General features: G+C 64.5%; 45 protein-coding genes. 27 read left to right on the top strand and 18 right to left on the bottom strand.

Annotated features, from left to right (window positions below; genetic code table 11):
* The 3 genes from BG57_RS24950 to BG57_RS24940 form a co-directional block, all read left to right on the top strand.
* Positions 1-1124 (top strand): aldehyde dehydrogenase (NADP(+)) (locus BG57_RS24950; RefSeq protein WP_035969144.1); only part of this gene is annotated, 1124 nt, incomplete at its 5' end.
* A 583-nt stretch (positions 1125-1707) separates the two neighbouring features.
* On the top strand, positions 1708-3708 hold the full coding sequence (locus tag BG57_RS24945) for a hypothetical protein (protein WP_035969142.1): 2001 nt from the start codon (positions 1708-1710) through the stop codon (positions 3706-3708).
* Positions 3709-3804: 96 nt separating this feature from the next.
* Positions 3805-4941, top strand: a complete 1137-nt coding sequence (locus BG57_RS24940) for a TAXI family TRAP transporter solute-binding subunit (protein ID WP_035969140.1) — start codon at positions 3805-3807, stop codon at positions 4939-4941.
* Between the two features lie 7 nt (positions 4942-4948).
* On the opposite strand, the gene pdxR is transcribed toward BG57_RS24940, so the two are convergent.
* The 3 genes from pdxR to BG57_RS24925 all read right to left on the bottom strand — a co-directional run bounded on the left by pdxR (position 4949) and on the right by BG57_RS24925 (position 8241).
* Complete coding sequence (gene pdxR / locus BG57_RS24935; RefSeq protein WP_035969138.1) at positions 4949-6400, bottom strand: MocR-like pyridoxine biosynthesis transcription factor PdxR; 1452 nt, start codon at positions 6398-6400, stop codon at positions 4949-4951.
* 135 nt (positions 6401-6535) lie between these two features.
* The gene (locus BG57_RS24930; protein ID WP_035969136.1) at positions 6536-6799 is read right to left on the bottom strand and encodes a helix-turn-helix domain-containing protein; all 264 of its coding nucleotides are present in this window, start codon (positions 6797-6799) and stop codon (positions 6536-6538) included.
* Positions 6796-8241: an aminotransferase-like domain-containing protein gene (locus tag BG57_RS24925; protein ID WP_035969134.1), complete on the bottom strand. Its 1446-nt coding sequence runs from the start codon at positions 8239-8241 to the stop codon at positions 6796-6798. Before BG57_RS24925 ends, BG57_RS24930 begins: the two co-directional genes overlap by 4 nt.
* 148 nt (positions 8242-8389) lie before the next feature.
* Between BG57_RS24925 and BG57_RS24920 the strand changes: the two genes are divergently transcribed.
* Positions 8390-10702, top strand: coding sequence for an FdhF/YdeP family oxidoreductase (locus tag BG57_RS24920; protein WP_035969131.1), 2313 nt, complete (start codon positions 8390-8392; stop codon positions 10700-10702).
* 470 nt (positions 10703-11172) lie between these two features.
* On the opposite strand, the gene BG57_RS24915 is transcribed toward BG57_RS24920, so the two are convergent.
* The 3 genes from BG57_RS24915 to BG57_RS24905 all read right to left on the bottom strand — a co-directional run bounded on the left by BG57_RS24915 (position 11173) and on the right by BG57_RS24905 (position 16372).
* On the bottom strand, positions 11173-13908 hold the full coding sequence (locus BG57_RS24915) for an MGH1-like glycoside hydrolase domain-containing protein (RefSeq protein ID WP_035969129.1): 2736 nt from the start codon (positions 13906-13908) through the stop codon (positions 11173-11175).
* Positions 13909-13991: 83 nt separating this feature from the next.
* A complete protein-coding gene (locus BG57_RS24910) occupies positions 13992-15899 on the bottom strand; it encodes an amylo-alpha-1,6-glucosidase (protein WP_035969127.1) in 1908 nt (635 codons plus the stop codon).
* A complete protein-coding gene (locus BG57_RS24905; protein ID WP_035969125.1) occupies positions 15896-16372 on the bottom strand; it encodes a nuclear transport factor 2 family protein in 477 nt (158 codons plus the stop codon). The genes BG57_RS24910 and BG57_RS24905 overlap by 4 nt, the downstream gene beginning before the upstream one ends.
* Before the next feature lie 595 nt (positions 16373-16967).
* Here BG57_RS24905 and BG57_RS24900 point away from each other — a divergent pair.
* Positions 16968-18152: a hypothetical protein gene (locus tag BG57_RS24900; RefSeq protein ID WP_152562690.1), complete on the top strand. Its 1185-nt coding sequence runs from the start codon at positions 16968-16970 to the stop codon at positions 18150-18152.
* A gap of 33 nt (positions 18153-18185) precedes the next feature.
* On the opposite strand, the gene BG57_RS24895 is transcribed toward BG57_RS24900, so the two are convergent.
* The 3 genes from BG57_RS24895 to BG57_RS24885 form a co-directional block, all read right to left on the bottom strand.
* Entirely contained in the window at positions 18186-19466 is a 1281-nt protein-coding gene (locus tag BG57_RS24895; protein ID WP_035969121.1) for a DUF445 domain-containing protein, read from the bottom strand.
* Positions 19467-19565: 99 nt separating this feature from the next.
* Positions 19566-25382 carry an excinuclease ABC subunit UvrA gene (gene uvrA / locus BG57_RS24890; protein ID WP_035969119.1) on the bottom strand — a complete coding sequence of 1939 codons (5817 nt, stop codon included), beginning with the start codon at positions 25380-25382 and terminating at the stop codon, positions 19566-19568.
* A 186-nt stretch (positions 25383-25568) separates the two neighbouring features.
* Positions 25569-26462 (bottom strand): alpha/beta fold hydrolase, encoded by an 894-nt coding sequence (locus tag BG57_RS24885; RefSeq protein WP_035969167.1) that lies wholly within the window; start codon positions 26460-26462, stop codon positions 25569-25571.
* Positions 26463-26741: 279 nt separating this feature from the next.
* Here BG57_RS24885 and BG57_RS24880 point away from each other — a divergent pair, with 279 nt between their 5' ends.
* Entirely contained in the window at positions 26742-28730 is a 1989-nt protein-coding gene (locus BG57_RS24880) for a glycoside hydrolase family 28 protein (protein ID WP_035969165.1), read from the top strand.
* Between the two features lie 55 nt (positions 28731-28785).
* Here BG57_RS24880 and BG57_RS24875 read toward each other — a convergent pair whose 3' ends face one another.
* Positions 28786-29289: a DUF6496 domain-containing protein gene (locus BG57_RS24875; RefSeq protein ID WP_035969117.1), complete on the bottom strand. Its 504-nt coding sequence runs from the start codon at positions 29287-29289 to the stop codon at positions 28786-28788.
* Positions 29290-29668: 379 nt separating this feature from the next.
* Between BG57_RS24875 and BG57_RS24870 the strand changes: the two genes are divergently transcribed.
* The 14 genes from BG57_RS24870 (at position 29669) to BG57_RS24805 (ending at position 42283) form a co-directional block, all read left to right on the top strand.
* Entirely contained in the window at positions 29669-29848 is a 180-nt protein-coding gene (locus tag BG57_RS24870; RefSeq protein WP_035969115.1) for a Flp family type IVb pilin, read from the top strand.
* 90 nt (positions 29849-29938) lie between these two features.
* Entirely contained in the window at positions 29939-30448 is a 510-nt protein-coding gene (locus BG57_RS24865; RefSeq protein WP_035969162.1) for an A24 family peptidase, read from the top strand.
* Positions 30449-30460: 12 nt separating this feature from the next.
* Entirely contained in the window at positions 30461-31429 is a 969-nt protein-coding gene (gene cpaB, locus BG57_RS24860) for a Flp pilus assembly protein CpaB (protein ID WP_035969113.1), read from the top strand.
* Between the two features lie 46 nt (positions 31430-31475).
* Entirely contained in the window at positions 31476-32957 is a 1482-nt protein-coding gene (locus BG57_RS24855; protein ID WP_035969111.1) for a type II and III secretion system protein family protein, read from the top strand.
* Positions 32958-32964: 7 nt separating this feature from the next.
* A complete protein-coding gene (locus tag BG57_RS24850) occupies positions 32965-33339 on the top strand; it encodes a CpaD family pilus assembly lipoprotein (RefSeq protein ID WP_035969110.1) in 375 nt (124 codons plus the stop codon).
* Between the two features lie 21 nt (positions 33340-33360).
* The gene (locus BG57_RS24845; protein ID WP_035969109.1) at positions 33361-34578 is read left to right on the top strand and encodes a CpaE/TadZ family protein; all 1218 of its coding nucleotides are present in this window, start codon (positions 33361-33363) and stop codon (positions 34576-34578) included.
* Entirely contained in the window at positions 34578-35963 is a 1386-nt protein-coding gene (locus tag BG57_RS24840) for a TadA family conjugal transfer-associated ATPase (RefSeq protein WP_035969152.1), read from the top strand. Before BG57_RS24845 ends, BG57_RS24840 begins: the two co-directional genes overlap by 1 nt.
* Positions 35960-36934, top strand: a complete 975-nt coding sequence (locus tag BG57_RS24835; protein ID WP_035969107.1) for a type II secretion system F family protein — start codon at positions 35960-35962, stop codon at positions 36932-36934. Before BG57_RS24840 ends, BG57_RS24835 begins: the two co-directional genes overlap by 4 nt.
* Positions 36931-37890 (top strand): type II secretion system F family protein, encoded by a 960-nt coding sequence (locus tag BG57_RS24830; protein WP_035969106.1) that lies wholly within the window; start codon positions 36931-36933, stop codon positions 37888-37890. The genes BG57_RS24835 and BG57_RS24830 overlap by 4 nt, the downstream gene beginning before the upstream one ends.
* The gene (locus BG57_RS24825) at positions 37887-38711 is read left to right on the top strand and encodes a tetratricopeptide repeat protein (protein WP_052005982.1); all 825 of its coding nucleotides are present in this window, start codon (positions 37887-37889) and stop codon (positions 38709-38711) included. The genes BG57_RS24830 and BG57_RS24825 overlap by 4 nt, the downstream gene beginning before the upstream one ends.
* The gene (locus tag BG57_RS24820) at positions 38708-39175 is read left to right on the top strand and encodes a TadE/TadG family type IV pilus assembly protein (RefSeq protein ID WP_035969104.1); all 468 of its coding nucleotides are present in this window, start codon (positions 38708-38710) and stop codon (positions 39173-39175) included. Before BG57_RS24825 ends, BG57_RS24820 begins: the two co-directional genes overlap by 4 nt.
* Positions 39176-39177: 2 nt before the next feature.
* Complete coding sequence (locus BG57_RS24815; protein ID WP_229753856.1) at positions 39178-39822, top strand: TadE/TadG family type IV pilus assembly protein; 645 nt, start codon at positions 39178-39180, stop codon at positions 39820-39822.
* A 2-nt stretch (positions 39823-39824) separates the two neighbouring features.
* Complete coding sequence (locus tag BG57_RS24810) at positions 39825-41669, top strand: vWA domain-containing protein (protein ID WP_229753855.1); 1845 nt, start codon at positions 39825-39827, stop codon at positions 41667-41669.
* Positions 41670-41701: 32 nt separating this feature from the next.
* Positions 41702-42283 carry a DNA-3-methyladenine glycosylase gene (locus tag BG57_RS24805; RefSeq protein WP_035969102.1) on the top strand — a complete coding sequence of 194 codons (582 nt, stop codon included), beginning with the start codon at positions 41702-41704 and terminating at the stop codon, positions 42281-42283.
* Here BG57_RS24805 and BG57_RS24800 read toward each other — a convergent pair whose 3' ends face one another.
* From BG57_RS24800 to BG57_RS24785, 4 genes are read right to left on the bottom strand one after another with little or no spacing between them, the layout of a single operon-like run.
* A complete protein-coding gene (locus BG57_RS24800; RefSeq protein ID WP_035969101.1) occupies positions 42284-43489 on the bottom strand; it encodes an ABC transporter substrate-binding protein in 1206 nt (401 codons plus the stop codon).
* 46 nt (positions 43490-43535) lie between these two features.
* Positions 43536-44243 (bottom strand): ABC transporter ATP-binding protein, encoded by a 708-nt coding sequence (locus BG57_RS24795; RefSeq protein ID WP_035969099.1) that lies wholly within the window; start codon positions 44241-44243, stop codon positions 43536-43538.
* On the bottom strand, positions 44240-45025 hold the full coding sequence (locus BG57_RS24790; protein WP_035969097.1) for an ABC transporter ATP-binding protein: 786 nt from the start codon (positions 45023-45025) through the stop codon (positions 44240-44242). Before BG57_RS24790 ends, BG57_RS24795 begins: the two co-directional genes overlap by 4 nt.
* The gene (locus tag BG57_RS24785) at positions 45022-46899 is read right to left on the bottom strand and encodes an ABC transporter permease (protein ID WP_035969095.1); all 1878 of its coding nucleotides are present in this window, start codon (positions 46897-46899) and stop codon (positions 45022-45024) included. The genes BG57_RS24790 and BG57_RS24785 overlap by 4 nt, the downstream gene beginning before the upstream one ends.
* A 205-nt stretch (positions 46900-47104) precedes the next feature.
* On the opposite strand from BG57_RS24785, the gene BG57_RS24780 reads away from it, so the two are divergent.
* The 3 genes from BG57_RS24780 (at position 47105) to BG57_RS24770 (ending at position 50181) form a co-directional block, all read left to right on the top strand.
* On the top strand, positions 47105-47299 hold the full coding sequence (locus tag BG57_RS24780; RefSeq protein WP_035969094.1) for a hypothetical protein: 195 nt from the start codon (positions 47105-47107) through the stop codon (positions 47297-47299).
* Between the two features lie 159 nt (positions 47300-47458).
* Complete coding sequence (locus BG57_RS24775) at positions 47459-48793, top strand: glutamine synthetase family protein (protein WP_035969092.1); 1335 nt, start codon at positions 47459-47461, stop codon at positions 48791-48793.
* Positions 48794-48807: 14 nt separating this feature from the next.
* Positions 48808-50181 carry an aspartate aminotransferase family protein gene (locus tag BG57_RS24770; protein ID WP_174447244.1) on the top strand — a complete coding sequence of 458 codons (1374 nt, stop codon included), beginning with the start codon at positions 48808-48810 and terminating at the stop codon, positions 50179-50181.
* Here the strand turns inward: BG57_RS24770 and BG57_RS24765 are convergent, their stop codons facing one another.
* The gene (locus BG57_RS24765; protein WP_035969089.1) at positions 50182-51081 is read right to left on the bottom strand and encodes a LysR substrate-binding domain-containing protein; all 900 of its coding nucleotides are present in this window, start codon (positions 51079-51081) and stop codon (positions 50182-50184) included.
* Between the two features lie 87 nt (positions 51082-51168).
* Positions 51169-52122 carry a 2-hydroxyacid dehydrogenase gene (locus BG57_RS24760; RefSeq protein ID WP_035969087.1) on the bottom strand — a complete coding sequence of 318 codons (954 nt, stop codon included), beginning with the start codon at positions 52120-52122 and terminating at the stop codon, positions 51169-51171.
* 415 nt (positions 52123-52537) lie between these two features.
* Here BG57_RS24760 and BG57_RS24755 point away from each other — a divergent pair, with 415 nt between their 5' ends.
* Complete coding sequence (locus tag BG57_RS24755) at positions 52538-53923, top strand: MFS transporter (protein ID WP_035969086.1); 1386 nt, start codon at positions 52538-52540, stop codon at positions 53921-53923.
* 4 nt (positions 53924-53927) lie between these two features.
* On the opposite strand, the gene BG57_RS24750 is transcribed toward BG57_RS24755, so the two are convergent.
* Positions 53928-54572, bottom strand: a complete 645-nt coding sequence (locus tag BG57_RS24750) for a TetR/AcrR family transcriptional regulator (protein WP_035969085.1) — start codon at positions 54570-54572, stop codon at positions 53928-53930.
* Between the two features lie 160 nt (positions 54573-54732).
* Between BG57_RS24750 and BG57_RS24745 the strand changes: the two genes are divergently transcribed.
* The 3 genes from BG57_RS24745 to folE all read left to right on the top strand — a co-directional run bounded on the left by BG57_RS24745 (position 54733) and on the right by folE (position 56406).
* Complete coding sequence (locus BG57_RS24745; RefSeq protein ID WP_035969083.1) at positions 54733-55155, top strand: YybH family protein; 423 nt, start codon at positions 54733-54735, stop codon at positions 55153-55155.
* Positions 55156-55177: 22 nt separating this feature from the next.
* Positions 55178-55630, top strand: a complete 453-nt coding sequence (locus BG57_RS24740) for a VOC family protein (RefSeq protein WP_035969082.1) — start codon at positions 55178-55180, stop codon at positions 55628-55630.
* A gap of 125 nt (positions 55631-55755) precedes the next feature.
* Positions 55756-56406, top strand: a complete 651-nt coding sequence (gene folE, locus BG57_RS24735; RefSeq protein WP_035969081.1) for a GTP cyclohydrolase I FolE — start codon at positions 55756-55758, stop codon at positions 56404-56406.
* A gap of 52 nt (positions 56407-56458) precedes the next feature.
* On the opposite strand, the gene BG57_RS24730 is transcribed toward folE, so the two are convergent.
* On the bottom strand, positions 56459-56774 hold a 316-nt coding region (locus tag BG57_RS24730; protein ID WP_035969080.1), incomplete at its 5' end, for a serine O-acetyltransferase.

Raw genomic sequence — 56774 nt, 5'->3', positions numbered from 1 at the left:
TGTTCGGCGCGAGCAACTTCCCGCTGGCGTTCTCGGTTGCCGGCGGCGATACGGCATCCGCGCTGGCCGCGGGTTGCCCGGTCATCGTGAAGGCGCACTCGGCGCATCCGGGCACGGCGGAACTGGTCGGCCGCGCGGTGCAGAAGGCCGTGAAGGATTGCGGCCTGCCGGAAGGCACGTTCTCGCTGCTGTTCGACAGCGGCCGCGATATCGGCCAGGGCCTGGTCAAGGACAACCGCATCAAGGCGGCCGGCTTCACCGGTTCGCGCGGCGGCGGCACGGCGCTGATGAAGCTCGCCGCGGCCCGCACCGAACCGATCCCGGTCTACGCGGAAATGAGCAGCATCAACCCGGTCGTGCTGTTCCCGAACGCTCTGAAGAACCGTGGCGAAGCCATCGGCAAGGCGTTCGTTCAGTCGCTCGTGCTGGGCGCGGGGCAGTTCTGCACGAATCCCGGCCTCGTGCTGGCCGTCGACGGTCCCGACCTCGACGCGTTCATCGCCGCGGCGTCGGCGGCGCTGAAGGAAACCAGCGCGCAGACGATGCTCACGCCGGGCATCCACAAGACCTACGAAAGCTCGATCGACAAGGCCGCTTCCCACGCCGACGTGACGATCGCCGCACGCGGCCTCGAAGCCAAGAGCGGCCATCAGGGCCAGTCGGCGCTGTTCGTGACGACGGCGGATGCGTTCCGCAAGAATCACGAACTGCAGGAAGAGATTTTCGGCGCGTCGTCGCTGGTCGTGCGTTGCCCGGATCTGGCGTCGATGCGCGAGCTGATCGAATCGCTGGAAGGCCAGTTGACGTCCGCGCTGCATATCGATGAAGCCGATTACGCCGATGCGCGCAGCTTCCTGCCGGCGCTGGAACGCCGCACCGGCCGCATTCTGGTGAACGGCTTCGGCACCGGCGTGGAAGTCGGTCACGCGATGGTCCACGGCGGCCCGTACCCGTCGACGGCCGATGGCCGTTCGACGTCGGTCGGCAGCCTGGCGATCGACCGCTTCCTGCGCCCGGTGAGCTATCAGGACCTGCCGGAAGCGCTGCTGCCCGACGCGCTGAAGATCGACAATCCGCTGGGGCTGAATCGCCGTATCGACGGCAAGCTGCAACTCGCGAACTGATCGAAGCACGGTCTCACAGGACGCCCCTTCGGGGGCGTTTTTTGTTTTCGGTTCGCGGGCGGTTATTTCGTCACCCTAACGAAATTCGCGCCGGCGCGCCGCCGGACGCGCAAGCCAAAGGCGGTCCACGCGGTAAGCGCTTCTGCATCAGTGGGTTATCGAGCGGCCGGTCGGCCTTGTCGGTTATCGGCTAAAGAATGGCGTCTCAAAACCGCCGCCCCGCGCAAAATGTCGCAAACAGTGAGACTGAAGCGTGGCGCTGCGCCCATCGCCCGCCGCTTACGAAGCGTAGCGACGGGCCGCGCCCGCAGCGATCCGGCGTTTTCGCACCGGGACAAGGGCCACGCGCCGCGATCCGGATTGGGCGCGCCATGCGCCGGCGCTCGCATCGAGACGCCCGAATCTAGGTGCGAAATGCAATTGACGTCCGCAAACGGTTGAACCATATTCAGATGTCGCTTCCCGTTAGCGAGTTTTCGCACGGGTAAACAATACGAAGGATTGCTGCGGCGTCTCCCCGCGTGTCACGCGCGGGGCCGCGCCGAGGCCACGTTATCGCATATGTCCTTCGAGGGCTTTTAGCATGACCACGCGTTTGACGTTTCCCGCATCCATGTTTTCCGTCGTCTGCCAGCGCTGCGGCAGCACGATGCGCAAAAGCGCCGACAGTTGCCCCAACTGCGGCGCCGACCGCAGCGCGGCTTTCGGCCACAAACGGGGGCCGGCGGAAGCACGGCCGCGCGCGAATATGTTCGAGCAGCAGGCGTCGACGCCGCTGGCATCGGCGGCGGCTTCCGGTCCGATCGAAACCGGCGACGACGACGCACCGTATTCCGCCTGGGCCGGGCGCTGGGACCCGAAGCGCGCGAGCGAGCGCATCGCCCAGCGGGCGGCCGACCACAGGGCGAAACGCGCCGAGGAATCCGCGCGCAACGCCTACGCGGACCCGAGCAACGACCCCGACGGGCTGCCCGGCTCCGGCAACTGGGACCGCAGGAAGACGGTCATCGCGGGCGCGTGCGCGCTGGCGGTGGCGGCAGCCGCCATCGCCCTGGTGCGGCAAGCATCGGACGAGCAGCCCGCGCCTACGACCGAATTGAGCGCGTCCGGCACCATCGATCCGAAATTCGGCGCATTCGGCCGCGGCGCAACCGATGCGCCCGCCGAGTCCGCCCTTCCCGCCACGCCGAAGCCGCAAGTTCAGACGGCGCAGGACAGCGCGCGCGTCATCGCTCCCGACGATCCGCTGTACGCCGCGCGCATGGCGCTGGACCGGCGCGACCTCACGGCGGCGCGCGCCCGTCTGAAGGCACTTCCCGCGCAGCAGCAGGCGCGTCCCGAGTTCGATGCGCTCAAGGAAGAACTGGCCAACCGCGAACTGCAACGCGACGCCGCGCTGCAACTGGCTCGCGCGTGCGAGCGGACGTCCGCGTGGGCGTGCGTGCAGCAGAATGCGGCGGAGGCGCTGGCGCTCGACGGCAGCAACACCGAATCGCAGGCGATGCTCGAACGCGTCATCACCCATGCGGGCTGGCTGGCCGGATCGCCGCAGGGCGGCAAGGCACGCGCAGCCAACACCGCTGATAACACGGCGAACCCCGCTGCCGCGACGGGCGCGGTGGCGGTCGCGCCGGCTCCGGCACCTGCTCCCGCTCCGGCGCCTGCTCCGGCAAACGTTGCATCGGCGGCGGTGGCTGCTGCTCCGGCAACGCCGGCTGCGGCAATCCCGGCACCGTCCGCCGCCGTCGCGGCAGCGAAACCGGCCCCGGAACGGCACACGACGCAACGCGCAACGAGCGCAACCGCCGCCGCGGCAGCCGCGCGCCAGGCCGCCCTCGACGAAGCCCGCGCCGAGACCGGGTATTTGTCGCGAGCGGAAAAGATCGCGCGTGCGCAAGCGGCGACCAATGCGGTCGTGGCCGCGACCATCGTTCCGCCGACGCCCGCGTTCGCCTCCGCGCCCGCTGCGACGGCTGCCGCGCCGTCGAAACCGGCGGCGACATCGACCGTGACCGCCGTCGAAAGCGCCAGGCCCGCACCCGCGCAAGCCGCGCCGGGCAACGGCCTGTATGTCGCGCCGAGCGCGCAGAACGGCATGTACGTGGCGCCGAGCGCGCCCACCGACATGTACGTCGCGCCCGCCGCGCCGAACGGCATGTATGTCGCGCCGACGCCGCGCCCGGCTCCGGCTCCCTCGCCTGCGCCTGCCCCTGCGCCGGCACAGCACTCGACGCCCGCCGGCGCGCAGTCATCCGCGCCGCCCGTTGCCACGCAAGCATCGACGCTGGCTACGACGCAAGCAGCGGTGCAAGCCCTCGCGCAACCCGCCGTATCGCACGCGCCGCTGTCCGCGACGACAAGCGCCGCGCCTGCCGTCAGGCCCGTCGCGACCGTGCAGACCGCCGTCGCCGCCACGCTCGCTCCGGCGACGCCCGCCGCCGTTACCAGCGTGCGGGCGGCGGGCACGCCGGCCGCATCGACCGTGACGGCGCGCTTTGACGCCGACAAGAGCGACGACGTCGAACGCGCGATCAAGCAATACGGCTGGAGCAGCACCGACGCCGCGCCCAAACCCGCGCGCTAGACCGCCCGCGCAATCAGCGCATGACCGCCTTTCGCGCGATGCAGCCGCATCGCGCGTGTTTCGAAGAACCCGTCCAACTCGACTCAAGGGTCAACCATGGTCTCGACCAGTTTCATGCGCAATGCCGCGCGGGGTGCGCTCGCTCTCTATGCCGTCATCGGGCTCGCCGGCGCGGCGAGCCTGAGTCACGCCGAACCCGTGCCGTACAAGATCACGACGGGCCAGGAACGCGGCACGTATATCCAGATCGGCCAGGATCTGTCGAAGTACGTCGCGGAGCCGGCGGGCATCGATCTGGAAGTGCTGCCGTCGAAGGGATCGGCGGAAAACGTGCAGCGCATGCGTTACGAGCCGGGCGTCAAGTTCGCCCTGGTGCAGTCGGACGTGTATCAGGCGTATCTCGACATGGCCGCTTCGGGCAACGCGGACGCCGGCAGGATCATTCAGCCGCTGCGCCTCATCATGCCGCTCTACGACGAAGAGATTTACTTCGTCGTGCGCTCGGATTCGCCGCTCAAGACCATCAACGAGATCAAGGGCAAGAACATCAGCGTCGGGCCGATCGGCAGCGGGACGGCGCAATCGGCGGAAACGCTTTACCGGCTGATGTTCGGCGAGCCGGTCCCCGAAGCGAACGAGCAGCACTACAACAACGAGGACGCGCTCGCGAAGCTGATCGTGCGCAAGATCGACGTCGCGGTGATCGTGGCGGGCCAGCCTGCCAAGCTGTTTCAGGACATGAATCCGGAGTTGCTGCAGCAGATCAAGCTGCTGCGCCTCGATCCCGCCGCGCCCGAGACGGCGAAAGCGAAGCAGACGTACTTCCCCGCGACCATCCGCACGACGAGCTATCCGAACTGGATTCAGGAAGACACGCCGACGCTCACCGTGAAGGCGTTTCTCGTCACCTACGACTACGGCTTGCGCGGCACGGTCGGCGCGCTGTCGAAGTTCGCCGATTCGCTCTGCACGAACTTCGACACGCTGCAGGCGAGCGGTCATCCGAAGTGGAAACAGGTCCGTCTCGAACTCCCGCCGCTCACGCGCGGCTGGAAGTACTATCCGCCGATGGAAAAGCACTTGCGCCAGTGCATCGCGCGGCGCACGGCGGCGGGCAAATCGCCAGGATCGGCGCAGACGGTGTCCACGCGCGGCACGGACGCCGCCACGGGCAAGAAGAAATCGACGTGCACCGGTCAGGAAAAGCTGCTGCTGCTGTGCGACGACCAGTGACGCGCGGTCATCCGCGAAGCGACGGCATGAGCGCGGCAAGACGCGCCATGCCGCGCTCGATCGTCTCCACGCTCGTCCCGCCGTATCCGAACAGCATGCCCTGCTCGCGCGCCTGACCCGCATAGAACGGGCGGATGCCGTACAGCCCGACCGACGCCTCCCGCGCCGCCGCGACGACACGCTCCTCCTGCCACTCATCCCGAAGCCGCGCGACGAGGTGAATGCCCGCCATCGCGGGTAACGGTTCGAACAGGGGCGCGAGATCGCCCGTCAAGTGGTCGAGCAAGGCCGTGCGCCGCTGCGCATACGCCTTGTGCATGCGGCGCAGATGCTTCGCGTATTCGCCGTCGAGCATGAAAGCGCCGAGCGCGGTTTGCGTCAGCATGCAGCTATGGCAATCGGCGATCTGCTTCGCGTTCCAGAGCGGCTCGCGAAGCGTCGCCGGCGGCACGGCATAGCCGATCCGCAAATCCGGGAACAGCGTCTTCGAAAACGTGCCGACATAGGCGACGAGTCCCGCGCGATCCAGACTCTTCAGCGATTCCACCGGCCGTCCTTCGAAGCGGAACTCGCCGTCGTAATCGTCCTCGACTATCACCGCGCCGCGCTTGCTCGCCCATTCGAGCAATTCGACGCGCCGGTCGAGGCTCATCGGCATGCCGAGCGGAAACTGATGCGACGGCGTCACGTAGACGAGCCGCGCATTGCGCGGCAGCCTGCCGACGACGATACCCTCGCGATCCACCGGCACATGCGCGATCCGTGCGCCCAGCGCCGCGAACAGCGCCCGCGCGGGCGGATAGCCCGGTTCTTCGACCGCGACGACATCGCCCGGCTGAATGACGACGCGCGCCAGCAGGTCGAGCGCCTGCTGCGCGCCCTGCGTCACGATGACGTCCTGCCAGTTGCACGCCACCGCGCGGCTGAAGCCGAGATACCGCGCGATGCCGAGCCGCAGTTCCTGCTCGCCCGCCGGATCGCGATACGACGCCACGCCGCCGCCCGCCCGCGCCTGCGTGCGCAGCGCCTGATTCAGGCAGCGGCGCCAGGCATCGAAGGGAAACAGCGTCTTGTCGGTCACGCCGCCCTTGAAGTCGCAATCGAGCGTGACGCCCGCGGGCGGCATCGGCATGGCCATGCGCTCGGGCATCGCGCGCCAGATGCCGGCGGCCCGGGCGCGCGCCGACGCCGGATCAGGGCGTGCGCCGGGCAGCCGCGCAAGACCATCGGCGACGAACGTGCCGTCGCCAGCGCGCGTGCGCAGGAAGCCTTCCGCGATGAGGCGATCGAAGACTTCGAGCGTCGTTTTCCGGGAAACGCCGAGCTGCGCGGCGAGATCGCGCGTGGACGGCAGGCGCGCGTTCGCGGCGAGCCGTCCTTCGATGATGCCGGCGCGCAACTGACCGTAAATCTGGCCGGTCAGGTCGCGCCGGCCGTGCAGGGTGATGTGGATGTCCAACGGGGTAGCGAGGTCGTTAGCGAAGCGGCGGCCACTCGGCACGCAGCGTTTTCCTGCTTTGGCCGCGCAATGCGCCGAAGAAGTATCGACGGACAGCCACGGCGACCGGCTGCACCTGAGCGTTTGGATCGCGAGTCACTCGTCGTCTCCGAAAATTTCACTGCAAAGCGCCTCGCCATCGGCCGTCAGCCAGGCCGAACCCGCGCCCTCTTCGCCCGTTCGCACTTCGACCAGCCGCGCATCGGCGAGCGCGGTCAGTTGACGGCGTAGCGCGCTCATCGGCAAGGCGGACTGCTTCGCCAGCCTCGCCAGCGACCACGCGCGCCCCGGCGACTCCTGCTTCGCGCGCCACAGTTGCGCGAGAACGGCGACGAGCGCCGGATCAATTTCATCGTTCATGTTCTTGCTCCGTTCGCGCGGGCGTCCAGTTCCCCGACGAGTTGCCCGAGCCGTTGCAGCGCCGCCTCGCGCTGCGGCGTCCACGGATAGCTGTAGTTGAGCCGGATGTAATGGCTGAAGGCGTTGCGCGTCGAAAACATATAGCCCGGCCCGACCGTGATGCCTTCCGCGAGCGCCGCGCGATACAGCAGCATCGAATCGACGCGCTCCGGCAGTTCCACCCACAGCACGTAACCGCCCTGCGGCGCGGACGTGCGCGTGCCCGCCGGAAAGAACCGCTCGACCATCGCGACCATGATGCGCGCCTGCTGCCGATACAGCTTGCGCACGCGCCGCAGATGCCGGTCGAAGCCATCCTGACGCAGATAGTCCGCGACGGCCACTTGCGGCACGGAAGGCGTCGTCAGCGTGTTGAGAAACTTCAGCTTTTCGACCTGCGCGCGAAAACGTCCCGGCATCGCCCAGCCGATGCGATACGACGCCGTCAGGCTCTTCGAGAACGACGCGCAGTGCAGCACGATGCCCTTCGTATCGTAGTTCTTGAGCGTCGAAGGCCGCGCATCGCCGAAATGCAGCTCTTGATAGACGTCGTTCTCGATCACCGGAATGTCGTGCATCGACAGCAATTCCACGAGCCGGCGCTTGCGCGCGTCCGGCATCTGGAAGCCGAGCGGGTTCTGGAAGTTCGGCATCACCATGCACGCCGCGATTTTTCCCTCGTCGATGACCCGCGCGAGCGCGTCGATGTCGATGCCATCGGCGGGATGCGTCGGCACTTCGATCGCGCGCATGCCGAGGCGCTCGATTGCGTGAAGCATCGCGTAGAACGTCGGCGATTCGACGGCGACCGTATCGCCCGGCTTCGCGACGGCCTGCAGGCTCAGGTTGATCGCTTCCGTCGCGCCGACCGTGATGACGATCTCGCCGGGATCGACGGGAACGCCGGTCTCCGCATAGCGCCGTGCAATCTGGCGGATCAGCTCCGGATTGCCCGGCGGCAGATCGTCGATCAGGTTCCAGCTTGCATGCCGCCGCGCAATCGCGTTCGCGTACTGGTTGATACGCCGCCACGGGAACGGCTCGGTATCGGGATACGGCGAGCCGAACGGCACGGCGTCGTGCGCGCGGATGCTGCGCAGCGTCGACAGCACGAGGCGGCTCACGTCGACTTCCGACGCGACCGCGATCGCACCGGGCTCGGCGGCTCCGTTGCGGCCTGTCACACGTGCGCCCGGCTTCGCGCGCACGAAATAGCCGGACTGCGGCCGCGTCTCGAGAATGCCGCGGCTTTCCAGCAGCGCGTATGCATGCAGCACGGTCTTGATGCTCACGCCGTGCTGCTGGCTCGCCTGTCTCACCGACGCGATGCGCTCTCCCGGCGTGAACACGCCGCGCCGCACGGCGGCTTCGATTTCATCGGCGAGTCGTTCGTAGAGGTTCACTGAGCGCGTTTTTCGGCGGGATCAAGCGCAAGTCTAGGCCAAATCGCCGCAACTGTGCTCCTCTCATTTCTGATTTTCTGTGCGCCGCCTTCGATTCGGGACACAGTACGCTGTGACCCATCGTCTCATTAAGCCGTCGCCCGTCGCCATGAAGAAGCCCGAACCGCGCATCGAACCGTACCATCACCCCGCCGCTGGCTGGGGCGCTCTCAAGCAGGTCGCCATCAACCTCGTGAAGGAAAAGGTGTCGGGCGGCAACTATCGCACGCTGTTCAAGCAGAATCAGCCCGATGGTTTCGATTGCCCCGGTTGCGCGTGGCCTGATCGCCAGCATGCATCGACGTTCGAGTTCTGCGAAAACGGGGTGAAAGCGGTTGCCGCCGAAGCAACGGCCAAGCGCGTCACGCCGGCTTTCTTCGAGGAACACACGGTGTCGTCGCTGATGGCGCAGTCGGACTACGAGCTGGAGCAACACGGCCGACTGACTGATCCGCTCGTCTACGATGCGAAACGCGACCGCTATGTGCCGATCGAGTGGGATGCGGCGTTCGAACTGATCGCATCGCACCTGAAGAAGCTGGACGACCCGGATCGCGCCGCGTTCTACACGTCGGGCCGCGCCAGCAACGAAGCCGCGTTCCTGTATCAGTTGTTCGTGCGCATGTACGGGACGAACAACTTTCCCGACTGCTCCAACATGTGCCACGAAGCAACCAGTCGCGGCCTGCCGCATACGGTCGGCATCGGCAAGGGCACGGTCACGCTCGACGACTTCGAGCACGCCGACACGCTTTTGCTCTTCGGCCAGAATCCGGCGACGAACCATCCGCGCATGCTCGGCGAGTTGCGCGAATGCGCGAAGCGCGGAGCGACGATCGTATCGATCAACCCGCTCAAGGAGCGCGGCCTCGAGCGCTTCGCCAGCCCGCAGCACACGCTCGACATGCTGAAGCCCAAAGGCGTGAAAATCAGCTCCGTGTTCATCCGCCCGAAAGTCGGCGGCGATTTCGCGCTGATCAAGGGCGTCGCCAAGCGCGTGATCGAACTCGACGACGCGGCGTGCATCGCGGGCGGCGAGCGGGTGATCGACGTCGAATTCATCGCGCAACATACCGTTGGCTTCGACGCCTTCGCCGCCGATCTGCGCGCGGAAAGCTGGGACATGATCGTCGCCGAATCGGGCGTGCCGATGGACGAGATTCTCCGCCTCGCCGATATCTACGCCAGCGGCCGCGCGGTGATCGCGACGTGGGGCATGGGTCTCACGCAGCACAAGAACTCGGTGCCGACGGTCCAGTTGCTCTCGAACCTGATGATGATGCGCGGGAACATCGGCCGGCGCGGCGCGGGCCTGTGCCCGGTGCGCGGGCATTCGAACGTGCAGGGCGATCGCACGGTCGGTATCGAGGAAAAGCCGACGCAGGCGTTTCTCGACCGCCTCGGCGCAGCCTACGATTTCAAGCCGCCGCGCGAGCACGGTTACGACGTCGTCGAAACCATTCACGCGATGCTCGACGGCCGCGTGAAGGTGTTCATCGGTCTGGGCGGAAATTTCTCGATCGCAACGCCCGACACGCCGCGCACCTGGCAAGCGATGCGCGCTTGCGACCTCACCGTGCACATCACGACGAAGCTCAACCGCAGCCATCTCGTGCATGGCCGCGACGCGCTCATTCTGCCGACGCTCGGCCGCACCGAAATCGACATGCAGAACGGCGTGGCGCAAGGCGTGAGCGTCGAGGATTCGATGAGCATGGTGCACATCTCGTACGGCATGAACAAGCCGGCGTCACCGAACCTGCTGAGCGAAGTGGCGATCGTCGCGCGCATGGCGCACGCGACGCTCGGCAGCGCCAAGGTCGACTGGCTCGCGCATGCAGACGACTACGCGATGATTCGCGACGGCATCGAGAAAGTGATCGACGGATTCGAGAATTACAACGAGCGCCTGAAGCAGCCGGGCGGCTTTCATCTCGGCGTGGCGTCGCGCGACCGCGTATGGAAGACGCCGAGCGGCAAGGCGCAGTTCATCGTGCATGAAATTGCCGTGGATACGCCGATTCACCGCGCCCGCGCGCTGCACGGCGAGCGCCTCCTGACGCTGATGACGACGCGCTCGCACGATCAGTACAACACGACGATCTACGGCCTCGACGACCGTTACCGTGGCGTCTATGGCCAGCGCCGCGTGCTGTTCGCCAATCGTGAGGATATCGACATGCTCGGCTTCGAGCCGGGCGAACTCGTCGATATCACGAGCGTGTGGGATGACGGCGTGGAGCGCCGCGTAGAGGGCTTTACGCTGGTCGAGTATGACATTCCGCGTGGCTGTCTTGGCGCGTACTATCCCGAGACGAATCCGCTCGTGCCGCTCGCGTCCGTGGCGGATGGCGCCGGTACGCCGACATCGAAGTCCATTCCCGTGTTGTTGCGCTCTGCCAGTCGAGCCTTTGCCGCCTGAGGCTGCACTTGAGCGTGGCTTTGCAGACCGCCTGTTGACGCGCCCGTGACCGCGCGCTGAGGCGGCGTTCGAGCGCGGCGGCGCCGCAGAAGAATCGGTCGACGACCGCGCCGAGCGCCGCCAGAATGCCCACGCACGCAATCCACCCGAACGCGAGGTTGTCGAGCGTGCAACTCACGTAGACGCCGCCCGCCATCGCCCCGAGGAACACCAGCATGACGAGCCCGAACGGGGGCGATTCCTCGTGCTCGGTGCGGCGGCGCAAACAGGCGAAGCCGTTCCCGCGCGATGCGTTGTACTGTCCCAAGCCCTGCATGCCTGCGATTCCGTTCATTTTCTTCTCCAAACTGCTGCAAGTTTGTGTTCGCACAACTTACGCAGAAGGAGACAGCAGAGGAATCGGATTTGTCCGAACCGTAGACTACAGGTTTGGCTCTTGACTTCTGGGTGAAGCGCCGCTTCTACGCGGCTCATTTCGCGCCCGCGAACTCCTGCACATCGGCGTCGGCAACGCCGGCGAGCGGCACGACGCCCGACGGTCCCATCGCGCGCGGTTGCAGCAACAGCGCGACCAGCCCGGTCCATCCTGTCTGGTGCGACGCCCCCACGCCACGGCCGTCATCGCCGTGGAAATACTCGTGGAACAGCACGAGATCGCGGGAGCGGGGATCGGCCTGCAGCAACGGATATGCGCCCATCACGGGCCGCTCGCCGTTCTTGTCGAGCAGAAACAGCGTGGTCACGCGACGCGCGAGTTCATCGGCGATTTCAGCAAGCGAGAACGTCTTTCCCGAGCCGGTCGGATACTCCACGCGAAAATCGTCGCCGTAATAGCGGTGAAATTCGAGAATCGATTCGATCAGCAGATAGTTCACCGGCATCCACACCGGCCCGCGCCAGTTCGAGTTGCCGCCGAACACGCGCGACGTCGATTCGCCCGGCTGATACTGCACGCTGAAACTCTCGCTGTTGTGATAGAAGACGAACGGCTCGTCGAGATGGACACGCGAAAGCGCGCGCACGCCGTGATCGGAGAGGAACTCGGTTTCGTCGAGCATGCGCTTCAGAAGCGCTTTCATGCGATGCCCGCGCAACAGCGACAGCAGCACGCTATTGCCCTGCCCGGCGACGTTCCATCGCGACACGAGCCGCGACAAATCCGGCCGATGCTCCAGAAACCAGTGCAGCCGGTCGCGCAAGCCCGGCAACGCGCGATGCACGCTCGGCTCCAGCACGTGAACCGCGAAAAGCGGAATCAGGCCGACGATCGAGCGCACGCGCATGGGCACGCTCGAGCCATCGGGCAGGCGCAGCTTGTCGTAGAAGAATTCGTCCTCGCTGTCCCAGAGGCCGGTATCGCAGCCGTCCTCGCAACTCACCGCTTCCGCGATATACAGGAAGTGCTCGAAGAACTTCACCGCGATATCGACGAACACCTTGTTCGCATACGCCAGTTCCAGCGCGATGCGCATCAGGTCGAGCGCATACGCGGCCATCCACGCGGTGCCGTCGGCCTGGTCGATATGACCGCCCGTCGGCAGCGGCGACGAGCGATCGAAGATGCCGACGTTATCCAGCCCGAGAAAGCCGCCCTGAAAGATATTGCGGTCGTCGGCGTCCTTGCGGTTGACCCACCACGAGAAGTTGAGCAGCAGCTTGTGGAACACCAGCTCCAGAAAATCGCGGTCGCCGACGCCCGTGATCGCGCGATCGATCTCATACACGCGCCACGTCGCCCACGCATGGACGGGCGGATTGGCGTCGCCGAACGCCCATTCGTAGGCGGGCAACTGGCCGTTGGGATGCTGATAGCGGTCCTTCACCAGCAGCAGCAATTGCCGCTTGGCGAACTCGGGGTCGATCAGCGCAAACGCCGCCGCATGGAACGCGAGGTCCCACGACGCGTACCACGGATACTCCCACTTGTCCGGCATCGACACGATGTCCGCGTTGCACAGATGCCGCCAGTCGTAATTGCGCCCGAAGCGCCGCTGCTTCGGCGGTTTCGGCTGCAGCGGATCGCCGTCGAGCCAGCGGGTTACATCGAACTGATAGTACTGCTTCGACCACAGCATGCCCGCGAGCGCCTGCCGCTGCACGAGCCGCTGGTCGGCATCGGCGATCTCGTGCTGAAGCGCGCCGTAGAACTCGTCCGCTTCCGCGATGCGCCGCGCGAATAAAGCATCGGCGTCGAGCGGAACGCCATCCGGTGCGGATTCGGGACGCCAGCGGAGGTACACCGTCGCCTTGCCATGCGCCGCAAGCTGAAAATGGAAGCGGGCCGCCGCGCGCGTGCCGGTGTCGCGGCGGATCGCGTCTTCATCGCCATGCAAGACGTAGTCGTTGAAGCCGTCCTTGAACGGCCCCGCGCCGTCCAAATGGAACAGGCGCTTCACGTTGGTCTCGTTCTCGCAGAACATCCATTCGACGCCTTGCACATCCGGCGACCATGCGGTGACCACCATCGGTTCATGGCCCAGATGCCGCGCCGCCACATACGTCGCGCCCTGCACCGATTCGAGCGTGAGCGATGGCTTCGTCGGCGTCGGCTTCCACGACCACGTGTTGCGCGCCCAGATTTGCGGCAATGCGTCGATGACCGCGGCCTCGTTCGCGCGATTCTCGATGCTCACGCGCATCACGATATCGTCCTCGGTGTGCTTCGCGTATTCCACCTGCACGTCGAAGTAGCGTTCGTCGTCGAAGGCGCCGGTATCGAGTACTTCGTACTCGGGCATGTCCGCGCCGCGACGCGCGTTTTCATCGACGAGATCGGCGTACGGAAACGGCGCGTGCGGATACTTGTACAGCATGCGCATGTAGGAATGCGTCGGCGTGCCGTCGATGTAGAAATAAAGCTCCTTCACGTCCTCGCCGTGATTGCCCTCCTGATTCGTGAGGCCGAAGAGCCGTTCCTTCAGGATCGGATCGCGCCCATTCCAGAGCGCGAGCGAGACGCACCAGTTGAGCTTGTCGTCGCCGAAGCCGGCGATGCCGTCCTCGCCCCAGCGATACGCGCGGCTGCGCGCATGATCGTGCGGGAAGTACTCCCATGCGGTGCCGAATTCGCTGTAGTCCTCGCGCACCGTGCCCCACTGGCGCTCGCTCAGGTACGGCCCCCAGCGTTGCCAGCGCGGGCAGTCGCCGCCATGCAGCCGCGAGCCTTCGACGGTATGAATCTGGTTGACGGTGCGCGGCTTCGGCATGAGAGTTCCTCGGTGCGGCTATGGGTGATTGTCAAAGACGCCCAATTTAACGCGATTCGACGAGCGCCCGCACAAACGATGCATCATGCGCCATCGATCAGCTTCTCGACGCGCATCAGCTCCGCGAGCGACCACGCCTGAAACGGCGCGCCGCCGGGCATATGCGGCGCTTCGCCGTCCGCGACTTCGCTGATATGGCCGATGCCGTAATGTTCGAGATGCGCGTGAAGCGGCGCGAGAAAGCGCTCGCGCACGCCCGCTGCGCCGTGCACGCGCAGCCACGCTTCGACGAACGGGCCCATGAGCCACGGCCACGCGGTGCCCTGGTGATAAGCGCCATCGCGATCCAGCAAGCCGCCCGCATAACGCGAGCGATACGCCGGGTCCGATGGCGCGAGCGTGCGCAGCCCGAGCGGCGTCAGCAAGTGCGCTTCGACCTGCGCGATAACCGCACGCGCGGTCTCGTCATCGACGACGACATTCGGCAAACCGCCGACCGCGAAAATCTGATTCGGACGGATCGAGCGATCGAGTTTGCCCGGCTCGTGATCGGCATCGACGACATCGTAAAGCGCGTGCGTCTGCGGGTCCACGAAGCGCGCCTGGAACGCCTGCTGCGCGCGATCGCGCATCGGCTGCCAGCGCGCGTTCCACGCCGACGCGATCGACAGCGCGTTGATCCACAGCGCCTGCACTTCGACCGGCTTGCCGATGCGCGGCGTCACGACCCAGTCGCCCGCCTTCGCGTCCATCCACGTGAGTTGCACGCCGGGAACGCCTGCACGCAGGAGACCGTCGTCGTCCGCGGCGATGTTGAAGCGCGTGCCGCGCGTATAGCCTTCCAGAATTGCATCGACGGTGCGTTGCAGGCGCGTCGTGGTCGCGGCGGGCGCATGGCCGGTCGCGAGATAGTCGTGGACCGCGACCACGAACCACAGCGACGCATCGACGGAGTTGTATTCGGGCAGGCCGCCGCTATCGGGGAAGCGGTTAGGCAGCATGCCCTCCGAGAGCGTATCGGTCCATTCGAGCAGAATCGATTCGGCATCCTGATGACGTCCCGAAGCGAGCAGCAGGCCGCGCATCGAGATGAACGTGTCGCGGCCCCAGTCGGTGAACCACGGAAAGCCCGCGATGATCGTGCGCCCGTGCTTGCGCGCAACGACATAGGCGTCGGCCGAGCGCGCGAGCCGCGAGCCAAATGCGGCGCGGCGCTCGCGCTCACGCGCGTCGAGTTGCGCTGCAAGCGCGAGCGCATCGCGTTCGCGCGGCGGATCGTCGGCGGCATCGGCGTGCAAAATCAGCACCGCTTCGCCGCCCGCGAGATCGAAGTGAAGGACGCCGGGCGTCGCAAGGTCTTCGATATCGTCGAGCCCGCGCTCCCGTTCGCGCACATACAGGAAGTTGCGATACCAGTCCGGCTCGTGTTCGTATGCGCCATTGCTCGTCGCGCCGATGGCAGGCAGGTCGCCATAGGGCCGCCAGTGCACGCGCTCGCCATCGACGCTCGCATCGAAATTGAACGACGCGTTCTCGCGATGCAGCGCGTGGTAATCGCGCCCGGACAACAACGGGCGCACGTGCAGCGCCGCTCGGGTCGCCGGGCCTTCGAGACGCCAGCGCAGCACGGTCTCGCCGCTCTCCTTCGCGACGAACACTTCCGCTATGGCCATCACGTTCTCGCCGATGCGATAACGCCACGTCGGCCACGGCGATGTATCGAAGGAATCGAGATACGCCGATGCGTCCGGATACAGCACGTCCGGCGCGTAACGCTGCATGGTCAGCGGAACGCGTGCGCCGTCGACATCGAGCCACGCCTCCACGCCGTTGACGAGCACGACGCGGCCGGCGGGCGGCTGCGTCGCCGTAAGCAGGAGCGCGTGATAGCGACGCGTGCGCGCGGTGCCCACGGTCCCCGATGCAAAGCCGCCATGCGCGTCCGCTTCGAGCCATTCGTCTTCGAAGCGCGCCGGGTCGAGCGCCGTCATGCCGACACCTCCTTGCGATAGTCCGCGAGCGCGCGGCGCGCCTTGCGGCGAATGGCCTGCTGCATGCGCGGCGTCCAGCCGAAGCACCAGCCGGCGGGACCGAGCGCCTGACGGCTCCAGCGCCAGAGATCGAAGGCGTCCGTCTGTTCGAAGATGAGTCCGTCGCGAATCGTGAAGCGCGTGCGTATCTCGTTGACGACAGGCCGGCCCGTCGCCGAGTACGTGTAGCGGACGACGGCGGTCGCGTTCGCGGTTTGCCCGAGCGCCTCGATGCCGTCGACGCTCAATGCGAAGTCGCGCGCGCGATGCAGCAGCATGCGCCACATGTCGCCCGCTTCACGGCCGAACAGCACGCCGAAGGCAGGGTCTTCGAAACGGACGTCGGGTGCGTAGCAGGCGGCCATCGCGTCGGCGTCGACGTTCCCGAAAGCGCGGTAGAAACGCTCGATGAGTTCGATGTTCGTATTCGGCATGGCGGATCGATTGTGCGTGTGGGCGGCGGCGGCGCGCACGAAATCGCATTCTCGCGCGACTGCGGCTTGTCTGCATGACCGCGGGTTCCCTGATGCGAATTGCGAAATGCGGAAGTAGATAAAAACCGCGCGCCCCATTTAAAAGTCGAGGGTCTTTAATCTACGAATAGGATATTTCTTATTTTATCTGAGATTGCTCTTAATCAAAAAATGACAATTCAACCGGCGATCAACGGCGCATAATTTTTTCTAACCGATATCGTAAAGATAGCGGTTTAAATATAATCCGGTGGCCGCGCCGCTGGGTGAATGAATCCGGCAGCGCCGCCATACCGCGTCGACCTGGCACCGACGCCAATCAAGAACCGCAGCAGCACAGAAGTAGAGCGCGATGAGAATCAAGCCCACAATGAGTACGCCATCGCAGGCGTCCGCGGATTATTTCCTGACTGACACCCGAACCGGCGTCATTATTCGCGTCATTCAATCGGTATCGCCCGATAATGTTATTTACGTACTTAAAACCGAGAGTGAATCGCTATATTATGCGCAACTCGATTATCGGGAATACCCCGATCGTAATTCGGTTCTGCTGATGGCATTCGAATCCGGGCTTTCCGTCACGATGACCGGAGACGCGAGCCACAATATCACCGACATTTCGGCCGCACTGCCCGGCGCTCCGCGACTTCCTTCCATTGACGCCACCTGGCGCCTGCTAGAGGACGTCAGGACGGGAGGCATCGCTCAGATCGAAGATGCCGATACGCTCGCGAGCATGGCGTACATCGTGCGCAGCACGGACGGCTCGCACCATTGCGCGCAGATTCGCCCGCGTGCGCACGGCTATCGCAACGCGTTGCTGATCGCGGCATTCAGGGCGAGCCTTCCCGTCACCGTGGCCGGCGACGCCGACTACTACCTCACGGCGCTATCGGTCGGATCGAAGGCGTTCGGGCCGCACCTGAGCGCCGCGCCCGCCTTCATCGCGAGCACGCCGCGCTCCGGCGTCATCGACGAAATCACGGACAAGGAAGTGTCCGACACGCTGATCGTCATCGTCAAAACGCCGGACGGCACGCGCTATCACGCACAGATCGACCGGCAGGAGCACGCGAACCGAAACAACCTGCTGTTGCTCGGGCTCAAGACGGGCTTGCCGGTCACGGTCAACGGGGACAAGGAGCACTACGTCACCGGCATCGCGGTCGGCGCGCTGAGTGCGCCCGCCGCGCCGTCGCTCGTGCTCTTCGGGGCCAAGCTGACGGAGACACGCAGCGGCATGCTCGTGCGCATCATCGATTCCGATTCGCTCGACAATATCCGCTACGTGCTGCGTACCGCCGATGGCGCTCACTACTGCGCGCAGATGAACACCGTGGATCACCCGAGCCGGCATCAGATGCTGATGTCCGCGCTGGCGAAGAGCCTGCCGGTGAGCATCTGCGCCGACGACGCTTCGACGATCACCGGCGTCGCGATCGGCCTGCCGCGTGCGGGCAGCCCGACCTTCCATTGCGGCGCCACGCGTTTCGCAACGAGCGAGACGGGGAACATCATCAGAGTGATCGACTCGGACCTGCTCGGTGCGGGCGCCGTCTATGTGCTCCAGACGCCTGACGGCAACGAGTGGTGCGTGCCGCCGCTCGCGCACACCGAACCGGCGCGCGGCGAGCTGCTGACCGTCGCGCTGACGTCGGGACTGACCGTCACGGTCCACGGCAGCAGCGCCGAGAACATGCCGTATGGCGCGGGAAGCGTGATGGTCGAGCGGCCGTGACCGCACGCTGATCCGACGCTGACCGCACGCTGATCAGGTGCTTAGAAGCGTCACCGCGTGAATGAGCAAGCCGACCGCGCCGCCCACCAGCGTGCCGTTCACGCGGATGAACTGCAGATCGCGGCCGATGTTCAGCTCGACGTCGCGCACGAGCGTCGCGTCGTCCCATTGCTTGACGGTCGCGGCGATGTGCTTCGCGATGCCTTCGCGCAACTCGGGCGCGAGCGCCTTCAATGCATCGCGCATATGCTCGTTGATCGACTCGCGCAGCGCGGGGTCGCCGCCCAGCGATTGGGCGAAGCCGGACGCCACCTGAACCACTTTCACATGCAGCGCGGAATCGGCGCGCTGCAGATCCGCGCCGAGCCATGCGGTGAATTCGTCCCACAGGCCATCGACATAGCCGCGCAACTCGGGCTTGTCGAGCCACTCGCGCTTGTGCAGGTCGATGCGCTCCTTGAACGCCGGGTCCGACTTCAGGCGTTCGACGAAGCGTTCCACGGCGGCGTCGAAGGCCTTGCGGCGCTCGTGCTCCGGGTCGCTCGTCACGTCGTGCAGCCATTGATTCGCGCCGCGCACGAGGCCCGCCGCGAACTTGTTGCCGAGGTCGGCGGCGTCCAGCCCGACGAAACCGAGCATGCCGACGAGCTTCGGATACTCCTCCCCCGCGACCGCGACGATGCGCGCCGCCAGCATCTCCTGCACCTCGGGCTTGTCGAGCCACGCGGCCATCTGCTTGAGACCCTCGTCCAGCAGCAACTGATGACGGCGGTCGGCGGTCAGCGTGGACAGCAGATTGCCCGCCGCAGCGGACAGATCGAAGGCCTCGGCCCGGCGGCGGATGGCTTCGTGAAGCGTCGCCTTGACGCGCTCGTCGTCGACGAACGACAGCAACTGGCCGACCGCCGTGACGGCTTTTCTGCCGAGCAGGTCGGCGTTCTTAGGCTCCGCGAGCCACGCGGACAGACGGCTCGCCGGATCGAACGCGTTGACGCGCTCGACGAGCGCATCGGTGCCGAGGAAGCGGTCGCGCACGAACGCGGCGAGGTTGTCGGCCACGCGCGCCTTGTTGGCGGGCAGGATGGCCGTGTGCGGAACCGGCACGCCGAGCGGATGCCGAAACAGCGCGACGACGGCGAACCAGTCCGCGAGCGCGCCGACCATCGCGGCTTCCGCAAACGCCGATACCCACGCCCACGCGCCCGCATCGTGCTGGCTCTTGGCGAGCGCGAACAACGCGCCCGCCGCGACCAGCAAGCCGGCGGCGAACCACTTCATTCGTTTCAGGGCTACGGCTTTATCCTGCGTGTCCATCGAGTCGTCATCGCGAGTGGTGGGAAGGGCGCCAGCATATCAATGCCGCCGCTGCAACGCCAACAGCGCGGATCGACGCGACGAACGCGGCGCCGTCCTTCACGCCGCGTCTTCCGCGCGCTGCGTGCGCCCGAGCACCGGCCGCAGCGCCGTGCCCGTGTGACTGCGCGGATGGCTCGCGAGCGTCTCCGGGTCCGCCGCCGCGACGATGGTCCCGCCGTTCACGCCGCCCTCCGGCCCGAGGTCGAGCACCCAGTCGGCTTCGGCGATCACATCGAGATCGTGCTCGATGACGATCACGCTATGCCCGCCGTCCACCAGCCGGTGCAGCACGCGAATCAGCTTCGCGACGTCCGCCATGTGCAGGCCGACCGTCGGTTCGTCGAGCACGTACAGCGTGTGCGGCGGCTTCTGGCCGCGCCGCGTGATGTCGTCGCGCACCTTCGACAACTCGGTGACGAGCTTGATGCGCTGCGCCTCGCCGCCTGACAGCGTCGGCGACGGCTGGCCGAGCGTCAGATAACCGAGGCCCACGTCCTTCATCAGTTGCAGCGGATGCCCGATGCTCGGCATCGACGAGAAGAACTCGACGGCTTCGTCGATCTCCATCGTCAGCACTTCGCCGATGTTCTTGCCGCGCCACGTCACCGCGAGCGTTTCGGGATTGAAGCGCTGGCCGTGACAGACGTCGCACGGCACCTTGACGTCCGGCAGGAAGTTCATCGCAATCGTCCGCACGCCCTGGCCTTCGCAGGCGGGGCAACGGCCATCGCCGGTATTGAACGAGAAACGCGACGGCTTGTAGCCGCGCGCGCGGGCTTCGAGCGTGTCGGCGAACAGCTTGCGGATGGTGTCCCACATGCCGATGTACGTCGCCGGGCACGAACGCGGCGTCTTGCCGATCGGCGTCTGATCGACTTCCAGCACGCGGTCGATCGCCTCGAAACCGGTGACGCCCGAACAGCCATGCCATGTGTGGACGACATCGAACTTCGGACGCGGCGCTTCCCGCGCGAGCACGCTCGAGCGCGACTTCGCGGCGGGCTTGCCCTGCGCCGCCTGCGCCGTTTTGCGCGCGCGGCGCTCGGCCGGCGACGACAGCGCCGAACGGCCGACGGCATCGAGCAGATTGGTCATCAGCACGTCGCGGGCGAGCGTCGACTTGCCCGATCCCGACACGCCCGTGATCGCGACGAGCCGGTTGAGCGGCACGCTCGCCGTCACGTTGCGCAGGTTGTGCAGCGTCGCATTCTCGACCGTGAGCCACTGTTCCGGCACGGCGGCACGCTTGCCCGACCCGGCGCGCACGTCCCGGCGCGGCTGCAGCGGATGCACGATCGGGTTCGCCAGCATCTGCCCGGTCAGCGACGCCTTGTGCGCCGCGAGGTCCGTCACGCTGCCCTGCGCGACGACCGTGCCGCCGCGCTTGCCCGCGCCCGGCCCGATGTCGATGATGTGGTCCGCGCGGCGGATCGTGTCCTCGTCATGCTCGACGACGACGAGCGTGTTGCCCTTGTCGTTGAGCTTTTTCAGTGCGGACAGCAGGATCAGGTTGTCGCGCGGATGCAGACCGATGGTCGGTTCATCGAGCACGTAGCACACGCCCTGCAGATTGCTGCCCAACTGCGCGGCCAGCCGGATGCGCTGTGCTTCGCCGCCCGAGAGCGTAGGCGCCGCGCGATCGAGACTCAGATAGCCGAGCCCGACTTCTTCCAGAAACTGCAGGCGCCCTTCGATTTCGCTGACGACGTCGCGCGAGATGTCCGCGTCGCGACCCGTCAGCTTGAGGCCCGCAATCCATTCGCGCGTGTCCGTGACCGTCCAGCGCCCCACTTCGGTGATCGGATAATTGCCGAACGTCACGGCCCGCGCGACATCGTTCAGGCGCGTGCCTTCGCATTCGGCGCACGGCTGATCGACGATATCGTCCGGCTCCTGATCCACCGAACCGATGCTCTGCTCGCGGCCCCGATCGTCCTGCGCGAAGACGGTATCGTCGAAGGCGGCGCGCTGCTCGCGCGTGAGCTTGACGCCGGTGCCGACGCACGTGTTACACCAGCCGTGCTTGCTGTTGTACGAGAACATGCGCGGGTCGAGTTCGGGATAGCTCGTGCCGCACGTGGGACAGGCGCGCTTCGTCGAGAACACGATCGTTTCTTCGCTGCCGCGCCGCTTGCCGTTCGACAACGCGCCGTGCAGTTCGTGGAGCGGCGCGCACAGGTGCATCACGCCCTTGCCGACTTCGAGCGCGTCTTCGAGCATGCGCCGCAGTTCCGCCTCGTTGTCCGCCGATACGACGAGGTCCGCCACCGGCAGTTCGATCGTATGTTCGCGGAAGCGATCCAGCTTCGGCCACGGATCGACCGGATGAAACTCGCCGTCCACCCGCAAATGCGTATTGCCGCGCGCCTTCGCCCACTTCGCGAGATCGGTATAGACACCCTTGCGATTCACGACGAGCGGCGCGAGCAGCCCGACATGCTGCCCCTTGAAATCGCGAAGAATCTGCGCCGCGATGGACTCCGCGCTTTGCGCCTGCACCGGCGTGCCATCGTTGACGCAGTGCTGGATGCCGAGCTTCACATACAGCAGACGCAGGAAGTGCCAGACTTCCGATGTCGTCGCCACCGTGCTTTTGCGCCCGCCGCGCGACAGGCGCTGCTCGATCGCGACGGTCGGCGGAATGCCGTAGACCGCATCGACTTCGGGCCGACCCGCCGGCTGCACGATGGAACGTGCATACGCGTTCAGCGATTCCAGATAACGGCGCTGGCCTTCGTGAAAGAGGATGTCGAACGCGAGCGTCGACTTGCCCGAGCCGGACACGCCCGTCACCACGTTGAACTTGTTGTGCGGAATATCCACATCGAGCGATTTGAGGTTGTGCTCGCGCGCATTGACGATCCGCACGACGCCCTCGCCCTGCAGCGCGCGCCGTGCGCTCGCCACTTCCGCCGCGAGCTGCAGCGGCACGCCCGCGCGCTTTTCCGCCGCGCCCGGCTGCATCGCTTCTTCGTAATCGAGCAACGCGCGGCCCGTGTGCGACGCTTCGCAGCCGGCCACCTCGTCGGGCGTGCCGACGCACACCACTTGCCCGCCGCCGTCGCCGCCTTCGGGACCGAGATCGATGATCCAGTCCGCGGCGCGAATTACGTCGAGATTGTGCTCGATGACGATCAGCGAATGACCGCGTTCCAGCAGACGGCGCAACGCTTGCATGAGCTTGGCGATGTCGTCGAAGTGAAGGCCCGTCGTCGGCTCGTCGAACATGAAAAGCCGGTCCTTCTGATTCGGCGATGCGGTCTCCGCCAGAAAACCCGCGAGCTTCAGACGCTGCGCTTCGCCGCCCGACAGCGTCGGCACCGGCTGACCGAGCTTCACATATTCGAGGCCCACGTCGACGATAGGCTGTAACACGCGCAATACTTCGCTATCCGAAGCAAATAGCGACACCGCTTCGCTGACGGTCAGCTCCAGCACGTCCGCGATGCTCAGTTCACGGCCGCCGCGCTCGATCTTCACATCGAGAATTTCGGCGCGATAACGCCGGCCGTCGCAATCGGGGCAGCGGAGATAGACATCGCTCAGGAACTGCATTTCGACGTGCTCGAAGCCCGAGCCGCCGCACGTCGGGCAACGGCCATCGCCCGAATTGAAGCTGAACATGCTCGCGCCATAACCGCGCTGCGCGGCAAGCGGTGCCTTCGCGAAAAGCTTGCGGATTTCATCGAACGCGCCGACGTAGCTCGCCGGGTTCGAGCGCGCCGTGCGGCCGATCGGCGATTGATCGACGAACACCACGTCGTCCAGTTGCTCCGCGCCCTTCAGCGCACGGAACGCGCCGGGCGCTTCCGTCGCCTTGCCGAAGTGGCGCATCAGCGCGGGCGCGAGCACGTCCTGAATCAGCGTCGACTTGCCCGAACCCGATACGCCCGTCACGCAGACGAGACGCTGCAACGGAATCTCGACCGACACGTCCTGCAGGTTGTGATCGCTCGCGCCTTCGAGCACGAGGCGCGGCGTGTTCGCATCGACCACGCGGCGCGTCCAGTTCGCCGCGTGCGCGACCTGCTTGCGGCCGCCGAGATACGCGCCGGTGAGCGTGTCGCTGGCTTGAATGTCGGCGGGCGTGCCGTCGTAGACGATCTCCCCGCCGCGCTCGCCCGGCCCCGGCCCCATGTCGATGAGACGATCGGCGGCGAGCATCACCGAAGGATCGTGCTCGACGACGACGAGCGTATTGCCCGCATCGCGCAGACGATGCATCGCCTCGACGATGCGGTTCAGGTCGCGCGGATGCAGCCCGATGCTCGGCTCATCGAGCACGAACAGCGTATTCACGAGCGACGTGCCGAGCGCGGTCGTGAGGTTGATGCGCTGCACTTCGCCGCCCGACAGCGTGCGGCTCTGGCGATCGAGCGTCAGATAGCCGAGGCCCACGTCGCACAGATACTTGAGGCGCGTCCGCACTTCGGCGTGCAGCAGCTTCAGCGCTTCGTCGAGCAAGGTCGAAGGCAGCGTCAGGGAGTCGAAGAAACGGCGGATGCGCTCGATCGGCATCAGCATCAGATCGTGCACGGTCAGGCCCGGCAATGCTTCGAGCTGATCGCGCGTCCAGTCGACGCCGTTGGGCAGGAAACGATCGGCGGGCGCGAGGACGGCATCGGCCTGTTCCTTCGTGCCGAGACGCCACAGCAGCGATTCGGTCTTGAGACGCGCACCGGCGCACGCGGGGCACGTCGTATAGCTGCGGTACTTCGACAGCAGCACGCGAATGTGCATCTTGTACGCCTTCGACTCCAGATAGTCGAAGAAGCGCTGCACGCCGTACCACTGGCTTTGCCACTTGCCGGTCCAGTCGGGCGAACCTTTGATGACCCAGTCGCGTTCTTTCTGCGTCAATTCGTTCCACGGCACGCCGAGGCGGATGCCCGCCTTCGCGCCGTATTTCACCAGGTCGTCCTGATTCTCTTTCCACGCGGGTGTTTGCAGCGTCTTGACCGCGCCTTCGCGCAGCGTCTTCTTGTCGTCCGGAATGACGAGGCCGTAATCGACGCCGATCACGCGCCCGAAACCGCGGCACGTTTCACACGCGCCATACGCCGAGTTGAACGAGAACAGCGCCGGTTGGGGATCGGCATAACGCAGGTCGCTTTCGGGGCTATGCAGGCCGGTCGAAAAGCGCCAGATGTGCGGCTCGCCCTCTTCGTTCAACACGTAGACATTCACGCGTCCGGTGCCGCGCAACAACGCGCCCTCGATGGCCTCCAGCGCACGCGAGCGCTCCGTGTTCTGCAGACGGAACCGGTCCGCGACGACATCGAGCACCTGCCGCGCGCCCGCGTCCGTCTCTACGTGGCGTTTCGCCTGCACGCGCGTATAGCCGCTCGCGGAGAGCCATTGCGCGATTTCGTCGTCGCTCGTGGCGTCGGGCAATTCGACGGGAAACGTGATCGCGAGACGCGGATCGCCGGCGCGCGTGCGTTCGAGCAGCTCGGCATAGATCGTCTCGGGCGTGTCGTGCCGTACGAGATGCGCGGTCTTTTTGTCGAACAGTTCGGCGGCGCGTGCGTAGAAGAGCTTCAGGTGATCGTTGAGCTCGGTCATCGTGCCGACGGTCGAGCGCGAGCTGCGCACCGGATTCGTCTGGTCGATGGCGATGGCGGGCGGCACGCCGTCCACACGATCCACCTGCGGGCGGTCCATGCGGTCGAGAAACTGGCGCGCGTACGCGCTGAACGTTTCGACGTAGCGGCGCTGGCCTTCGGCGTAGAGCGTATCGAAGACGAGGCTCGATTTTCCCGACCCGGACGGACCCGTCACAACGGTCATCTGGCCGGTGTGCAGGTCGAGGTCGAGATTCTTGAGGTTATGTTGACGGGCGCCGCGAATGCGGATTGCGTTGTTCGATGCCAATTTTTCAACCGGTTCAAGGTGATGGACGGCTCTCGCGCGTCGGTCGACAGCCGTGGGCGGCGCGCACAAGTGTTCGGCAGCGCGCGCCTGCCGCAGCGAACAGTACTGTACACCTATACAGTATGTGTCGCCAGACGCGCCAGAAGTGTGCGCTTGTGCCTTTGCAAGTAGCTCGCCCGGTCGGCGTCAGCGGAGGTGCGCCATGAGGGCGTCCGCCACCGCATCGGGCGCTTCGCGCGGCGGGAAATGCCCCGCGCCGTCAATCACCACGCGCCGGTAACCGGCCGTGAAGCACGCGTCCTTGCCCTCGGACATCGACGGATCGTCGCAGGTATCCGCGCCGCCCTGGATCATCAGCGCGGGCACGCCGATCCGCTCGATCCCGCGCAGGCGTTCATGCAGCGGCTCGAGCGCCGCATCCGATGGCTGATCGCTGCGCCAGCGCCGCCGATAGGCGTTGAGCGTGACCGCCACCCAGTCGGGGTTGTCGAACGCGCGGGCGGTCGCGGCGAACTCGGCTTCGTCGAACCAGCCGGGCGGCGACCACGTGTCCCACTGGATACGCGCGAAGCCCTCGGGATCGGCGGCGACGGCGGCCGGCCCGTCATCGAGCGACATGAACCACTGATACCAGAAGCGCCGCGCCTGCCCGAAGTCCGGCGGCAGCGTGAACTCGCCGCGCGGCTGGAACGCGAGCGCAATCGCGGCCATGCGCCGCACGCGCTCGGGAAACAGCGCGGCGACCGTGTACGCGGCGCGCGCCCCCCAGTCGTGGCCGACGATATCGAATCGCCCGATGCCGAGCGCGTCCGCCAGTTCGACGGCGTCGTTGGCAAGCGCCACGCCGGAGCCATCGCGCACGGCGGCATCGCGCAGAAACCGCGTGCCGCCCGCGCCGCGCAACTCCGGCACGACGGTGCGAAAGCCCTCGGCGTTCAATCGCGCCGCGACCGCCGTCCACGCCCGCGCCGCGTCGGGCCAGCCATGCAGCAGGATGACAGCGGGCCCATCGGCGGGGCCGGTGTCGGCATAGGCGATGTTCAGCGTCGGCGTTTCGGCGCGGCGGTCGAATTCGAGCATGGCGGCTCCGTTCAGGCACACGAGACCGTTCATTTTAGGTCGATGGCCGTTCAGACGTGCGCCGCCCTGCGCCCTATGGACGGCTGACATCGTATAAGTTGCTTAGGGGTAAGTCCCGAGCCGAAGCATGTCGGCCGAGCCTTGACGCTTGCGGGAACCGCCCGGTATCGTCCTTGCAGGTAAACGGTTTCCTGACTCATCGCCGAAACGCGGTGCATAGTCGTACGACGTCAGCTAAATCCCGACGATATATCCGGCCAAACCGGAATGGAGACACGCATGAAGGACCGCAATCCCACTCTCACCTCGCCCCGACGCCGCAGCATCCTGAAATTCGCCGGCTTATCGGCGAGCGCGCCGCTGATCGGCGGACTCGGCAGCCTGGGCGTCCTCGCCGGCTGCGGCGGCCACGACGATTCCGGGACCCCGGCCACCGCCGCCGATCCCATCTGGGGCTCGTCCGGTTCCGCGACGCAGATCGTCAACGCGTTGAAGAAGGTGTCGACGTCGATGGTGCCGGGCCGCCAGTTCCTCGTCACCGACTACGGCGCGAAGCCGTGCGCGGTCGTCGCGGCGGCGAACCCGTACACCGATCCGTCCAAGTCGCCGCTCAGCACCGGCGCGGACCAGACGCACGCGCCCGGCTCCTTCGATTCGCGGCCCGCCTTTCTCGCGGCCATCGCGGCGTGCAGCGCGGCGGGCGGCGGGCGTGTCGTCGTGCCGACGGGCAACTGGTATTGCGCGGGGCCGATCGTGCTGCTGTCGAACGTCGACTTCCATCTGAGCGCGAACTGCGAAATCTTCTTCAGTCAGAACCCGGCGGACTTCGCGAAAGACGGCCCGATCGACTGCGGCGCGAACGGCAAGCTGTTTTATAGCCGCTGGCAGGCAAACGATTGCCTCAACTACGGCCCGCCGGTCTACGCGCGCAATCAGACCAATATCGCGATCACCGGCGAAGGCGATACCTCCGTGCTGAACGGCCAGGCGATGACGCCGTTCGCGGGCAGCGGCAACACCGCGACGTGCTGGTGGACGTGGAAAGGCAACAGCGGCGCATACGGCTTCGCGGGATCGTCGACGCCCTCGCAGGCATTCGCCAATCCGAATAACGTCGACCTGAAAACGGCCGCGCCCGGCATCGCCGATTCGCTCTACGCCAAACTCACCGACCCGGCGACACCGTGGCAGCAGGACCAGAACTACCTGCCCGCGCTGTCGGAAGCCGGCGTCGCGATCGAGAAGCGCATCTTCGGCATCGGGCATTATCTGCGGCCATGCATGGTGGAATTCATCGGCTGCACCGACGTGCTGATGGAGGGCTATCGCACGATCAACACGCCGTTCTGGCAGCACCACCCGACCGACTGCACCAACGTCGTGATCCGCAGCGTCACGGTCGACAGCATCGGTCCGAACAACGACGGCTTCGACCCGGACGCCTGCGACATGGTGCTCTGCGAGAACGTCACGTTCAACACGGGCGACGATTGCATCGCGATCAAGTCGGGCAAGGATCTCGATACGCAATACGGCGCCGCGCAGAATCACGTGATTCAGAACTGCACGATGAACAGCGGCCACGGGGGCATCACGCTCGGTAGCGAGATGGGCGGCGGCGTGCAGAAGATTTACGCGCGCAACCTGCAAATGCTGAATCAGTTCTGGGCGACGAATTCGCTCAACATCGCGATCCGCGTGAAGACGAACATGAATCGCGGCGGCTTTGTGAAGGACTTCTATGTCGACAACGTGACACTGCCGAACGGCGTGAGCCTCACGCCTTCCGGCTACGGCAGCAGTCTGCTCGCGGGCAGTCCGATCAATTCGACCGTTCCGCTCGGCGTCGTGACGGCGACGGCGGCGAACCCGTCGGCGGCGCAAGGCGGAATCATCACGTTCGATTGCGATTATCAGCCGTCGAAAGATGCGATCCGCACACGGCCGGCGCTGGTGCAGAACGTCAATATCTCGAACGTGAAGGCGAGCAACGTGACGCTCGGCGGCAAGACGGGATCGTGCTTTCAGGCGATCGTCGCGCAAGGGCCGGTCGCGTTCGACTACAACGGCGCGCCGCCCACGCCCGCGATTCCGGCGATCACCGGCGTGACCATCACCAATTGCGACTTCGGCACACCCGTTGCAGCAGGCCCGGCGACGGCGGCATCGCCGGGACCGATCTACGCGTACAACGTGCACGACATCAAGCTCGTCAACACGGTGATCGCGGGGCAGACGCTGAACCAGACGGTGAGCGATCCGCGCTAAGCGAACAGCGGGACTCGCGCGAGTCCCGCTTTTCTAACGCTTCGTCAACGCTTCATCACCGCGACGCGTGCCGCGAACTCGACGCGGACTTCTTGCCCGCCGCGTGCGCGCGACGCGTCGCCCAGCCCTTCTTTGCGGACGCCGAACGATCGGCGGCCGAACGCCGGCTCGCGCTGGCATGCGCCTGCTTCGACAGCGACTTGTGCGACGCCGCCTTCGTGCTTTCGCGCTTCAGCACGCGCGTGGACGTCTCCGAGCGCTTCGCCTTCGATTCGGTGCTCGGGCTCTTCGTCTTTCGATGCGCGGCCTTCGTATCCTGCGCGGCCTTCTTGCGCGTGCCTTCCGACGCCTCGCCCTCCTTCGGCGCCTTCAGCTTGACGCCCGAGCGCCGCGCTTCGGACAAGCCGATGGCGATCGCCTGCTTTGCCGACTTCGCGCCATGCTTGCCCTCGCGGACATGATCGATCTGCTCCTTCACGAACGCGCCCGCCTGCGTGCTCGAGGACTTCCCTTCGCGCTTCGCTTTCTTTGCGCGCTCGACGGTTTTTTTCTCCGGCATGTCGGTGCTCCTTTCGAAGTGAGTCGTATCGCCCTTTGAGCAACGGGCGTGCCTTGTCTGCCAGGTAGAGAAGCACCGCGCCGAACGCAATCGCAAGACGCGCAAACGATTGCGCGCTTCGGTTTCGCGCGTTCCTTGTAACGCGCTGAAATCAAGTCTTCTTCGATGCGTAGCGGTAGCCATTAACCCCGCTCAAGACGACCGCGTTTCTGCCGATAAAGCTCCTATCCACCCCACCGCCAAACGTTCTCGATATAGGCGCGGTTCTGCCTGCTGTTCGATGAATTGCCTCTCGGCGGTGGTGGATAAGCTTCAACCGGTAAGCAATCCCCTGCAGCGCTTGAAGTCGTTCTCTCCTCCCTTTGAAAAGGAAGCAACCATGCAAAAGTTCTTGAAGGCGTTCGTGCGCGACGAACGCGGCGTCAGCGCGATGGAATACGCCATCCTGGCTGGCATCGTCGTGATCGCGCTGGTCGCGGCCGGCAGTAGTTTCACGACCGCGATCAGCGGCCTGTGGAGCGGCATCACCACTGCAATCACCAACGCGAAACCGTCTTAATCGCCGGCGATGCACCCGGAGATCCGCGCAGCGCATCGCCGGATCTCCACCTTGCCGTTCTCCGTATTGCCCATCACCCAGCGATCCATCGTGCCGACTCTTTCCGTTGTCATTCGTCTTGTCGCCGTCTGCGGGCTCCTGTGGCTCGCGGTCATCGACGTGCGCGCACGACGTCTGCCCACGAAAATAGTCCTCGCGATCGGCGCGCTCTTTTTCGTCGATGCGCTCATCGCCGGCATGCCGCTCGACGACCTCATCGCGCATCTGGTGCTCGCGGTCATCGTCTTCTTCGTCTGTGCGCTGCTGTTCGCGGCGCGGCTCCTCGGCGGCGGCGATGCCAAACTCGCCTCCGTCATCTTTCTGTGGGTCGGCTTCGGCCTGTCGCTCGCCACGCTCACGCTCGTTTCCGTGATCGGCACGCTCGTCTCGCTCGTCAGCCTCGCCACGCGCAACATGAATCCGTCGCAGCGCTTCGTCCCGCTGCGCGCGCTGGCGATGTTCTCCGCCCGGCGCGGTGTGCCGTACGGCGTCGCGCTCGCGTTCGGCGGCGGCGCGGTGATCGTGCTGCCCGCCGTGCTGCGCCTTCTTTCGACGCAATAGGACGGCATCCTCATGTCCAACATCATCAAATTCGCGGTGCTGCTCGTCGGCGCGCTTCTGATCGCGCTGATCGTGCGCGTGGTGATCGCCAGCGCATCGCATTCGGGCAAGTCCGCCGCCACGACGGAGAAAGTCCTCGTGAGCGCGGCACGCCTTCCGCAAGGGCTGCTGCTTCGCGACGAGGATCTTTCGTGGAAGCCGGTCGACAAGGCGCAGGTGCCGCCGAACGCGATCGTTTCCGGCGATGCGAAAGCGCCCGAACTCAAGGGCGCGCTGCTGCGCCATCCGGTCGAGAGCGGCGCGGTGCTCGTCACCGACGACGTGATCCTCCCGGGCGCGCCCGGCTTTCTCGCCGCGACGCTCAAGCCGGAAATGCGCGCGGTGTCCGTCGCCGTCGATGACGTCTCCGGCAACGCGGGCCTGATCCAGCCGGGCGATTACGTGGACCTGCTGCTGACGCAACAGATGGAGCGCCGCACCGATTCGCCCGATCTCGCGGTATCGAGCGAGACGGTGGTCGAACATGTGCGCGTGCTGGCGGTCGGCTCGGAGATCAAGCGCCCGAAGAACGACAGCGACGGCCAGGACGCCGCCATCGCCCGCGCCCGCACCGTCACGCTCGAAGTCACGCCGCACATGGGCGAGGTCGTCGCGGTCGCCGCGCGGCTCGGCAGCCTGTCGCTCGCGCTGCGCAGCTTCGCCACCGTCACGCGCGATCCGGCCGCGACGGCGGCATCGACGGCGGACGAGCGCAAGCCAATCTGGGCCGGCGACATTTCCCGCGCGGTCCGCGATCTGCCGCGCAACCGCCAGGCGCCGGCCGGGACGGCGAACGCCGCGCCGCACGCGCCGGCCGTCGCACGCACCGTCACCATTTATCGCGGCTCCGAGAAGTCGGACACGTCGGGCGGCGCGCAAGCGGGCGTCACCGGTATCGCCGGCGTTTCGCCGCCGCTGCCGGCCCTTCCCACCGAACGTTGACGCCGCGTCACCGTCCTTTCGCGCGCCATCGCCAGGATTCAGGTTCATGAAAACGCAGTTCAGTTCGATCTGTACCGATGCAAGGCTGCTCGCCGCCGCCCTGCCGATGTGCGCGGCCATCGCCGCGGGCGCCGCGCAGGCAGCGGAGTCCGTGCGGCCGCCGCCCTACACCGCACCGTCGATCGTGCGCGGGGCGACGCCGCCGGCCTACGCGGGCCAGCAAGGCCCGCTCACGCTCGATGCCGGCAAAGGCACGCTGCTGCAGTTCGGTGAACCGGCGGTATCGGTGTTCATCGCCGATCCGGCCATCGCCGATGTACAGGTGCCGTCGCCCAAGTCGCTTTTCGTGCTCGGCAAGAAGACCGGCACGACGACGCTTTACGTGCTCGGCGCAAACAACAAGCCGATCGTGCAACGCACGGTCGTCGTCACGCGCGACATGCTGACGCTGCGCGCCTCGCTCGCCGCCCGCTTCCCGAATACGAACCTGCAGGTCAGCACCGGACAAGGCTCCCTGCTGCTGACGGGCCAGGCCGCCACGCCCGCCGATGCGGACGCCATCGTGCAGGCGGTCACGCCGTATCTGGCGGACAAGGAAGTGCTGATCAACCGCATGACCATCGACCGGCCGTTGCAGGTGCAACTGCGCGTACGCATCACCGAGGTCGATCGCAACGTCACGCAGCAACTCGGCATCAACTGGCAGGCGATGGGCAACACGGTCGGCAACTTCTATAGCGGCATCTTCAGCGGCCGCCCGATCTATAACCTGAGCAATCCCATCACCGGCTCGAACGGCAGCGTGTCGTATCCGGTCAACTTGCCGACCAACAATGCGTTCTCGATCTTCGGCGGCTTCAGGACCAACAACGTCGACATTCGAGCGCTCGTCGATGCGCTGAATCAGGAAGGTTTGCTCACGGTGCTCGCCGAGCCGAATCTCGTCGCGCTGTCCGGTCAGACGGCAAGCTTCCTCGCGGGCGGCGAATTCCCGATTCCCGTGTCGCAGACGAACGGCGCGATCACGGTCGAGTTCAAGCAGTTCGGCGTCAAGCTCGATTTCACGCCGACCGTGCTGAACGACCGCCGCATCAGCCTTAAGGTGCGTCCGGAAGTCAGTCAGATCGACACGAGCGCGAGCGTCACCACCGGCGGCGTGACGGTGCCGGGGCTGTCGGTGCGTCGCGCGGATACGACCGTCGAGCTTGGCAGCGGACAGAGCTTTGCGATCGGCGGCCTCTTGCAGAGCAATACCAGCGACATCGTTTCGCAAGTGCCCGGTCTCGGCTCCATTCCCGTGCTTGGCAAGCTGTTCTCGTCGACGAACTATCTGAACAACAAGACCGAACTCGTGATCATGGTCACGCCGTATCTCGTCGAGCCGACGAATCCGTCGAATCTGCGCTCGCCGCTGGAATCGCTGATTTCGCCGTCGAGCGACGTCGAATACGGCTTCCGGCGCAAGAACGGCGGGGCCGTGGAAAGCGGTCAGCCGCGTCTCGTCGGCGCGGCCGGATATGTGTACTGAGGCCGCCATGAAACCCACACGACTGCTCTCCCTCCTTCTCGTCTGCGCGTTCGCGGTAAGCGCGAGCGGCTGCTTCAAGCCGCCACGCAACATGCCGGAAGCGTCAGTGATCGGCTTCGACGGCACGGCCGCCGTGCCGCCCGACTGCGCGAGCCTGTCGCGTCCGTCGCTGCTGACCGACGCCGGCATTCGCCGGCCGAGCATGCAGTGGGGATGCGCGACCTACACCAATCTCGCGGCGCAAGTCGCGCGTGGCGAGGACCTCGTCGCGCCGCGCACCCTCGGCCCCGCCGATGCGGCCGTCGCGGCGAGCGCGGTGCGCCGGTATGAAACCGGCCGGGTGATCGAACTCGACAAGTCGACTTCACGCACCAGCAAGTGACGAACGACAAGGCAGACACCCATGAGCACTGAGTTTTCCTTCACGAAGAGCAAGTCCGGCGCGCGCAACGCGGACTTCATCGCGTTCGTCGCGGATCGCAAGACCGAGCAGATCGTCAAAAGCTTCGTGCTCGAACAGGCGATGCCGCATGCGCATGTCGCAGTCGGCAATGTCGACGACGCGATCGCCTATCTCGCGAAGATCGACCGCTCGCCGCTGTTCCTGCTCGTGGACTTGCAGCAATCGGTGATGCCGCTGTCCGATCTCGGCCGTCTCGCCGAAGTGTGCGAGCCGTCGGTGCAGGTCGTCGCACTCGGCGAGCGCAACGATGTCGGCCTGTTCCGCAGCCTGCTGAAGATCGGCGTGCGCGACTATCTCGTCAAGCCGGTAACGGTCGAATTGCTGAAGCGCACGATCAGCGTGTCGGAAGGCAAGGTCAGTCCGGTGATGCTCGCGCGGGCGGGCAAAACGATCGCCTTCGTCGGCTCACGCGGCGGCGTCGGCGTAACGACGTTCGCGCTCAACGTCGCGCGCCATCTTTCCGAGGACACCCATCGGCGGGTCGCGTATGTCGATCTGAATCTCTATGGCAGTGCCGCCAATTCGATGCTCGGCCTGCAGACCAACAACGGTCTCGTCGATGTCTTGCAGAACGTGCACCGGCTCGATCCGCAATACGTCGAGCGCACGCTCGTCCCGAAGGGCACGCGCCTGTTCATGCTGTCGGCGGAACTGGAGCTTGCCGCGGCACGGCCCTTTTCCGCAGGCGCGCTGCAGCGCGTGCTCGAACTGCTGTGCGACAGCTTCCACTATGTGATTCTCGACGTGAGCAACCCGAACGATCCGCTTGCACAGGAAGCGTTCGATCATGCGGCGCGCGTCTATCTCGTCGCGGACCGCTCGGTACACTCGACGCGTTCGACCATTCGACTGTTGCGGCACATCGAGGATCGCGACAGCAACCCGCCGACCTCGCTCCTGCTGAACAACCCCAATGCCGCGACGAGCGGCAAGGTGCAGACGGGCGACTTCATGGCGGCAGTCGGACGCACCGTGCTGTATGAAATCCCGTTCGAGGCGAAGGCGCTCGCCACCGCCGAAAATCTGGGCGAAGCGCCGAAGGACAAAACAGCAAACGGCTTCAATCAGATGATCACGCGCATCGGTGGCGACCTGACCGGGCAGCAGGTCAGCGCCGAACGTTCCTTCTTCCAGAAGCTCAAGCGCGGGAGAGGATGATGTTCGGGCAGAAGCAGGCCTCGCGCTCAACGCCGGAAGCGGACGAAGAAGCCGTCGCGCCGGTGGTTCATGCCGTGCCCGTCGCCCCGCCCGCGCGGCCCGCCGCGCCCGAAGGCAACGACGTGCTGGTGCGCTCGGACCTCTTCAGAGTCATTCGCAACGGCGTGTTCGCCGCGATGAATCCGTCTGCGGCGGTGGGCAAGACGCGCGAGCAGATGAAGCCGGGCGTCGAGACGCTCGTGCTCGACGTGGCCGAACGCGAGCGCCTGAACATCACCATCGCGGAGCAGCAGCAGATCGTCGGCGAACTGCTGAACGACATGTTCGGGCTCGGGCCGATCGAACCGCTGCTCGCGGACGACACCATCACCGACGTGCTCGTCAACGGTCCCGATCAGGTCTACGTCGAACGTCACGGACGGCTGGAACTCACGAACTGCAAGTTTCGCGACAACAATCACGTGGTGAACGTGGCGCAGCGGATCGCGGCGGGCGTGGGGCGTCGCGTCGACGAAAGCAGCCCGATGGTCGATGCGCGTCTCGCCGATGGCAGCCGCGTGAACGTCGTACTGCCGCCGCTCGCGATTCACGGCGCATCCATCTCCATTCGCAAGTTCTCGAAGCGCAACATCACGCTGCATCGCATGGCGCAGCAAGGCAACATGTCCAGCGCGATGGCGACCGTGCTCAAGCTCGCGAGCACGTCGCGGCTCAACATCATCGTGTCGGGCGGCACCGGTTCAGGCAAGACGACGCTGCTGAACGCGCTGTCGCACTTCATCGGACATGGCGAACGCACGGTGACGATCGAAGACGCGGCGGAACTGCAACTCGTGCAGCCGCATGTCGTGAGCCTCGAAACACGCCCGGAGAACGCGGAAGGACTCGGCGCGGTGACGCAGCGCGACCTCGTGCGCAACGCGCTGCGGATGCGCCCGGACCGCATCATCCTCGGTGAAACGCGCGGCGCGGAAGCCTTCGACGTGCTTCAGGCGATGAACACCGGTCACGACGGCTCGATGACCACCATCCACGCGAACACGCCGCGCGACGGCATCACGCGTCTGGAAAGCATGGTGATGATGGCGAACGGCAACCTGCCGCTGCTGTCCATCCGCCGCCAGATCGCAAGCGCGGTGCATATGATCGTGCAGATCGAACGCATGCGCGACGGCATGCGGCGCGTGACGCGCATCACCGAACTCGTCGGCATGGAAGGCGACGTGATCATCACGCAGGACCTGTTCACCTTCCGCTACGACGCGAGCGCCTATAGCGAGGAAGTCAAGGGCGTCTACGAATGTGCGGCGGTGCGGCCTTCGTTTGCCACGCGCGCCGCTTACTACGGTCTCGAAGATGCGCTGCTGGAGGCGATGCGGCCATGACCTCCGTCGACCTGATTACGTTCTGCGCGTTTGCCGGCGTGCTGCTGCTCGGCATCATGGCGCTCGTGCTGCAGGACATGCGCAATCAACGGCCCGACGCACGCATCCGCGCGCGCATCCGCTCAGCGTTTCCGCAGAACGGCATGCGCCTGAACGATGCACGTCACGATCATTCGGACCTCTATACATTGAGCCGCAACGACAACGCGTTCAGCCTCTGGTTTGCGCCGCGAATCGCTCGGCTCGAGACGGTGGCCGGCGCGAACGGGTTGCGCGTGGTGCTGGGCGCGGCCATCGTCGCGGAGATCATCGCGCTCGCCATGGCGCGCTTTCTGCCCTTGCCTTCCATGCTGACGCCCGTGTTGCTGATCGGGCTGCCCGTGTTCGCGTCGACGCAGGCTTACCGCTTTCTCATCGAACGCTTCAAGCGGCGCTTCCTCGATGGCTTCCCCGATCTGATCGACCTGATCGTGCGCGCAGTGCGGGCGGGCGTGCCGGTGACGCATGTGATCGGCACGGCAGCCAGCGAATGTCCCGAGCCGCTCAGCAGCGAGTTCAAGCAGATGGGCGATGCGCTCCAGGTCGGCCTGGATCTCGAAGAAGTGCTCAATGTCGCGGTCGCGCGCATCGGCATCGCCGATTTTTCGTTCTTCTGCGTATGTCTGCTGCTTCAGCGCGAAACCGGCGGACAGCTTGGCGAGACGCTCGAAAACCTCGCGGGCATCGTGCGCAAGCGCCGTGAGATTCGCCAGAAGACGCGTGCGCTGACCGGCGAGGCGCGCATCACGACGAAGATTCTCGCGTCCGTTCCGTTCGTCATTCTGGGCAGCATGTTCCTGCTCAATCGCGCTTATCTGATGGTGCTGTTCGACACGTCGACGGGTCAGAAAGTGCTCACCTGTGCGGCGATTTCGCTCGTGATGGGATTGAGCGTCGTTCACAAGATGTCGAAACTGGATACATCGCGATGAGCCAGGCCAACGTCGAAACACTCATCAACCTGCTGATGCTGCTGGCGCTCGTGATCGCGATTGCGATCTGGTGGGCGACGAAGCACGGCGGCCAGCGCGGACGCATCGCGGATCGCGTGCGTCAGGCCGGGCTCACGCATCGCAATGAAGGCGCGAGCGACGAAGACGATCAGAACGACAGTGCCGTCGCGCGCGCGACGCATCGGCTCGCGCGGCTCGGCGACCGTCTGCCGCTCTTCGACGCGAAGTATCGCGAGAAGCTCAGGAAAGAGATGGTGCGCAGCGGCTATCGCAGTCAGGCAGCCGTGTCCGTGCTGCTCGCGGTGAAGTTCGTCGTCGGCCTCATCTGCGCCGCGTTCACCGTGATGCTCGGCTCGCATATCCCCGTGGTGGGCGGCTATCCCGCCGTGCGCGGCATCATGATGCTGCTCGTGTTCGTCGTCGGCATGATCCTGCCGGAATACGTGCTCGCGTTCTTTGCCTCGCGCCGCCGCAAGGCGATGGCGTCGAGCCTGCCCGATGCGCTCGACCTGCTCGTCATCTGCACCAACGCGGGCAATAGCCTCGGCGTGTCGATCCGCCGCGTCGCGGATGAAATGAAGACCATCTGCCCGCCGCTTTCAAGCGAGTTCGCGCTGACGGCGGACGAACTCAAACTGTCGGGCGACAGCCAGCGCGCGCTGCACTCGCTGGCCGATCGTATCGACCTGCCGTCGATTCGCGCGCTCATTTCGACGCTCACGCAATCGATGCGTTACGGCACGCCGATCACGCAGGCCCTGCGCACGCTTTCGCATACGGAGCGGCTTGCACACATCGTGTCGCTCGAAGAAAAGGCCGCGAAGCTCGCGCCCAAGATGGCCGTGCCGATGATGGTCTTCATCCTTCCCGCGGTGATGCTCATTGCCGCAGGCCCGGCCGTCATTCAACTCATGAGCGTTTTCGCAAAGAAATGAACACTCGAAAAAGCAGCGCGAGCCGCGCACTGAATCTTGCGTCGAGAGCCGGCGCGGCATCGCTCGTCATTGCACTCGCCGCATGCACGACGACCACGCGCCAGGTCACCGATACGCATCCGGTCATGCGCAACTCCGCGCCCAGCACGATGAGCGAGTTGCGCATCGCGGACACGGCGCTCGAATCCGGCAATCTCGAACTGGCGACTTCGCTCTACGAAAAAGCGGTGCAGGCCGATCCTCGCTCCGCAGCGGGTCTCACCGGGCTCGGCAACACGCTGTATGCGGTCGGCGACTTCACGCGGGCGGGCGTGTACTACGACCGCGCGAGCAAGATCGATGCAAACGCGCCCGCGCCGCTCATCGGCATGGCGCGCGTGGCGTTGCGCCAGCGCCGCTTCGATGACGCGATCGCGACGTATCGACGCCTCGTCGCGCTCTCGCCGGACGATACGCTCGCGCTCGCCGGACTCGGCGCGGCCATCGACATGACGGGCGATCACGCGGCGGCACAGGCCTTTCTGCGCGATGCGTTGAGCAAGCATGCCGGCGACCCGATGCTGTCGGTGAACCTCGGCATGTCGTTGATCCTCGGCGGCGATCCGCGCGAAGGCGCGAACGTGCTGCTCGATGTAACGCGATTCCCCGCCGCGCCGCCGCAAGCGCGCCAGGACCTCGCGCTCGCCTACGGTCTGCTCGGAAACAGGGAAGCCGCCGCCGAAATCCTGTCGCGCGATTTGCCGAAGGCATCGGTGGAAGACAACCTGCGCTACTACGACATTCAGCGCGAACGGCTCGCGCAAGCCGGCGGCATCAAGTGAAAGCGACGCGCCTTCTTCGCGACGACAGCGGCATCGCGGCGATCGAATTCGCTTTCGTGCTGATGGTCGCGGTCGTGCTCATCGTCGGCACCATCGAACTGGCGCTGGAAATGATCGTCGATGCGACCGTGCAAGTGGCGGCGCAGGAAGCGTCACGCGTGGGCCTCACGACGACGGCGCCCGCCAGCGGCACGCGACAGGATCAGGCGTCCGCGATCGTGAACCGGATTCTCAACGGATGGACGAAGCTCGGTGCGAAGGTGGCCATTACCGAAGCCAACTACGTCACGTTTGGCAACCTCGCGAATGCGAGTTACACGCCGTCGAGCGACATGGGCGCATACGGCGATGTCGTGGTCTACAACATCAAGCTCACGATGCAGGGCGTCACCGGGATTCCGAAGATGTTCGGCGTCAAGGAGCTGACGTTCCAGCGCAACTACATCGTGCAGAACGAGAAATGAACATGGCCCGGCTATTCGATAAATTGGCGCGGAGAATCAGGGCGCTGCTGCATTCGGATCGCGGCAGCGTGTCGGTCGAGTTCGTCGTCATCGTGCCGCTGATGCTGCTGGTTCTGCTCGGCTTCACCGAGCTGTACATGTACATGCGAGCGGTCAGTGCGGTGGATCGCACGGCCTTTACCGTCGCGAACTCGCTCGGGCAAATGTCGAGCGTGATCATCGACGACGCCGACACCGCCGATGCGAACAGCACCGCATCGGTATGGCGCGCGGCTGCGCTGATCGCCGCGCCCTACAAGCTCAACGGAAACGGCATGGTCTACATCACGTCCGTGTGCGACTCGCTGCCGTGCATCACGGACAACTCGTACTCGCTGAAAGCCGGGACCGCGACGATTTACTGGACCGCATCGCCGTCGGGCTGGACGAAGAACGCGGGCATGACGTCACAGGTCACGAAGACGAATCTGCTGCCGGCGACGTGGCCGTTCCGCACCGGCGATTCCGCGATCATCGTGGAAGTGTTCCTGTCGTATAACCCGTTCACGATGACATCGAACTTCATGTCCGGGCTGCCGGGCAAGCAGACCATTTATCGCCGCGTCTACGTGCGAACGCGTACCGGCCTTCCGCTCTACAAGCAATGACCATGGACTCGCGCGCCCGACTCTCAGCCAGGCTCACGTTCAAGCCGATGCCCGCCGCGAGGCGCTTCGTGCGCCGCGTGCGCGACGGCGAACGCGGCGCCGTCGCGATTCTGTTCGCCATGTGCGCGAGCGCGACGATCGGCTCGATGTGCATGGCGCTCGATGCGATCGACTACGCGATGACGCAGGGCCGCATGCAGATGGCGCTCGACGTCGCGACGCTGTCGGCCGGCGCGGACCTCTCGCACTTCAACGGCACGCCGACCGGCGCGAACCTCGCGACCTGGCAGGCCGACGCCCGCGCCTACTACAACGCGAACATGCCAACGAACGCGCTGGGCTTCACGATGCCCGACGCCAGTTTCGTCGCGACCGTGACGGGCACACCCGCCGCCGGTCAGAAAATCTCGTTGTCTGCATCGGGTTCGATGCCGCTCTTCGCGCCGAAGGTCCTGAGCATGCATGTGAGCGGTCCGGGGTCGGGGTCGGGCTCCGGTTCGACGCCGTCGTCGCCGCAGGCCTCCATCGTCTCCGCGACGAACACGGCGTTGCGCCTGCCCGAAAGCACGCTGGAACTCGTGATGGTGCTGGACAACACCGGCTCGATGAGTTCGGCCGCGAACGGCGTCAGCGGCGAAACGAAGATGACCGGCCTGAAAAGAGCGGCGAACACGCTGATCGGCAGCGTGCTGCCATCGGCATCGAAGAAGAGCTATATCGGGCTCGTGCCGTTCGCGAGCACGGTGAACGTGAGCGGCGCGTTATCGTCGAGCGGGAGCTGGCTCAGTTCGTCATGGCCCGTCTATAACGCAACCTCTTCGATCAAGACGGCAAGCTGGAGCGGTTGCCCTGTCGAGCCGCGCACGGGAGGCTACCTGTCCCCCGAAGCGTATTCGCCGGGCGATACGCGCAAGTTCGGCCGTTACTACTACAACGTGCCGACGAGCGGACTGAGCGTCTACACGTATAGCAGCAGAAGCAATTACAGCTCGTGCAGCCTTTCGAAAAACTACTCTCCCACGGTCGCGAGCAACGTTCCGGTCACGCTGGGTTCGGGCGGAGCCAATCTGTGTGACTATCCGAGCTCGGGACAAGGAACCGGCATCGGGTATCGCTACGATCAGTACACGTCCTCGGGGCAAACGCTCACGCAAAATTCCGGCTGTCTTGCCACACCGGTCACCTTCCTCACGCAAGACGAGACCGCGCTCACCAGTGCCGTCAACGCGATGACGCCTTCCGGTTCGACCGTCATTCCGATCGGTCTGCTATGGGGCTGGCGCATGCTCGAACCCGCGTGGTCGCAGAACGTGGCGGGCAAGGGAAACGGATGGGTATCGACGGATACGAGCTTGCCCAAGCCCACCGATGGCACCGTGTCGAATCTCCAGCGCGTGATGATCGTGCTGACCGATGGACTGAATCAGATCGGCGCAGCCGGTTCCATTCCCAATACGCTGTACTTCAACGGCTTGTCCGGCGTGGGATCGAACAGTCTCGCCGCGAACACGGTGAAACGCGCGGACGGCTCCTCGATGAGCAATGCACGCACCGATTCCGCGGAGCTGCATGGCGGCGATCCGAGAGACCCTTCGAGCGGCAACAACGCGGGCTGGCCCGACGACGCGAACACGTTTCAGTTGGCGATCTGCTCGGCGATAAAGGCGAAGGGCATCACGGTCTATGCGATCACGTTCGGCGCGTCCGCCTCGAGTTCGACCGCGCAGGTCACGATGCAAAGTTGCGCGAGTCCCGGCAACTACTACCATGCACCCGACAACGCCACGCTGAACAGCATCTTTCAGCAGATCGCGGGCAGGCTCGGTGTGCTGCGGCTGACGCAATGACGCAATGACGCCGATGAACATTCGCCCGTAGAATGCCGGGTGTGAAAGCGAACCCTGATCCCATCGATTTTTCCGCCGCCTCGGATGTGGTCGCGCGCCGTCTCATCGGCGCGATCGTGACCGTGGATGGCGTCGGCGGCCGTATCGTCGAAACCGAAGCTTACGACCGCGAAGACCCGGCATCGCACAGCTTCTCAGGCCCCACGCCCCGCAACATGGTCATGTTCGGGCCGCCCGCGCATGCGTATGTGTATCGCTCGTATGGCATTCACTGGTGCCTGAACTTCGTGTGCCGCGAAGCCGGTCACGGCGCGGGAGTACTGATTCGCGCGATCGAACCGTTGACGGGCATCGACACGATGCGCGAGCGGCGCGGACTCGAACCGCTCAAGCTGTTGTGCTCCGGACCGGGGCGCGTCGCGCAGGCGCTCGGCATCACGCACAAGAACAACGGCATGTCGCTGCTGGAAGCGCCCTTTCATATCGAGCCGCCCGAAGAAGCTTTCGACATCGTATCGGGGCCGCGCATCGGCATCAGCAAGGCGATGGATGTGCCGTGGCGTTTCGGGCTTGCCGGATCGAAATACTTCAGCAAGCCCTTTCCCAAAGACTGATCAATCTGCCGGGCGCAGCTTCTTCACTTCTTCATCCGATGGTTGCACGCTCGCGCCATCGACATAGCGGAAATTCGTCATCACGCCCTTGCCGTCCTTCAGCGCGGTGACGCCGACGTAGGCGCCCATCGTCGATTGATTGTCCTGCTTGCGATAGACGATAGGACCGAAAGGCGTATCGACGGGCAAGCCCTTGAATGCGGCTGCGAGCTTGTCGGCATCGGCGCTGCCCGCTTTCTTGAGGCCATTGGCAAGCGACATCATCGCCGTATAGCCGACGACTGAGCCCAGGCGCGGATAGTCATGGTATTTCGCCTGATATGCCGCGACGAACTGCTTGTTCGCGGGGGTATCGATGGAATACCACGGATAGCCCGTCACGATCCAGCCCGTTGGCGCTTCCGCGCCGAGCGGGTCCAGATAGTCCGGCTCGCCGGTCAGCAAGGACACCACCGCGCGATCCTTGAACAGCCCGCGCGTGTTCCCCTCGCGAACGAACTTGCCGAGGTCCGCGCTGAAGAGCACGTTGAAGATGGCGTCGGGTTTCGCATCGGCCAGGGCTTGCGTGACCGCACCTGCATCCACGTTGCCAAGCGGCGTGGCCTGCTCCGCGACGAATTCGACATCGGGCTGCGCGGCTTTCAGCAGGCGCTTGAAGGTCGCCACCGCGGACTGGCCGTATTCATAGTTCGGATAGACAAGCGCCCAGCGCTTCTTTTTGAGCTTGGCCGCTTCCGGCACGAGCATCGCCACCTGCATGTAAGTGGAAGGCCGCAAGCGATAGGTGTACTTGTTGCCGTTCTGCCAGACGATCTTGTCCGTCAGCGGTTCGGCGGCGAGAAAGAATATGCGCCGCTGCTTGGCGTAGTCAGCGAGCGCGAGTCCCGTGTTGGACAGATAGCCGCCGAACAAAAGCTTCACCTGTTCGCGGGCGACGAGTTCCTGCGCCACGCGCACGGTATCGCCGGGGTTGCCGTTGTCGTCGCGAGAGACGACTTCGAGCTTGTTGCCGTTGACGCCGCCTGCGGCATTGATCTGTTCAAGCGCGAGATTCCAGCCATTTCTATAGGGCATCAGAAAAGCGGGCTGCGCCTTATAGCTATTGATTTCGCCAATCCTGATGGTGTCCGCGTGGGCTTCGAAAACGCTTAGCGCCGCCATGGCGGTCAAAGTGAGCTTGAGCAATCGTCCTGCACGAATCGTCATCAATCTTTCTCCTTTAGCGATATTGCTTTGGCGCGAGCATCGACGCTCAAACGCCCAGGTACGCACGACGCGCGGCATCGTCGCGCACGAATTCCTTCATCGGGCCTTCATGGCGAATCTGGCCTTTTTCGAGCACATAAACGCGGTCGCTGACGAGCGCCGCAAAGTGCAGATTCTGCTCCGACAAAACAATGGCTATGCCTTCACGTTTCAATTCGAGGATCATATCGGCCATTTGCTCGACGATGACCGGCGCCACGCCCTCTGATGGCTCATCAAGCAGCACCACGCGCGGATTGCCCATCAGCGTGCGCGAGATCGTCAGCATTTGCTGCTCGCCGCCGCTCATGCGGCTCGCGCGGCGGCCCCGCATTTCGTTCAGGTTAGGAAACACGCGAAAGAGTTTCTCGGGCGTCCACGAGGGCGCGCCTTCGCGTGGCGGCTGACGGCCGGTGTCGAGATTCTCCATCACGGTCAGATCGCCGAATATGCGGCGGTCTTCCGGCACATAGCCCAGTCCCATGCGCGCGATGCGATACGGCGGCAAGCCGACGATGCTCTCGCCCATGAACGATATCGCGCCCGTCGTACGCGGCAACAGGCCCATGATGGCCTTCATGGTCGTCGACTTGCCCGCGCCATTGCGGCCCAGCAAGGCGACCACTTCGCCGGGCCGCACGTCGAAGGCGACATCGAAAAGAATCTGCGCACGGCCATAGAATGCGTTGAGGGCGCCGACCCGGAGCAGCGTCATCGTGCGGCTCCGTCGTTGAGCGCGGCATGCGGACTGAACGATGCGCCCGTGCCCAGATACACCTCGCGCACGCGCGAGTCGTTGCGAATGGCATCGGCATCGCCTTGCGCGATCAGCTTGCCGCGTGCCAGCACGATCAGCGTATCCGCATATTCGAACACCACGTCCATGCTGTGCTCGGTGAAAAGCACGCCGATGTTGCGCTCTTTCGCAAGGCGCGCGGTCAGCGCCATCAGCGCGTTGCGTTCTTCGGGCGCCATGCCGGCGGTCGGCTCGTCCATCAGCAACAACTTCGGGCGATTCGCCAAAGCAACGGCCAGTTCGACGCGCTTGACATCGCCATAAGCCAGCACGGCGCAACTGCGTTGCGCATGTCCCGCCATGCCGACGAGATCGAGCAACGCCATGGCTTCGTCTTCGCGCCACGAAGCAATGCGTGAAAACAGGCTGAAAACGCGCCGTTCGTGCGACAGCAAGGCCATCTGCACGTTTTCGAGCACGGTCATCGAATTGAACGTGGCCGCGATCTGAAACGTGCGGCCTACGCCGAGCCGCCATATGTCGCGCGGACGCTTGCCCGTTATCCGTTGACCATCCAGTTCGATCGAGCCTGCGCCTGGCTTGAGTTGCCCGTTGATCATGTTGAAGCACGTCGATTTGCCCGCGCCATTCGGACCGATGAGCGCAAGCAGCTCCCCCGCCTTCAACGAGAACGACACGTCATCGACGGCCTGCACGCCATCGAACGATTTCGACAGATGTTCGATGCGCAAGAGCGTCATTGCGCCTCCGGGAATCGATCGCGCAGAAAGCCTGCAATGCCCTGCGGAAACGCGATGACCAGCACGAGAATGGCCGCGCCGAGCAGCGCCTGCCAGTAGTCGGTTTGCCGCGCGACAGTGTCCTGCAACCACGTGAACACCGCAGCGCCGACGATAGGCCCGGTCAGCGTCTGTATGCCGCCTAGCAGGACCATCACGAGGCCGTCGACGGAGCGCGCGACGCTAATCACGTCCGGTGAAATGTTGCCCTTCGAGAACGCGTACAGTGACCCTGCAAGTCCGCACACGAGCGATGCAACGACGAAGGCGACCCATTGCACGCGCGCCACGTCGATGCCGACTGCTTCCGCGCGCAAAGGCGAATCGCGGCCCGCGCGCATTGCAAGACCGAGCGGTGCAAACAGCATGCGGCGCAGAAACCAGACGCCCGCTATCGCGGCTAACAACGTCAAGTAATAGAAGGCGACCGGCGACGAAAGCCACGGTGATGGCCACAACCCGAGCAGGCCGTTGCTGCCGCCCGTCACGGCGTCCCACTGATACACGACCGACCATACGATCTGCGCGAACGCGAGCGTCAGCATCGCGAGATAGACGCCCGACAAGCGCACGCAGAACCAGCCGAAGACGATAGCGCCCAGGCCCGCGATGATCGGCGATAAAACGAGCGCCGCTTCCATCGGCAGGGAAAATGCCTTCAGGAACAACGCCGCGCCGTATGCGCCAAGGCCGAAATAAGCGGCATGTCCGAACGAATGCATGCCGCCCGGTCCCATGATGAAGTGCAGGCTTGCTGCGAACAGCACGGCGATCATGATCTCGACCAGCAGCACCGGCATGTACGGAAAAGCGTTTGCAGCAAGCGGCGCGAGCACGAGCATCAACACGACGACGCCCGCCGCGAACTTCATGCGCCGCGTCGCGGGAACGAGCGGCCTGTCGGCGGGCGCGGCGGAACGCGCGATGGCTTGCGGACGACCGAAGAGCCCCCAGGGCCGCAACACGAGCACGACGGCCATCACGACGAATTCGGCGACCAGTGTGAATCGCGACAACGAGAAGTCCACGCCCATGACCGACACGTGTCCAATGCCGATGCACAGCGCCTTGATCTCCGCGATCAGCAGAGCCGCGACGAACGCGCCGGGAATCGAGCCCATGCCGCCCACGACGACGACGACGAAGGCATCGCCGATCGTCGCGATGTCGAGGGCCAGATCCGCCGACATGCGCGGCGCCTGCAATGCGCCGCCCAGCCCCGCGAGACATGCGCCGACGAAGAACACGCCGGTGAAGAGCCACGCCTGATTCACACCCAGCGCGCCGAGCATCTCGCGGTCAGCACTCGCCGCACGCACGAGCGTGCCCCAGCGCGTGCGCGTCAGCGCATACCAGAGCGCGGCGAGCACGAGCGGTCCGATCACGATGAGCATGAGGTTATAAGCCGGCAACGCATGGCCGAGCACTTGCACCGCGCCCGCGAGATGCGGCGCGCGCGGGCCGAACAGGTCTTCCGGGCCCCACAGATAAAGCGCGGCGTCGCGAAAGATCAATACGAGCGCAAAGGTAGCGAGCAAATGGAACAGCTCCGGCGCGCGATAGATGCGTCTTAGCACGCCGATTTCGATCACCGCGCCCAATGCGCCGATGACGACCGCTGAGGCCACGACCGATGCCCAGAAACCCGCCACGCTCGCACCGAAACGGCTCGTCAGGCTATACGCGACGTACACGCCGAGCATATACAGCGAGCCATGCGCGAAGTTGACGATGCGCGTCACGCCGAAGATCAGCGAGAGTCCCGATGCGACCAGAAAGGGCGCGCAGGCATCGGCGAGACCGTTGACGAGTTGGACGAGCAGATTGGCGAGCATCGGGCGCGTTGAAGACGAGAAGGCGAAAGAACGACGAGGCGACATTATCAATGAAATTGGACTGAGCCTTTCTGCATGACAAAAACCTCTGCGCTGGAAAACACGGCTTGACGGCGTCGATGGCTCGTATATTCTCGCTAGAGGGACTCAGTGGCCATGCGCCGCCATCCCTCGAGTAGTTCAATTTCGCCAAACGAGCATTATCGTGAGCGTCCAAAGCCCTCTGGTTAGCAGAAGCGCGAGCCGCTTCTTCACCGATCGCTGCGGCATCTATCCCGATTGCCGCTTCATGCCGGTCGTCACCATCCTGTCTCGCCGTTCCGTGCGGCGACGCAACGCCATTGCAGCGCGCGCGTTCATCGCCGTGGATTGCGTCGGCGCGGCTTCGCTGCTGCCGTAGCGCCTCTTCTTCCGTTTCTTCCGCTTCTTCCCTCGACAGCCGCTCGAGCGCGAGCATTCGCGCGGGCCTCGCTCGTCTGCACGCTTTGCGGCCGGCATCTCCCGCCTAGCCCGGAGATGCGCGCGCCCTATGAAAACGCATCGGAAAGAGAGAACGCAGATGGAACGCATAGACGAATTCCTACGCAAGCATCGCATCACTGAAATCGAAGCCATCATTCCCGACATGGCAGGCACCGCACGCGGCAAGATCATTCCGCGCAGCAAGTTCGAATCGGGCGAATCCATGCGCCTGCCGCAGGCCGTCATGATCCAGACGGTGACCGGCGATTATCCCGACGACGCGAGCTTCACGGGCCTGACCGATCCCGACATGATCTGCGTGCCGGATGCATCGACGATCCGCCTGATTCCGTGGGCCACTGACCCGACCGCGCAAGTCATTCACGACTGCGTGCATTTCGACGGCACGCCGGTCGGCATTTCACCGCGCCGCGTGTTGCGTCATGTGCTTCAGAAATACGAGGCGAAAGGCTGGCGGCCCGTGGTGGCGCCTGAACTGGAATTCTTTCTCGTCGACGTCAATCGCGATCCCGACCTTCCGTTGCAGCCGCCCGTCGGCCGCACGGGCCGCGCGGAAACGGGCCGGCAAGCGTATTCCATCGACGCGGTCAACGAGTTCGATCCGCTCTTCGAAGACATTTATGAGTATTGCGAGGTACAGGAACTGGAAGTCGACACGCTGATTCACGAAGTCGGCGCGGCGCAAATGGAGATCAACTTTCTGCATGGCGATGCGCTCAATCTCGCGGACCGCGTGTTTCTGTTCAAGCGCACCGTGCGCGAAGCCGCGTTGCGCCACAAGATGTACGCGACGTTCATGGCCAAGCCGATGGAGAACGAACCGGGCTCGGCCATGCATGTGCATCAAAGCATCGTCGATGAGGCGACCGGGCGCAATCTCTTCACCGGGCGCGATGGCGAAGCGACGGGCCTGTTTCATAGCTATATCGCGGGCCTGCAGAAATACACGCCTGCACTGATGCCTGTGTTCGCGCCGTATATCAATTCATATCGAAGATTCTCGCGCTTCATGGCCGCGCCGATCAACGTCCAGTGGGGCTATGACAATCGCACGGTCGGCTTTCGCGTGCCGCATGCGTCGCCCGAAGCAAGGCGCATAGAGAATCGCATTCCGGGCGTGGACTGCAATCCTTATCTCGCGATTGCGGCAACGCTTGCCGCTGGCTATCTCGGCATGACGCAGCATCTGGAACCGACTGCGCCGCTCGCCAGCGACGGCTATCGAATGCCCTTTCAGTTGCCGCGCAATCTGGACGAAGGCTTGACGCTGATGGGCGCATGCGAGCCGCTCGCGGACATGTTCGGCGAGAAATTCGTGCGCGCCTATCTGGCGTTGAAGGAAACCGAATATGAAGCGTTCTTCCGTGTCATTAGTTCATGGGAACGCAAGCATCTATTGCTGCACGTCTGATAGCGGAGGCAAACATGAATGATCGTATCCACTCGACGGCGCGTTATCGTGCGCTCGATGCCGCGCATCATCTGCATCCCTTTTCAGATATGGCGGAACTCAATCGCGCGGGAAGCCGCGTGATCGTGAAAGCGGAAGGCGTCTATCTCTGGGACTCGGATGGCGAGCGCATCATCGATGGCATGGCGGGGCTGTGGTGCGTCAACGTCGGCTATGGACGGCGCGAACTCGTCGATGCAGCATGTACACAGATGCAGGCATTGCCCTACTACAACACGTTCTTCAGAACGACGCATCCGCCGGTGATCGAGCTATCCGGCATGCTCGCGCAACTGGCTCCCGCAGGCTTCAATCGCTTTCTGTACTCCAACAGCGGCTCTGAAGCGAACGATACGGCGCTGCGCGCGGTGCATCGCTATTGGGCTTTGCAAGGCAAGCCGAACAAGCGTTATGTGATCGCGCGACACAACGGCTATCACGGATCGACGATCGCGGGCGCTACGCTCGGCGGCATGACTTACATGCACGAGCAGATGCCGTCGATGATGGAGCATGTCGCGCATATCGATCAGCCTTACTGGTTCGGCGAAGGCGGCGAAATGGACGCCGAAGCATTCGGCCTCGCGCGGGCACGTCGGCTCGAAGCGAAGATCATCGAACTCGGCGCGGAGAACGTCGCTGCGTTTATCGGTGAGCCGTTTCAGGGCGCGGGCGGCGTGATCTTTCCGCCATCGACTTACTGGCCGGAGATCGAACGCATCTGCCGCAAGCACGACGTTCTGCTGATCGCCGATGAAGTGATCGGCGCATTCGGGCGCACGGGTGAATGGTTCGCGCATCGCCACTTCGGATTTGCGCCGGATGTCATCACGATGGCGAAGGGTCTGACGAGCGGCTATGTCCCGATGGGCGCGGTCGGGCTGTCGGACCGCATCGCGGATGCGATCGTTGATGGCGGCGAGTTCAATCACGGCTTCACTTATTCCGGACATCCGGTCGCGGCGGCCGTCGCGGTCGCGAACCTGACGCTATTGCGCGATGAAGGCATCGTCGCACGCGTCAAAGACGATGCGGGACCGTATTTCCAGCAGCGACTGCGCGATGCGCTGAGCGATCATCCGCTCGTCGGCGAGATACACGGTGCGGGTCTCGTTGCAGGCATTCAACTCGCTGAAGATCCGGTCAATCGCAAGCGGTTCGCCAATGGCAGCGAGATCGGAACCCTGTGCCGCAATTTCAGCTTCGACGGCAATCTCGTGATGCGCGCAAGCGGTGACCGCATGTTGCTATCGCCGCCGCTCGTGGTGACGCACGATGAAATCGATGAGATCGTCGCCAGGGCCAACGCGGCGATCGATGCGACGGCCAAGGCGCTTCACATCTTGTAGTCAGCTTTGTGCCTTGGTGGCAAAGTGATCCGCCGCCATCAGTCTGAACGCGGTGACGGCGGGATTGTCCTGATCCGCGCGCCAGGCCATGCTCATTTCCGCCTGCACGCTGTGGTTAGCGATCAGGCGGAACTCGACGTTGTCGTAATGGAAGCGTTGCGCCGATGCCGGCAGAATGCCCACACCCAGCCCGGCGCGTACGAGCGACAGAATGGTCGGCGTCTGATCGATATATTGGGTGAAATGCGGATTCACTTCTTCCGCAGCAAGCATGCCCATGATGCGTTCATAGAAGTATTTTCCGTGCGTAGGCGAGTGCATGATGAACGGTTGCTGATCGAGCTGCCGGAGCGCGATCTCTTCATGGCCGCATAACGCGTGACCCGCTGGCAGTGCGACGATCAAAGGCTCTCTGTCGACAAGCTGAAACTCGAGCTTCTGACGTGACGGCAAGGGCCTGAGAAATCCAAGGTCGATTGCATTAGCGGCAAAGGCCTCGATCTGCGCGACGGAAATGAGTTCGAGCAACACGACATCGATATCCGGCAATTCGCGCCGTGCGGCAACGAGCACTTCCGGAATGAGTTCATACCCCGCCGCGCCGGTGAAGCCGATTCGCACGCGCCCCGTCTTGCCCTTGCTCGCGCGACGCACGGCGCTTTCCGCCTGCTCGGAGAGATTGAGCAACCGCGATGCATCGGCGAGGAAAACGTGGCCTTCGGTCGTCAGCTTGACGGTGCGTCCGATGCGCTCGAACAGCTTGACGCCCAGGTTCTCTTCAAGCAGATGTATCTGCCTGCTGAGCGGCGGCTGCGTCATGTTGAGCAACGCGGCGGCACGTCGGAAGTTCAGCTCCGTCGCGGCGGCGACGAAGCAACGTACTTGTCCAAGGTCGAGCATCGTGATCGGCGCAAACGGCGCGGGTGACGGCGTAGCCGATCATTATAGGTGCGCTTCCAGAGGTATCGCGCTGCATTGCCGCGTCAATCAGGTCGTGAGGCTGCCTTCAGGACGCTGACCTGCAAGCGCCTTGGCGATACTCGCCAGCACCATCTCGCCCATCGCCGTGCGCGATTCCACGGTCGCGCTCGCGCGATGCGCCTGCAACACCACGCGATCCATGCCGAACAGTTCGGACGGCACATTCGGTTCATCGACGAACACATCGAGGCCCGCGCCTGCGATCACGCCGCCCTTCAGCGCATCGACGAGATCGTGTTCCGCCACCAGCTTGCCGCGCGCAACGTTGATGAGATAACCGTCCTTGCCGAGTGCATCGAGCACGGCTGCATTGACGATGCCCTGCGCTTTATCCGCTGCGGCGGCCAGCACGAGAATGTCGCTTTCGCGAGCAAGCGATAGAAGATCGGGCACGAAGCGATGCTCGACATCGTCCATGCGGCGAATATCCGTATAAGCGATCGGACAGCCGAACGCCGATGCGCGCTGCGCGATGGCGCGGCCGACCTTACCCAGCCCGACGATGCCCACGCGCTTGCCGCTAAAACGGCGCGACAGCGGAATCGCAGCGGGACTCGGATTGGACGGCCACTTGCCGGCCTTGACGAACTCATTGCCGGGGCAGATCTCGCGCAGCACGGTGATGATCAAACCGATAGCCAGATCCGCCACGTCTTCCGTCAACGCGCCGAAGGTGGCCGTCACCGGAATGCCGCGTGAGCGGGCGAATTCGAGATCGACGGCATCCGTGCCCACGCCATTGACCGCGATCACTTCGAGCGCCGGCAGCTTCGCGATGAGTTCATTGGAGATGCCCGTATGCCCGCCCGTGATGACGCCTCTGATCGATGCACCATGCTCGCGGATATACGCCTCTTTGTCGTCCTGTTCGAAGAGGCGATGCATCGTGTACCGTGCGTTCAAGGTGTCGTTGATCGCGGGCACGAGGATGGGATTCAGTTGCAGGATGTTCGGCTTCAAGAGAGTGTCTCCGTGTGAATCGCGTTCGTCGCGGGCGATGGATTGCGACGGATCATGTCGTCTTTTCCAGTGCGGGTCCAATCCCAAATCGCTATCAATTGATCCACAATTCGACGCGTCGCACGGAGCGCCGCAACCGATTCAATACGGGAATCAGGTAATAGCAATAAAAGATTGGACGGCTGATCACGTCCGCCGCGAGAATCGGTTCATCGGCAGAAAGAACACTAAAAATTGCCTTGAATCTGATCGGAGACATCAGCGTGAAATCGAGCCTTACATTCGCACTTCCCTTGCACTTCCCCGCCTTCGAACGTTTTAGCGGCCCCGCCCGCTGAAGCTGTCCCTTCGCAAGAACACGCGTTCAACCCATGCGCGATGTTCTCCTCGCGTCGAATGAACCGGAGGAAGTCACATGAATAATGCTGAAGGCGTTGTCTCGTCCGTGCAGGCCGAGCCCATTGCGGGCAAGCGCACGGGTCACCGATGGATCGTGATGGGCCTGATCTTCTGTATCTGGGCCATCGCTTGCGCAGACCGCGCGAATTTCGGCATCGCACTGCCGTATCTCAAGAAGGAATACCACATCACGAATACCGAGGCCGGCCTGATCGTCAGCCTCTTCTCGTTCGCGTATGGCTTCGTGCAGATTCCAGTCGGCCTGCTTTACAAGCGTCTCAGCGAGAAGACCACGGGTTTTCTTTTCTCCGTGTTCCTGATTCTGACGTCCGTGTTCACTGGCCTCATGGGCACCACGTCGTCGGTGTTTCTGCTTCAGGCGTATCGCGTCGGCCTTGGTTTGTCGGAAGGACCGCTCGGCATCGGCTGCACGAACATCATCAACCGCTGGTTTCCGGCCAAAGAGAAAGGCACGGCAACGGGCCTCTGGATCGCGGCGTCGAAGCTCGGGCCGCTGATCGTGCCGCCGGTGTGCATCATCGTGATCCAGCTTTGGGGATGGCGTGAAATCTTCTATGTGTTCGCGGTACCGGGTATCGTCCTCGCGTTCGTGTGGATGGTGCTGGTCACGAATTCGCCCGGCGAAAACAGGTTCTGTTCGCCCGAGGAGCGCCGCTATATTCTCGATGAAGCGCCCGCCGGCATCAGCGAAGCCAAGGCTGCGAGCCGCGGCCATCTCGAACCGATGCCCTGGCTCGACGCCATCAATCGCACCAAGCGCGTTGCCCCGCTCGACACGATTCGCCAGGTGTTCCGCTCATGGAATATCTTCGGCGTAGCCTTGGGCTATGGCTGCATGATCGGCATCAGCAACATCTTCATCTCGTGGATTCCCACGTATCTCGTCACCGTGAAGGGCTTCGCTTCCGTCAAGATGGGCTTTCTCGCGTCGGCGCCTTTCATCGGCGCGGTAGCGGGCAACATGCTCGGCGGCGTGATCTCGGACCGTCTGCTCGGCGGCCGCCGCAAGCCGATGATGATGCTCGGCGCGTTCGGCACCATGATCATGATGTTCGCGCTGATCGACGCGCCCGACAGCGTCGCTTATCTGGGCGCGGCGTTGATCATGTCCGGCCTCATGCTCGGCATCGGCTTCGCGGGCTATTCCGCGTATCCGATGGGCCTTGCCACGAAAGCGACGTATCCGACGGCATTCGGCATCGTCAATTCGCTGGGGCAGATCGGCGGCGCGTGTGCCCCGCTCGCCGTCGGGCTGCTGCTCGATCGCTATAGCTGGACGAGCGTGTTCCTCTATATGTTCGGCACGTCCCTGCTCTGTCTCTTGCTGCTCCTGAGCATTGTCGAACCGGTGGCAAGCGTCGATGCGAAGAACAAGGGCTAAACGCTTATAAGCCTTGCTCGACCATCGAAAGCAGACGCGCAGCAAGCGGCTCGACCTCTTCAGGACCGAGCCCTTGCAGCGGACCTTCGATCAATAGCAGCGCGAAACCATGCACCGCGCTCCACGCCAGATACTCCGCCTGCCTGCGGCGACGGGCTTCGAGCGCGCCCGCCTCCACCATCTCATCGAGCGCGCGGCTCAATAGCTGGAAAGGATCGAGACCGCTCGGTCCCGCGCCATAGGGCGCGTCGTGCTCGGTCCACTCCGCTTGCGGCGCGGCAAACGCGGTGCGGAACAATCCCGTCTCCTCCTGCGCGAAACGCAGATAACCCGCACCGATCGCGCGCAGCCCCGAGCGCGCGGCATCGGCGCGGCGACGCTTCTTCGGGCGCGCGGCGAGTTCGTCTTCCATCGCCGCAGCCACCGCTGACAACGCCGCCGACCGCACCGCCGACAGCAACGCCTGCCTGCTTTCGAAATGCCGGTACGCCGCGTTAGGCACGACGCCCGCCCGGCGTGTCGCTTCACGCAGCACGATGGCATCCGGCCCGCCCTCACGCGCAAGCTCGATCCCGGCGTCGATCAACGCACGGCGCAGATCGCCATGTCTGTAAGTGCTTCGCGCTTTGGTCGCGTTCGGTCTTGTCATTTTGCTTGCGTGGGCGATGCGTTATGTGGACAGCGTCCATTATCTCTGCTACTTTTTGTGGACGGTGTACACAAGCGAAGAATTATTTTGCGTACGCCTTTGCCGTTGTTCTGTCACGACAGGCGTGCATCGTAGGAATACCGTCACGTGTGGAGGCAGCATGTCCGTTCCGAACGACCGTATGAATGACGAAGCGCGCATACGCGAGATTGCCGAGGCGTGGCGGCAAGCGGTGCTCGCAAAAGACACGTCTGCGCTGGTCGCGCATTATGCGGCGGATGCCGTCGTGTTCGATGTCGTACCGCCCGCGTCGATGCAGGGCGTCGAGCACTATTGCGAGAACTGGCAGCGCTGGTTCGACAGCATCAATGGCCCGTTCACGTTCGAGTTCAGGGAAATGCATATCGCGGCAAGCGGCGACATTGCGTTTCTGCACTCGCTCAATCGCGTGGCGGCGGGCGGGCGCGACGACATCGTTCGCGCCACCGTATGTTTTAGAAAAATAGACGGCGACTGGCGCGTGGTGCACGAGCACGCCTCGGTGCCGCTGATGATGGACATGGACCCCGACGAAAAGCCCTGACAGTCACTTTCAAGGAGCAGACATGCAAGTTCAACCGTATCTGTTTTTCGAAGGCCGTTGCGAAGAAGCGGTCACGTTCTATCGCGAACAGCTCGGCGCGCAAGTGCTCATGATGATGCGCTTCAGGGACAATCCCGATGCGTCGAAAGAAGGCGGGAGCGAAGCGGCCAGCGGCTGCAGCCTGCCCGCAGGCTCGGAAGACAAGGTCATGCACACGGCGTTCACCATCGGCGATTCAATGTTGATGGCCTCCGACGGCATGTGCAGCGGCAAGCCCAGTTTCCAGGGCGTATCGCTCTCGCTGACGGCCAACGACGAGCAACACGCCGAGAAGTTCTTCAACGCGCTCGGCAACGGCGGCCAGGTGCAGATGCCGATGACGCAGACGTTCTTCGCGAAGCGCTTCGGCATGGTGCAGGACAAGTTCGGCGTGTCGTGGATGGTGCTCGGCGGCGTAGAGAGCCACCCGGCCTGATCGCATGCTGTCATGCGGGCACGGGCCGCCATCGAAAGCTCTAAAGACCGGACAAGCGTATAGGCCTTCCAAAACGTGGAACAATATAAGGCGCTATCCGCAAAACCGAACAGAAGGAGTTTTCAATGAGCAGCCCGCGCAAAAATCATCTAACCGGCTCGGACATGCCCGCTGACTCAGCCGATCGTCCGTCGCGCGAGGAAGCCGAAGCCGCCGTGCGCGTGCTGTTGCGCTGGGCCGGCGACGATCCCCGCCGCGAAGGCCTGCTGGACACGCCGGCGCGCGTCGTGCGTTCCTATGAAGAGTTCTTCGCCGGCTATGCCGAGAATCCGCACGACATCCTCGCCCGCACCTTCTCCGAAGTGCAGGGTTACGACGAAATGATCGTGCTGAAGGACATTCGCTTCGAGAGCTATTGCGAGCATCACATGGTGCCGATCATCGGCCGCGCGCATGTCGCCTATCTGCCGAACAAGCGCGTGGTCGGCATCTCGAAGCTCGCGCGCCTCGTCGATGCGTTCGCCAAGCGCCTGCAAATCCAGGAGAAGATGACCGCGCAGATCGCGGATACGCTGGATGAAGTCCTGCAGCCGCTCGGCGTGGGCGTCATTCTCGAAGCGGCGCATCAGTGCATGTCGACACGCGGCGTGCACAAGGCGGGCGTGGCGATGGTGACATCGCGCATGCTGGGATCGTTCCGCGACGATCCTTCCACGCGGCGCGAGTTTCTTGCGATCGTCGGGCAATCGAGCGCGTTCAGCGTGACGAATACCTGAAGCGCATAGTCGCAGCACGCAAAAGAAAGGGCCTTAGCGGCCCTTTTTTGTTCTATGCGCCGTGGCCGTTGTCGCCGCCGACGCCATTGCGCGGCGCATCCGCTCCCGCCCCTTCGCGTACCTTGCCCTGCGAAACGTTGCTGCCCGGCGGGACGCTATGCGTGAGCCATACGTTGCCGCCGATCACCGAGCCCTTGCCGATGGTGACGCGGCCAAGGATCGTCGCGCCGGCATAGATCACGACATCGTCCTCGACGATCGGATGCCGCGCGTTGCCCTTCACGAGCACGCCGTCATTGCCCGATGGAAAGCTCTTCGCGCCGAGCGTCACGGCCTGATACACACGCACCCGCTCGCCGATGACCGCC

This window comes from Caballeronia grimmiae (genome assembly GCF_000698555.1).
Lineage (GTDB): Bacteria > Pseudomonadota > Gammaproteobacteria > Burkholderiales > Burkholderiaceae > Caballeronia > Caballeronia grimmiae.
The sequence above is the reverse complement of the archived record's forward strand: the minus strand, read 5'-3'. Positions and strand labels throughout refer to the sequence as shown.

What these genes read in the sequence shown, in the direction of transcription:
- BG57_RS24945 (WP_035969142.1), top strand. Translation starts at nt 1,708, where the DNA reads ATGACCACGCGTTTGACGTTTCCCGCATCCATGTTTTCCGTCGTCTGC.
- BG57_RS24940 (WP_035969140.1), top strand. Translation starts at nt 3,805, where the DNA reads ATGGTCTCGACCAGTTTCATGCGCAATGCCGCGCGGGGTGCGCTCGCT.
- BG57_RS24930 (WP_035969136.1), bottom strand. Translation starts at nt 6,799, where the DNA reads ATGAACGATGAAATTGATCCGGCGCTCGTCGCCGTTCTCGCGCAACTG.
- BG57_RS24920 (WP_035969131.1), top strand. Translation starts at nt 8,390, where the DNA reads ATGAAGAAGCCCGAACCGCGCATCGAACCGTACCATCACCCCGCCGCT.
- BG57_RS24915 (WP_035969129.1), bottom strand. Translation starts at nt 13,908, where the DNA reads ATGCCGAAGCCGCGCACCGTCAACCAGATTCATACCGTCGAAGGCTCG.
- BG57_RS24910 (WP_035969127.1), bottom strand. Translation starts at nt 15,899, where the DNA reads ATGACGGCGCTCGACCCGGCGCGCTTCGAAGACGAATGGCTCGAAGCG.
- BG57_RS24905 (WP_035969125.1), bottom strand. Translation starts at nt 16,372, where the DNA reads ATGCCGAATACGAACATCGAACTCATCGAGCGTTTCTACCGCGCTTTC.
- BG57_RS24900 (WP_152562690.1), top strand. Translation starts at nt 16,968, where the DNA reads ATGGCATTCGAATCCGGGCTTTCCGTCACGATGACCGGAGACGCGAGC.
- BG57_RS24895 (WP_035969121.1), bottom strand. Translation starts at nt 19,466, where the DNA reads ATGGACACGCAGGATAAAGCCGTAGCCCTGAAACGAATGAAGTGGTTC.
- BG57_RS24885 (WP_035969167.1), bottom strand. Translation starts at nt 26,462, where the DNA reads ATGCTCGAATTCGACCGCCGCGCCGAAACGCCGACGCTGAACATCGCC.
- BG57_RS24880 (WP_035969165.1), top strand. Translation starts at nt 26,742, where the DNA reads ATGAAGGACCGCAATCCCACTCTCACCTCGCCCCGACGCCGCAGCATC.
- BG57_RS24875 (WP_035969117.1), bottom strand. Translation starts at nt 29,289, where the DNA reads ATGCCGGAGAAAAAAACCGTCGAGCGCGCAAAGAAAGCGAAGCGCGAA.
- BG57_RS24870 (WP_035969115.1), top strand. Translation starts at nt 29,669, where the DNA reads ATGCAAAAGTTCTTGAAGGCGTTCGTGCGCGACGAACGCGGCGTCAGC.
- cpaB (WP_035969113.1), top strand. Translation starts at nt 30,461, where the DNA reads ATGTCCAACATCATCAAATTCGCGGTGCTGCTCGTCGGCGCGCTTCTG.
- BG57_RS24855 (WP_035969111.1), top strand. Translation starts at nt 31,476, where the DNA reads ATGAAAACGCAGTTCAGTTCGATCTGTACCGATGCAAGGCTGCTCGCC.
- BG57_RS24850 (WP_035969110.1), top strand. Translation starts at nt 32,965, where the DNA reads ATGAAACCCACACGACTGCTCTCCCTCCTTCTCGTCTGCGCGTTCGCG.
- BG57_RS24845 (WP_035969109.1), top strand. Translation starts at nt 33,361, where the DNA reads ATGAGCACTGAGTTTTCCTTCACGAAGAGCAAGTCCGGCGCGCGCAAC.
- BG57_RS24840 (WP_035969152.1), top strand. Translation starts at nt 34,578, where the DNA reads ATGTTCGGGCAGAAGCAGGCCTCGCGCTCAACGCCGGAAGCGGACGAA.
- BG57_RS24835 (WP_035969107.1), top strand. Translation starts at nt 35,960, where the DNA reads ATGACCTCCGTCGACCTGATTACGTTCTGCGCGTTTGCCGGCGTGCTG.
- BG57_RS24830 (WP_035969106.1), top strand. Translation starts at nt 36,931, where the DNA reads ATGAGCCAGGCCAACGTCGAAACACTCATCAACCTGCTGATGCTGCTG.
- BG57_RS24825 (WP_052005982.1), top strand. Translation starts at nt 37,887, where the DNA reads ATGAACACTCGAAAAAGCAGCGCGAGCCGCGCACTGAATCTTGCGTCG.
- BG57_RS24815 (WP_229753856.1), top strand. Translation starts at nt 39,178, where the DNA reads ATGGCCCGGCTATTCGATAAATTGGCGCGGAGAATCAGGGCGCTGCTG.
- BG57_RS24810 (WP_229753855.1), top strand. Translation starts at nt 39,825, where the DNA reads ATGGACTCGCGCGCCCGACTCTCAGCCAGGCTCACGTTCAAGCCGATG.
- BG57_RS24805 (WP_035969102.1), top strand. Translation starts at nt 41,702, where the DNA reads ATGCCGGGTGTGAAAGCGAACCCTGATCCCATCGATTTTTCCGCCGCC.
- BG57_RS24800 (WP_035969101.1), bottom strand. Translation starts at nt 43,489, where the DNA reads ATGACGATTCGTGCAGGACGATTGCTCAAGCTCACTTTGACCGCCATG.
- BG57_RS24795 (WP_035969099.1), bottom strand. Translation starts at nt 44,243, where the DNA reads ATGACGCTGCTCCGGGTCGGCGCCCTCAACGCATTCTATGGCCGTGCG.
- BG57_RS24790 (WP_035969097.1), bottom strand. Translation starts at nt 45,025, where the DNA reads ATGACGCTCTTGCGCATCGAACATCTGTCGAAATCGTTCGATGGCGTG.
- BG57_RS24785 (WP_035969095.1), bottom strand. Translation starts at nt 46,899, where the DNA reads ATGCTCGCCAATCTGCTCGTCCAACTCGTCAACGGTCTCGCCGATGCC.
- BG57_RS24775 (WP_035969092.1), top strand. Translation starts at nt 47,459, where the DNA reads ATGGAACGCATAGACGAATTCCTACGCAAGCATCGCATCACTGAAATC.
- BG57_RS24770 (WP_174447244.1), top strand. Translation starts at nt 48,808, where the DNA reads ATGAATGATCGTATCCACTCGACGGCGCGTTATCGTGCGCTCGATGCC.
- BG57_RS24765 (WP_035969089.1), bottom strand. Translation starts at nt 51,081, where the DNA reads ATGCTCGACCTTGGACAAGTACGTTGCTTCGTCGCCGCCGCGACGGAG.
- BG57_RS24755 (WP_035969086.1), top strand. Translation starts at nt 52,538, where the DNA reads ATGAATAATGCTGAAGGCGTTGTCTCGTCCGTGCAGGCCGAGCCCATT.
- BG57_RS24750 (WP_035969085.1), bottom strand. Translation starts at nt 54,572, where the DNA reads ATGACAAGACCGAACGCGACCAAAGCGCGAAGCACTTACAGACATGGC.
- BG57_RS24745 (WP_035969083.1), top strand. Translation starts at nt 54,733, where the DNA reads ATGTCCGTTCCGAACGACCGTATGAATGACGAAGCGCGCATACGCGAG.
- BG57_RS24740 (WP_035969082.1), top strand. Translation starts at nt 55,178, where the DNA reads ATGCAAGTTCAACCGTATCTGTTTTTCGAAGGCCGTTGCGAAGAAGCG.
- folE (WP_035969081.1), top strand. Translation starts at nt 55,756, where the DNA reads ATGAGCAGCCCGCGCAAAAATCATCTAACCGGCTCGGACATGCCCGCT.